Genomic DNA, 57671 nt, shown 5'->3' with positions numbered 1-57671 from the left:
GAAACGCAGATAAACGCATATTTTCGCAAAGGGGAACAAATGTATGATAAAGAACTACAGTCTTTTAATTTGCGTTCATCTGTGTTAATCCGCGTTTCATCAGATAAATACTACTCTGTGGAACTCTGTGTTACTCTTTGGTGAAATACCTTCAATACCATACAGATTTGAATATACTTGCTTAGCTACCATCGCCTGTCGAACCTCTCCGTGCGGGAAGCACTTTTACCGTTTCTCCCTCCTTTGTATCAATCGTGAATCGGCTGCCGCTTATAACTTCTTCGTTTTTCCCATTACGTATGATCCGTACTTCTTTCCCCTTCCAGGGATTATCTATCACACAGGTACGTCCTTTCTCGCTTTTAATCTCCACCATTTCCACTGTTCCGTTCTTCAGGCTACTACTCACGAGGAAAGCACCGTATGCCCGCAGATCTTTGAAAGAAGCGTCCTGTGTCATTATCCAATTAGGGAAAATACGGATCACTCCTTCATAGCTCTGCATCAGCATTTCGTTGATAGTCAATGGCACAGCAGCAAGTGTTTCTATGCCTCCACCTCCCTGGGTTATCCACAGGTTAGGATGAACACTGAAGTTGATACGTCTTTTAAGATGTTGCAGTAACTTTTCCGCGTCATAGCCTACGCGTACTGCACCCGGATAACAGGTTTCTATTCCATTGTTGCTTGTGTTTCCCCAGTCGTTGGGATTCTGTTGCCGATCTGTCCAATGATTGACATCTTCCAGCAGGATAGTATTAAATACAGAGTCGGTTACCGGACCGGCTACTCCTCCTGGCAGGATAAGCCCATGAATAGATACCCGGTTTAACCCCGACGGACGGACTTCCGAATTTTGCGGTCCGCGTTCCATACTTTTCAGGCTCATTCTTCCTTCAGAATTCTTTCCTACAGGATAGTCACTTAGTCTGGTTAGTATTTCATTCCATCTGTATCGTCGTTCTTCATCCGTTTGGAGGAAGATGCTCATGTCCGTTACTCCTTTGAAAAGCATCTTCACTAATCCCAGCGAGAGAGTTGAGTTGAAATCGCCCAGCCTGTTTCGCCATACGCCTTTATTGCGCTTGTTGGGCATCACCTCGTTGAAGTGATCCATTTTTATCACATAACGTCCGTTCTCCATTACCAGATAATCTTCCCAAAAGTCTGCGCAGGCTATAATATAAGGATATACCTTCTTTGCATACGCTTCATCGTAGGTGCTGTAGTGCCTCATCAGCATATTGCCTACACTGAATACTGCATTTATCTTTTGTCCCAGGAACTTATACCCATTGTCAATCGTGTTTTCGCGGGTAGCATATTTTTGCATCATTTCGTCCGGAGTAAGAGGCCACATAGAGGTACAAAGTCCTTTTGGACCGATACCAACCGGATAATAAATGCCTTTGCAGTTCAATAGCTCACGGGCGTGCCGACGTCCCATGTCCATATAATCCAGCAATGGCTGGTCAAAATTCTTTGTGAGGTCGATGTGATTGGAAGAAAATGCTGCCCAATAGGGAGCCTGATAATTATAATTCAAGTGATAGTCACCTCCCCATGCAGCCTCATCGCGTGTAACAAATGTGCCCCAAATGCCGGGAGCAAACTTATCGCCACGTGAAGAGCAAGCCAGCAGATACTGGGACATGTAATAGTAGCGCTCCAATTCTTCGTCACCGATGGTGACAGAGGATTCATTCCAAAAGTTACTCCACCATTGTTGATGTTCTTTCTTTAGTTCTTTTAATAAGGCGGGAGTCAGTTTTCTGGCTTCACTGAGTGCCCGGTCTTTCCATTGGGGTGTGTCGTGATTGGTGTATGCTGTGACGGTTATCCATCTCTTTTCTCCGGGTTGTAACAATATCCTGTCAGAATGGGGGAGGGGACTTCCGGGAGTGTTCATAGCCAGTATTACGTGTGTAGGCCAGCGTAGCAACGGAGTGTTCTCAAATGAACGGCTCACCCAGTGTATATCTTCTTTGCCTTGTGCAGTGACGGAGGTGTTACCCTGGGCCGCCCATAGGTTGAGATTGACTTCAATAGGTTCGTTGGCTGTCAACTCTATGACGACGTGATTGTGTGTTGCTGCTACCCATGCCGATAATTCAACCTGTAAATCTTCTTTGGTGAAGCGACCTTTGATTTCGGCGCTTCCCGGTAGTTGCTCTGCATAGTAGCCGGCTCCTTGCAGACTCTTGGAAGAGATGCTCAGCCCTCCTGGTAGAGCAATACCACCCGGATAAACAGGGTATGCACGCCAGAAATCGTTTTTGCCAATATAAAAACACAGACTATCCGGTGCTCCGCCCATAGTGATACCTATATCTCCGTTTCCTGCCAAGGGAGCATCGGGTGTTTTGATCGTAGGTACTTCCTGCGGGATGGAAGTAAATACAGCTTTGTAGCGGTTCATAGGAGGTTCTTGTTCTGAACGGGCGGGGTTGCTGCACGAAGTCAGACAGAGAACCCCTAACAAAATACCTTTACTAAGGTGACCATACATGTTTTTCATGGTTTCTTTTCCTGATTAAAAATGCATAAATGATGTGTGCAAATGTAGCTCAAATCTTTTGTCCCACTTTGCAGTATTATCTCAATGACTTATACTAATACCTCAAAAAAGCCATTTTATCGCCTTTTCCATTTTTTGTAGTTGATAGCCGGAAGTCTCTCTAACCGAAAGGTATGCTAACATTATTTACGTATGCTCTTTCATATTTCAGAAAAAAACACGAAATTTGCATCGCTTTTGATTTTTTAGTATCGAACTTACTAACACCTTTAAATAAAAATAAAGAAAATGACTAAAAGTGCATTGCAAATCGCAAGGGCTGCGTATCAGCCCAAACTTCCGAAAGCGCTGAAAGGGGCTGTTAAAGCCGTAGAAGGCGCTGCTACTCAATCGGTAGCCGATCAGGAAGCTATCAAGAAATTATTTCCCAATACGTACGGTATGCCATTGATTAAGTTTGAAGCCGGAGAAGCTGTTAAACTGCCTGCTATGAATGTAGGTGTTATCCTTTCCGGTGGACAGGCTCCGGGCGGACACAACGTAATCTCCGGTCTGTTTGATGGTATCAAAGCTCTCAATGCTGATAGCAAATTGTATGGTTTCATCTTGGGCCCCGGTGGTCTGGTTGACCATAATTATATGGAGCTTACTTCTGATATCATCGACGAGTATCGTAATACAGGAGGTTTTGATATTATTGGTTCCGGCCGTACGAAACTGGAAAAGGAAGAGCAGTTTGACAAAGGGCTTGAAATCCTGAAAGAACTGGGCATCAAAGCACTTGTTATTATTGGTGGTGATGACTCTAATACAAACGCTTGTGTGCTGGCTGAATATTATGCAGCAAAGAACACTGGTGTACAGGTAATCGGTTGTCCGAAGACTATCGATGGTGACCTGAAGAACGAAATGATTGAAACTTCTTTCGGTTTTGATACAGCTTGTAAGGTTTACTCAGAAGTGATTGGTAATATCCAGCGCGACTGCAATTCTGCCCGCAAATACTGGCACTTTATCAAATTGATGGGTCGTTCGGCTTCTCACATTGCACTGGAATGTGCTTTGCAGGTTCAGCCCAACGTATGTATCATTTCTGAAGAAGTAGAAGCGAAAGATATGTCTCTGGACGATGTAGTAACCTACATTGCACAGGTGGTTGCCGACCGTGCTGCACAGGGAAATAACTTCGGTACTGTTCTTATCCCCGAAGGCCTTGTTGAATTTATCCCGGCTATGAAACGCTTGATTGCTGAGCTGAACGACTTCCTGGCTTCTAATGCAGAAGAGTTCTCTCACATTAAGAAATCTCATCAACGTGATTATATTATCAGCAAGCTCTCTCCGGTGAATGCTGCTATCTATGCAAGTCTTCCCGAAGGTGTTGCACGCCAGCTTACTCTGGATCGTGACCCGCACGGAAACGTACAGGTATCGCTGATTGAGACAGAGAAATTGTTGTCGGAAATGGTTGCTACCAAACTGGCTACCTGGAAGGCAGAAGGTAAATATGTAGGAAAGTTTGCTGCACAGCACCACTTCTTCGGTTATGAAGGTCGTTGCGCTGCTCCGTCAAACTACGATGCTGACTACTGCTACTCATTGGGCTATACAGCTTCTATGCTGATTGCTAATGGTAAGACTGGTTATATGTCATCTGTACGCAATACTACTGCTCCTGCCGAAGAATGGATTGCAGGTGGTGTGCCTATCACAATGATGATGAATATGGAACGTCGTCATGGCGAAATGAAACCGGTTATCCAGAAAGCTCTCGTGAAACTGGATGGTGCTCCTTTCAAAACATTTGCCGCTATGCGCGACCAGTGGGCTATGACTACGGATTATGTATATCCGGGTCCTATCCAGTACTTTGGTCCTACTGAAGTCTGTGATCAGCCTACCAAGACTTTGCAGCTTGAACAAGCTAAATAAGAAGTTAGAAACTGATAGTTAGTAGTTGGAATCTATACAGTATTAGCATGCTGTATAGATTCTGGCTGCTAAATTCTAAGTTAGTAACACGATACTGGTATGCTACATAGATTTCAGTTATTAGATTTTAGCTACTAAATTCTAAGTTAGTAGTAAATACTAATACTCTGCATAGGTCCTAACTACTGACTACTGACTTCTAACTACTGATATGACTACTTCCCGCAAACCTATACCTCGCAAAACCTCTACTGCTGCTTCGCGTCGTACCCCTATGGATGCTGTCGCTTCGCGTCGTACCCGTCGTCGTACTCCCTCAAAAACAAAAAAAGCAGCCCGTACTGTAATGCCCTTGTGGCTGCGTAATGTACTTGCTATCTTTATTATTGCTATCTTTTCCGGGGCATTTTATTATTTCTTTATACGTCCTTATGCTTACCGTTGGAAACCTTGTTACGGTCTGAAAGCATATGGTATTTGTGTACCTTGTTGTTATGATGTACATGGCATTGATATCTCCCATTATCAAGGTGATATAGATTGGCTTGAACTGATGCAGAGCCGTCTGACCGATTATCCTATTGAGTTTGTTTTTATGAAAGCTACCGAAGGTGGAGATCATGGTGATGATACTTTTGCCCGTAATTTCTCGGAAGCGGGAAAACATGGATTTATTCGCGGAGCTTATCATTTCTTCTCTCCGAAGACTGATCCGCTAAAGCAGGCCGATTTCTTTATTCGTACGGTGAAACTTGCTCCGGGTGATCTTCCTCCGGTGCTGGATGTGGAGGTAACCGGGAAAAAGACAAAGAAGGAATTGCAGCAAAATATTAAGCGCTGGCTCGACAGGGTGGAGGCGCACTATGGTGTGAAACCAATCCTTTATACTTCTTACAAATTTAAAACCCGCTATCTGGATGATTCAATCTTCAATACGTATCCTTACTGGATTGCTCACTATTATGTGGATTCTGTGAAGTATGAAGGTAAATGGCACTTTTGGCAGCATTCCGATGTTGGTACTGTGCCTGGAATTGATGAAGATGTGGACTTGAATGTATTTAACGGTTCGCTGGAAGAGCTGAAGAGGATGACGATAAAATAATGTGCCAATGTGCTAATATGCCAATGTGCCAGTTTATAATGTGTTAATATGCAATTAAATAATGTGCCAATTAGCTTTGTGCAAATACTGCGCAGCTAATTGGCACATTGGCACATTGGCACATTGGCACATTAGCACATTATTAATCTGACAGCTGCCCAACGGTTCTTTTCTTTATAATGAACAAAGCTCAGTCCGTTTCGTTCTGCCTCTTCGCGGATCACGGGGATGTCATCTACATAAAAGCCACTCATATATAGTTCCGAACCCGGATGCATGCAGGCGACATATTGCTTCATATCATTCAGTAGAATATTGCGGTTGATATTGGCAATGACTATATCGAACGGCCCTTTACCCGTCAATGCAGCAGCATCGCCCTGTTCTACGGTGATGTCCGTTACCTGGTTTAGTTCAATGTTTTCAATGGAGTTGCGTACGCACCACTCGTCGATGTCAATAGCCGTGCAGGGAGCAGCACCACGCATGCGGGCAAGGATAGCAAGTATGGAAGTTCCGCATCCCATATCGAGCAGTGATTTACCTTGCAGTTCGCTATCCAATAATTCGCCAATAATAAGGCTGGTGGTTTCATGATGTCCTGTGCCGAATGCCATTTGTGGGTTGATTACAATATCGTATTCCGCTTTGGGCACATCTGTATGGAATGTACTGTGAATCACGCAACGGTCTCCGATTACTATTGGCTGGAAGAAGTTCTTTTCCCATTCCTCGTTCCAGTTCTTATCCTCTGCCTCTACATAGCTGTAAGTGATTTGCGTATCGGGCAAAGGAAAATCAGCAAGCGCATTTTTTATTGTTTCTTCATCGCAAAGGCTTTGCTGGATATAAGCTGATAATCCTCCTTCGCACTCTACAAAACTTTCAAATCCTGCCTCACCCAGGACAGCGGCCAGTACATCGTTGACTGTTTCGGTACAAGGGTTGGTGTTAAAAGTGAATTCAAAGTACTTCATATGTATTCTGTTTTTATTTGCAAAGGTAATTAAAATACCAATTGCCTGGTATAATATCCGAAAAAGCCCGGGCAACTGCACTAAAATTTCCTTATATCCGTATAATAATGAATTTATTTACGATTAGACGATTTACGATGTACGATTGGGATTACTTTGTCTCTAACAGCACTGAAACAGGCTTTTAAAAGAGTAACTTCAATCGTACATCGTAAATCGTCTAATCGTAAATAAATTCATGTCCATACATTATTGGATCATAACTTTTTGGCGAACAGTGTCTGTAACTACGATGTAGATTCCGCTTTCCGGCAGGGTAACCGTACCTGTACCGCTGGCAATGAGGGTTCCGTTAATGGAGTATACCTGCAACAGTGTTTCTGTGCTGTCGGTAGTAATGGAACGTCCCTGGATTCGCAGAACGGACACGGTTGTTTTCTCAATACCTGTCACCTCATGTTTAGAATAGATGTAGAGGGTGACAATACCGTTTTCGTCTTTCTTGTCCAGTAATCCGTCGTTATTGTAGCTATATGCCACTTCTGTTCTCTTCTCTGTATCCTGATACTGTATATAGGCAACAATTCTTTTCTGGTCATCGTAGGTGTATACGTTTCTTTCTATCTCTCTGTCACCAACCTGGAATGTTACGGTGATGTTGTTGCCTTCTTGCTGGAATCCGTTCTTGTCTTGCAGCAACCAGTTACCATTGTCCCAGATATAACTGGCCCGGTAAGAAATCTCCGGACTTTCCATCACCTCTTCCATTTCGATATGATCGTCATAACGTTCCGGGTTGGGCAGTGTGATCTGTATACTGCTTGTTCCTTCTTCCTGTTTATTACCATTGACTATAACTCCATCTTCATAGTACTGGTCTATCGTCTCTTTGATTTGCCCCTTCAGGAGGTGAGAACGGAAATGACTTGGTTCTATACTGAATTCACCGTTGCTGTTTATACGATACTCTGTTTCTGCCACATATTCATTGTCTTTGGTTGCAAACTGGTACTTGTATGTTGATTTATATCCTTGCCAGTTATTGCTATCATCCCGGTAGAGATAAGACCTCAGGGTAGCTCTGCCATATGAATCGTATTCCTCACGATCTTCTTCATGCAACATCCAGGTGTCATTTGCCGGGTATTTTCTATAGAAAGTAGAACGTATGTTTTTGTTTTGGGCATTATATTCATATTCAGATTTCATGTTGTACAACAACGTTCCGTCCTCATAGCGGCAGGTTCCTGTACTTGCAATAAGGTTTCCCTTACTGTCAAACGTTCCTTCTTCTTCGTTGATGACAAAGACATACTGATTGTTGATATACTCTTCGTCAATCTCTTTTGAGTAACCCTTTGTGGCCACCCCTTGTGCATTGCGTTCTATTTTTCCATACTCGGTTTCTACCCATTTACCGTCTTCCCACTCAGAAGAAGAATAAGTAAGTAGCGGACCTTCAAAGTCTTCCTCTTCGCTGTCGGGATCGTAGGCTTCGGTTCCCCAGTATGTATACTCTTCTTTGTATGAGTATTCAAATTTTCCGTTCGTATACTCCTCGGCCACTGTAGAGATGAGACGGTTGTATGTATCATATACATTGGTTTCTTTTTCTCCATAGATGATAGTGCCATCATTGGGGTTGTATGCGTAACGTTCTTCGGACAAGCTGCGTTTGGCTTCATTATTGATAATGGTCAGGATGTCTGTAACATTCCACTCCTTTTTTTCTGCGTTCCATTGGTAGGAGGTTCTTGTGCTTTTTAAACCTTCTTTTACCGTCTCATACTTTGTTCCGCTGCCATATTCATCCCATGCTCCGTTCCAGAATAACATGAATACCTGATCTCCTTCATTATCATATCTGAATTCTCTCCAGTCTCTCAGGATACCTCGTTCGTCGTATAATTTGTAGAGGGTTTCGCGCTTTTCTGCATCGTAACCTTTTTCATAGTCGGCCACCAATGTTTGCTCGGGTCCTCCTATTCTGTAGTATTTGTAGATGGTGTTTCCACCTTCATAGCTGATGGTAATTTTGGATATTTCTCTGCCATCATCTAATATAGTGCGTCCGGTACAGCGTTGTTGGTCGTCATACGTGTATATTCTTTTATAGACATTATCCAGCCGCCATTCATTATTGTACCAATGGTATAGCTTTTCTTCGTCACGTTTGCCGTCGGGCGAATAGGTGTATGTGCGTCTCTCCGATCCTTCGATGACAGCTTCGTCCAGGAGGTTGACGCTTGCCCTTTCGATGGTTTCGCGCATATTTTCCAGTTTATGGCGTGCGATGCTGGTATTCACCTGTGTTTCCACCATTTTCTGATACTCTTTTTGTTTTTCTGTTTCTGCTTGTCTGGTTTGCTTTGTTTTGATAGATGTTTTGTGCTCTATTCCATATTTTTTACTTATTATGGAATGGATTTGTTGTGCCGATGTTGTCACGGAAAACAGTGACAAACCAATTAATAGTAGTTCTTTTTTCATAATCTGTCTTTTAAAAGTTTATTTATGACGAACAAAAGTATATATATTTTTTGAAATTGAAAGCGAAATGAGTTTTTAATTTAAACGGCTGTTCTGCCTTGTAAAGATTACTATGGTAAAAGGAGAACAAACAGGGTGTTTGGAGACTACGCCTTGCCTGCTTGGAGACTACGCCTTGCCTACATGGAGACTACGCCCCGGCTACATGCAACCTTCATGGTTAACTTTTCTTCTCCCGGAAACAATTCCCTACATCCTTCTGTTTTTTATCCATTGAGGTAAAGTATTAAAGGCTTTTATCAGCTTCTTAATCTTTTATAAATAGGGATTTCCCTATTATTGTTTGGGGAAAATCTCCCGAAAAGCAACAATACCTTGCTTATCTTTGTAATGTGAATAAAAGGATTAAAAAAAATAAACCCATAAACCACAGAGATATGAAAAAGATTGTTTTTTTATTGTTGATTGCCTTGTGTCTCCCTATAGGTTTGATGGCACAGAGCTATGACGATGACCTCTACTTCATTCCTTCCAAAGAGAAGGAAGAGCCGGCACCAGAGAAGAAGGAACCGGTGAGGAGACAGGCCACGACGAATATTTATACGTCTCCGGGGACAACTGTTGTTGTTCAGGACCGCAAAGGAAATACCCGAGATGTGGACGAGTATAACCGCCGCTACGATGCACGTGAAAACGACTTCGAGATGGAGGATGACACCTTATATATTAAAGAGAAATCACGCCCGGATCTGGATGGCGAATGGGTGAACGGTGAGTTCAACGGTTCGCAGGACGATTACGAATATGCAGAACGCATCATCCGTTTCCGTAATCCGCGTTTTGCTGTAAGTATCAGTAGCCCGTTCTATTGGGATATTGTTTACGGAAGTAATTCATGGGACTGGAACGTATATACTGACGGCTTGTATGCCTATGCGTTCCCTACGTTCAGCAATCCGATGTGGTGGGATTGGCGCTATAATTCCTACGGTCCCGGTTGGGGTTGGGGGTGGTCACGTCCTTATTACGGTTGGGGCGGATATTATGGCGGCTGGTACGGTGGTTGGTATGGTGGCGGCTATTGGGGTGGTCACTGGGGACATCATCATCATTATCCCGGGTATTATCCGGGTTGGGGTGGCGGAGGTCACTACTGGAGCAATAACAGTTATACCAATCGTCGGTCTTACGGAAACAGCGACCGGTATTCGTCGGGTACTTCCCGTCGTACATATACCTCAGGAGATGCCTCCCGTCGCCCAAGTGCAGGCGGAACGAGCACTTCCCGTCGTACCAATGCTTCGTCTTCAAGCCGGGTTGTAGGTACACGTACCTCTGCCAGCAGTCGTCCGGGAGTAAGTACGGACAGGGGAGAAGCAAGCTCTTCACGTCGTTCTACCTACACACGTCCGAGCAGTACGCGCAGTACTTATAATAGTAGCTCGCGGACTGAGGTAAGCCGTCCTTCCAGCAGCTCTTCCTCCAGACCGAGCAGTAGTAGCAGTAGCCGTCCGAGTTCTACTTACAACAGAGGTAGCTCAACGCAGCCTTCCAGCCGTAGCAGCTATTCAAGCGGAAGTTCACGTTCGTCGTCTACTCCTTCTTCCAGTAGAAGTTATTCTCCCAGTAGCAGCGGTAGTTCGCGCTCCAGTGCAGGTTCATATAGTGGTGGTAGTTCCTCCCGTTCCAGTGGTGGTGGCGGTGGTTCCAGCCGTAGCAGTAGTAGCCGGAGATAACCGTAGTATTAACTTAAAAGGTAAGGATTATGAAAAAGATAATGATTATAGCGGCTGCCGCCCTGCTTGCAGGCAGTGCAAAGGCACAGACAATATACGATGCTGCTAAGTTTACTGGTAAGGATTTAAATGGAACTGCCCGTTTTGTCGGTATGGGTGGCGCAATGAGTGCTTTAGGAGGAGATATATCCACTATCGGAACAAATCCGGCTGGTATCGGAATCTACCGCAGTAACGATGTGATGACTACTTTCAGTTTCTCAGCCTATGGGATGGAGAACACATACAAGGGACTTGACAATGTTTATAATTCAAAATGGGATAAGAACCGTGGAGGATTTGATAATATAGGTTTTGTGTTTTCTTCAAAGATAGGTAATCAGACGCCTCTGCGGTATGTGAATTTCGGATTCAACTATCACAAATCGAAGTCGTTCTATAAGAATATGGGCATGGAGGGTTTGCTGAACACAGCGCCTGGCGATGGAATTGTAACCCAAACCTACCAGATGGCTAATCAGGCGAATGGAGTGAAAGACAGCAAATATTTTGAAGGTCGTGAAGCTTTTCGCGATCAGGATTTGGGCTGGCTTTCCGTATTGGGCTCTCAAGGTCATCTAATAATTGAAGATGGAAAAGACCAATGGGGTGGAAACCTCTACAGACCGATGACTACCGATATCCCCTATGCTAAGTTTCACTCTGAGGAAAGAGGCGGAATTGATCAATATGACTTCAACGTATCGTTCAACGTCAATGACCGTTTCTATTTCGGAATGACAATAGGTGCTTATGACGTAGACTATAAGAAGTACTCTTCTTATGACGAGAACTATGGCGAGACAGGATATTTGCTGGAAAGCTGGAACAAGATTGGCGGTAGTGGATTTGACTTTAAGCTGGGAGCCATTGTACGTCCCATCGAATCCTCTCCTCTGCGTTTCGGTGTGTCTGTGCACTCTCCTACATTCTATAAACTTACGCTGACTACAAGCTCTCGTATGGTTTCCGATGTCTTTTTGGGTGATAAACTGACTCGGACCACCATTGATACCTATGACTTGGTGGGTGATATGAACCGTGAGTATAGTTTCCGTACACCGTGGACTTATAATTTCAGTCTCGGATATACAGTGGGCAGTAGCCTGGCTATCGGTGCGGAGTATGAATATGAAAATTATTCAACAATGCGCTTCAACTACCCCGAAGGTGATGCAATGACTTGGGAAAATGGCCAGACCAGTATGCTGAAAGGAGTTAGTACGGTTCGCGTAGGGGCAGAGTATAAGGTGATTCCGCAATTTGCTTTCCGTTTGGGATACAATTACAGCACTTCTGCCTTTAAGGATAATGCTTTCAAGAACTTACCTATAAACTCAATAAGTACAGATACAGATTTTGCCAATGCCCAGGCGCTTAGCAATTATACCATCGGTATCGGTTATCGTGGCAGCTTGCTTTATGCAGATCTCGCATATAAATACAGTACTTATAAAGAGAAGTTCTATGCCTTTGAAGATATATATCTTAACAAGACGGACGTTACCAACACTCGCAGCCAGGTACTCTTTACCATCGGCATGCGTTTCTAAAAAAGAAGAGTTTCAATTGCAATTATAACTTTTGTGTGTGAAAAAGATCCCCGGAGAAATGCAGTACTCCGGGGATTCTTGTTTTATATAGCGTATACTTCTATGTTGCAACGCTTTATGTTACCATTTAGGAAAGATAATATAACGAGTCCTAAAGTACGTATTTAACAATGCCTTAAAATGTATTTTAACGCTCCCTTAAAATGCATAGTTTACATCTGAACTATGCATTCTTTGTCAGGCATAGTACGTATGATTCTCAGCGAATGTTAATATGGTTAATCAATACTCCACTTTATCTTCCTTCTCCGCCCACTCTTCAAAAGCTTTGATAGCTTCATTGTGGAGCAGTACCTCCGAAGGCAATTTCCGGTCTGCGGGCTTCAACTCCAGTTCGTCATAAATAAATGAGTCATCGAACCCTATATTCTTTGCATCCGTTTTGTTATTGCCATAATACATTTTATCCAGTCGTGCCCAATAGATCGCTCCCAGACACATCGGGCAGGGTTCACACGAAGTATATATTTCGTAACCGCTTAGGTTGAATGTACCAAGCTGGGCAGCAGCAGCACGGATAGCGCTGACTTCCGCATGGGCTGTAGGGTCGCAAGAGGCGGTTACGCGGTTTACTCCGGTAGCAATAATCTCTCCATCTTTGGCAATAACAGCACCAAACGGGCCACCACCATTAGCGACATTTTCTTTTGAAAGCTCAATGGCTTTCCGCATTAATTCTTCCTTAGTCATATCTTTTAAGATTTGGTTTTAAGGCAAAGGTAATCATTCAGACAATTCCCGACAACCAAGTTCTTCTTTTATTTGTTGTTATATCATATTTTATTTAAAAACAATCAGCGTATGAAATTTGATATAGCAATCATTGGCGGAGGTCCCGCCGGATATACCGCTGCCGAGCGTGCAGGGGCCAACGGTCTGAGAACCGTACTGTTTGAGAAAAAAGCAATGGGGGGTGTATGCCTTAATGAAGGATGTATCCCAACCAAAACATTATTGTACTCCGCCAAAGTGCTGGATAATATAAAAGGAGCATCCAAGTATGGTGTTTCCGTCTCCGGGCTTCCCGCGTTTGATATGGAAAAGATTATCAGCCGCAAAGACAAGACAGTGAAGAAGCTGACGGGAGGAGTGACAATGACGGTAACTTCCTACGGAGTAACGATTGTGGAGCATGAAGCCCTCATAGTGGGGGAGAAGGACGGGCGAATACACATTAGCAGTGAGGGCGAATCATATGAGGTGACCTATCTGATGGTTTGTACGGGTTCTGATACGGTGATTCCTCCGATAAAGGGGCTTACGGATGTAGATTACTGGACTTCAAAAGAAGCCCTGGAGTCAACGCAGCTCCCCCGGTCACTCGTCATCATTGGTGGTGGTGTAATCGGTATGGAGTTCGCCTCTTTCTTCAACAGTATGGGAGTGCGGGTAGCAGTGATCGAGATGATGCCCGAAATTCTGGGTGCGATGGATAAAGAAACCAGCGCCATGCTCCGGGCAGACTATACGAAACGGGGTGTTAATTTCTATCTGAATACAAAAGTGATTGAAGTAGGTAAGGCAGGAGTTACAGTAGAGAGAGACGGGAAAACAACCGTGCTTGAGGCAGATAAGATATTAGTCAGCGTGGGACGTAAAGCAAATATAGGCCAGGTGGGGCTTGATAAACTGAACATCGAGCTACACCGTAGTGGAGTGAAAGTAAATGAGCACATGCAAACCTCTCACCCGCATGTATATGCTTGTGGTGATATTACAGGCCATTCGATGCTGGCACATACCGCCATCCGTGAGAGTGAGGTGGCTATTAATCACATCTTAGGCGTAGAAGATAAGATGAGCTACGACTACGTTCCCGGAGTAGTTTATACCAATCCCGAACTTGCGGGGGTGGGGAAGACGGAAGAAGAGCTGATCGCCGGAGGGGTGAGTTACCGGGTACAGAAGTTACCAATGGTCTACTCCGGGCGTTTTATTGCCGAGAATGAATTGGGAAATGGGCTTTGCAAACTGATTCTTGATGAAGATGAGCATATCATCGGCTGTCACTTGTTGGGGAATCCGGCTTCGGAACTAATTGTGGTGGCAGGTATTGCCATCGAGCACGGATATACGGTAGAAGAGTTTAAAAAGAGCGTATTTCCTCACCCCACGGTGGGAGAGATTTTCCATGAAACCCTTTTTGCCTGATGTTCTGCATAGACAACCGCTGTACGGATATCTATTTCAATCTGGCAGCAGAAGAATATCTGTTGAAGCAGAAGCGTGAGAACTATTTCATGCTTTGGCAGGCAACTCCTACGGTGGTTATCGGCAAACATCAGCGTGTGGAGGCAGAAGTGGATACGGACTACACGCAGCAGTACGGTGTGAGGATTGCCCGCCGTTTCTCCGGTGGAGGTGCAGTTTATCACGATGCGGGAAATGTCAACCTCACTTTCATAGAGACTGCTACTCAGCCCGACTTCAACTATTATCTGCAACAGACCATTGATTTTCTGGCAACGGTAGGGATTACTGCCAGTGCGGACAGTCGCTTAGGGGTGTATATCGACGGGCAGAAGATATCCGGTAGTGCGCAGTGTATCCACAAAAACAGAGTGATGTATCACTGCACACTCCTCTTTTCTACAAACATCGAGGCATTGAATGCCTCGCTCAATGGCAGGTCGGAGCCGGAAGTACTGGCTCCCGGTTCTCACATAGTGCGCGCCGTGCCGTCAGTAAAAAGTGAAGTGACCAATGTGTGCAGGCATTTGCAACAGCCTCCGGATATGCGACGCTTTCTACGGCTCCTGTTTCATTACTTTTTGAGTGAGAATGGAGAGAATCCTATCTATCGTTTCACCCGTAATGATATAGAAGCTATTGAACGGCTGAAGCGTGAAAAGTATGCTACGGAAGCGTGGATTTGGGGGAATTGACAGGGGACAGTGGACAATTGACAATTGACAGTGGACAATTGACAGTTATTATGCGGTGTGACAACAACTATAAACTATTAACTCGGAACTTTCTATTCTGGAAGGTTGTTTAATCTATATAAGTCAATAATAATAAAAGAATAAGTTATATGCCAAAGTTTGAAATAAAGATGCCCAAATTGGGTGAGAGTGTCACTGAAGGTACCATTATATCCTGGTCGGTACAAGTAGGCGACGTCGTTCAGGAAGACGATGTGTTGTTTGAGGTAAATACTGCCAAAGTGAGTGCCGAAGTTCCGTCTCCGGTAGCCGGTAAGGTGGTAGAGATATTGTTTAAAGAAGGCGATACGGTGCCGGTAGGAACTGTAGTAGCCCTTGTAGATATGGGGGGAGAAGGCGAAGGCGAACAGGAAGAAACCGAAACAGAGCAACCTGCAAGCAGAATACCCACTTCTGACTCTCCACAGGAGAAAGTAGTGAAAGCGGAAGAAGAGCGTTGGTACTCACCCGTTGTGTTACAGCTGGCACGGGAGGCAAAAATTCAGAGGGAAGAACTGGATACCATTCCCGGTACAGGCTATGAGGGGCGGTTGAGTAAGAAAGATATCAAAGATTACATTGCCCGGAAGAAGAGTGGTAGTCCTGCTGCGCCTAAAGTTACTGTTCAGCAAGCAGCCGCTATAGCCAAAGAGGCTCCGGTGAGTACAGCTCCGGCTACTTCGCCTGTATCTGCTGCTACCACTGCTCCGGTTGCACCGGTTGTCTCGCCTGCCCCGGTAGTCGGTTCCACTTCGGATGTGGAAGTGAAGCCTATGGATTTTGTCCGTAAGATTATTGCCGATCATATGGTAATGTCGAAGAAAGTTTCTCCACACGTAACCAATGTAGTCGAAGTTGATGTGACCCAGCTGGTTCATTGGCGTGAGAAGAATAAAGATGCGTTCTTCCGTCGGGAGGGTGTGAAGCTGACTTATATGCCTGTCATAACAGAGGCGGTAGCTAAAGCATTGGTTGCTTATCCGCAGGTGAATGTATCTGTTGACGGTTACAATATACTGTTTAAGAAGCACATCAATATCGGGGTTGCCGTATCGCTGAATGACGGTAATCTGATTGTACCTGTCATCCATGATGCCGACCGTCTGAACCTGAACGGACTGGCACTGAGCATAAACTCACTGGCACTTAAAGCCCGCAATAATAAGCTGACTCCTGACGAGATTAGTGGCGGAACATTTACAATCACCAACTACGGTACATTTAAGATGCTTTTTGGTACTCCGGTAATCAATCAGCCGGAGGTCGCTATCCTAGGTGTGGGGAGTATTGAGAAGAAGCCGGTTGTAAAAGAAACTCCCGAAGGAGATGTGATCGCTATCCGGCACAAAATGTACCTCTCTCTCTCTTATGACCACCGGGTAGTAGATGGCTCATTAGGGGGTAACTTCCTCCGTTTTATTGCAGACTATTTAGAGCGTTTCACCTCAGAATAGTGCTCCTGTAGCGCTTCTGGGCAGCTTTTTGGGGATGCTGTTATGACACACCTGTGTCACCGGTCATGACACACCTGTGTCACCAGTCATGACACACCTGTGTCACCAGTCATGACACACTGATGTCACCGAGCATGACATCACGATGTCACCAGGCATGACATCACGATGTCACCGGGCATGACATCACGATGTCACAACACCCCCTCCCGAAGCCTCCCTCGAAGTATCCCCTAAATGTCAAATAAAAATACACATCGATAACCCCATTAATATACAATCATCGCCTGCCGCACCTCCCCGTGCGGGAAGCACAAAGAACTATTTATGAAGAAATATGATATTAAGACTACTGACGAAGCCACGCTTCGTAAGTGGTATCATCTGATGACCCTGGGACGTGCCCTTGACGAGAAAACGCCGTCTTATTTATTACAATCTCTGGGTTGGTCTTTCCATGCCCCTTATGCGGGGCATGATGGTATTCAGTTAGCTATCGGGCAGGTTTTCACCAAAGGAGAAGATTTTCTTTTCCCATACTATCGCGATATGCTTACCGCTCTTTCTGCCGGAATGAGTGTAGAGGAACTGATTCTAAACGGCATTTCCAAAGCTACCGACCCCGGTAGTGGCGGTCGTCACATGTCCAATCACTTCGCCAAACCGGAGTGGCACATTGAAAATGTCTCTTCTGCCACCGGTACACACGACTTGCATGCTGCAGGCGTAGCCCGGGCTATGGTTTACTACGGCCACCGGGGTGTTGCGATCACTTCGCATGGTGAATCGGCCTCCTCCGAGGGCTTTGTTTACGAAGCTGTCAATGGGGCCAGTCTTGAGCGCCTGCCTGTTATCTTTGTATGGCAGGACAATGGTTATGGTATCTCTGTTCCGAAAGATGAGCAGACTGCCAACCGTAAAGTTGCCGATAACTTCTCCGGCTTTAAGAATCTGAAAATCATTCATTGTAACGGCAAAGACGTGTTCGACTCTATGAATGCGATGACCGAAGCCCGTGAGTTTGCCATTGCCAATCGCACCCCGGTGATTGTGCATGCCAATTGTGTCCGTATCGGTTCGCATTCCAATTCGGACAAGCATACCCTTTACCGCGATGAGAACGAACTTACCTATGTGAAAGACGCCGATCCGCTGATGAAATTCCGCCGGATGTTGCTCCGTTACAAACGACTGTCGGAAGAGGATTTGCAAAAGATAGAAGCCGAAGCGAAAAAAGAGCTTAGTGCTGCCAATCGCAAAGCACTTGCTGCTCCCGATCCCGATCCGAAGTCGATTTTTGACTTTGTACTGCCGGAACCTTATGAACCGAAGAAGTACCCGGATGGAACTCACAATGAGGTAGAAGGAGAGAAGGCTTTTATGGTGACTGCTATTAATGAAACACTGAAATCTGAGTTCAGGCGCAATCCCGATACCTTTATCTGGGGACAGGATGTGGCAAACAAAGAAAAAGGAGGCGTATTTAATGTCACCAAAGGCATGCAACAGGAGTTTGGCGATGCCCGTGTATTCAGTGCACCGATTGCCGAAGATTATATCGTAGGTACAGCCAATGGTATGTGTCGCTTCGACCCGAAGATACATGTTGTGATAGAGGGTGCTGAGTTTGCCGATTATTTCTGGCCGGCCGTAGAGCAGTACGTAGAGTGTACACACGAGTACTGGCGAAGCAACGGAAAATTTGTTCCCAATATCACCCTGAGATTAGCTTCGGGTGGTTATATCGGTGGTGGACTGTATCACTCCCAAAATATTGAAGGAGCTCTTACCACCCTTCCCGGAGCGCGGATTGTGTGTCCTTCTTTTGCCGATGATGCGGCCGGACTGCTTCGTACAAGTATGCGTTCGCGGGGATTCACTTTGTTTATTGAACCGAAAGCTCTGTACAATTCAGTAGAAGCCTCAGCCATTGTGCCCGAAGATTTTGAGGTACCTTTTGGTAAGGCCCGTATCCGTCGTGAAGGTTCCGATCTGAGTATTATCACTTATGGCAATACTACCCATTTTTGCCTTAACGTAGCCGAACGCCTGGCGAAGGAAAACGGATGGGAAGTGGAAGTGATCGACCTTCGTTCACTGATCCCGTTAGACAAAGAGACTATCTTTGAATCGGTAAAGAAAACCAGCAAGGCATTGGTGGTGCACGAAGATAAAGTCTTTTCGGGCTTTGGTGCCGAGGTAGCTGCTACTCTTGGGACAGAGATGTTCAGGCATCTTGATGCTCCTATTCGTCGCGTAGGTTCCACATTTACACCGGTTGGGTTTCATCCGGCACTGGAACGTGCTATTTTGCCCGATGAAGAAAAGATATATGCAGCAGCAAAAGAGTTATTGGAATATTAAGAAAGATAGATTGATAAATAATCGTTCATCATTATATGATACTGTTATTGAAACGCAGAAACTCACAGATTCACGCAAAGCATATCATCGCTCAAGTATAGCGCAGCCATTTAATCTGCGAAAATCTGCGATCATTTGCGTTTCAATAAAACACTGTCACATAGTATGAACTTAATTTGAAGTATTACTTATATGAAAAAGATAGCATTGATTTACGCTGCCAATTCGGATAAGACGGCCTTGGTAGCAAAAAAGATACAAAAAGAGCTGGGTGATGCAGTTGAGATAGTCTCTGTAGAGAACGCCTGGCAGAATGATTTTGAAGCATACGACCATTTGATTGTGGGAGCTTCTACCTGGTTTGACGGAGAACTGCCTACCTATTGGGATGAACTTCTGCCGGAGCTGAGGACACTTCAACTGAAGGGAAAGAAAGTAGCCATCTTTGGCCTGGGTGACCAGGCAAAGTATCCTGATAACTTTGTAGATGGTATGGGCATACTGGCAGATGTTTTTGAAGAAGACGGAGCCACCCTGGTTGGTTTTACTTCTACAGAGGGATATAAATTTAATAAGTCTCGTGCACTGCGTGGCAATCAATGGTGTGGCTTGGTTATTGATCTTGATAATCAGGCGGAACTGACGGACAAGCGGGTGAGGGAGTGGTGCAAGGAGATTATAAAGTAGTGATTAGTGATTAGTGATTAGTGGGCTGCGCTATGGCAACGATTGCGCAGCCCACTAATCACTAATCACTTATCGCTAATCACTTACCACTAATCACTCTCTCTCCCTACCAATACCAACAAATACCGAAAGCCATTGGCGATACATCCGGTCCCTTTCCTTTTTCAAAGAGTCCGTAGGTAGAATAACGCAGATAGAAGCCCAGGCTGCCGTATCCAGCTTGTGCCAACAGGTTGATGCCTACCGGGTGTACATACATGCCTTTACCCAGTGTCTCTTTGTGTCCGTTTACTTTTGCCATTGATTTCACACCGTGGCGTATTTCCACTTCCGGTCCGGCAGCAAAGAATACGGGGCGACGTCCGTTGATCCTTGTCTGCCATTCGATAGAGATAGGAATACGAAAATGGAAGTAGCGCAGACGGCTTTTGTTATAAATCGTTTCCTCATCTCCGGCAAAGACACCCGTACTGCCTTCTGCTTTCAGGAAAGCCTGATTGCCGTCCAGACGGAAAGAGGTATATCCCCAACCCAGCCCGAAGGTCATTCCCCAGTGACGATCACGGGTCAGAGCAATATGGCTGGAGAAAAGATTGGCGCCGATTTCCCAGGATTTACCGGCATCCAGTGATGCTTTTCCGGTGGGTCCGAAGCTATAGAAATCGTTCGTGAGGCGGCTGAATCCCATATAAAAACCACTGGAGTGCGGATCGAAGCGGTTGCGTTTTTTCGGTGCAAAGGGTAGCGCATTCAATATGCTTGGGCGGTCAGAGTCGATACGGGTGAGGTAGACGCCTTCAAAAAGCTTTTCTTCCTGTCTGGTGTCGTTACTGATATTCTCTTCGTAGATTTTGATTTTCACGTTACCTTCTCCCTTCAGGATAATGATAGAGTCGCCGGAAGTGTTTACGGTCGTTTGTTTTCTGGTTTCGTTTTCTTGTGCTGCAATACCCATGAACGGGAAGAGCATCATACATGCTAAAATGATCTTTTTCATGTCTTTATCGTTTTTATTGTTTTAGTTTTTTCTTTGGAATAAGAGTGCTACAAGCTCGTCCGAATTCAGATTGCCTTCGATATAGATCAAGGTAGCGCTGTTTTTCTTCCCGATCTTGAACAGGAGGAAACGGTTCAGCTTCTCTTTGCCTTTTTTCACCTGAGTGAGTTGATAATAGGCAGTCAGCAGTTTACCGTCTTCGATGATCTCCTGTATTTTTTTCATAGTTCCTTCTTTCTGGTCTTTCTCCAGACAATCCAGTATATAAGGTAATGCTTCTGTCACATCTTTGAAAACCAGACTTTTGTATAGGTCGATACGGTAGGAGTCCAGCATGTCTCGGGACAATTCTACCATCGTCACACCCTTTTGCTTGCCGTATTTCTGAAATACGGAAGCACTGTGCAGATCTTCCTGTGCCTTTATACCAGCCGGGAAGGCAGCTAATAGCAGGATGATAAGTGTTGTGCGAATGACTGTATTCATATAGGTTCTTTTTATTTTTTTTGATAGTTTACTACTGTTTCTATTCACCAAAGAGGCTGTCGAGAAGTTCATCTTCGTCGAGGCTTACATTGCGGAAAGCCGCCATAGCTTGTTCGCGCACCAGATTTTCGTCCGTGTAGCACTTACCGTCGATGATGACGTAGCTGTCGGGCATAGCGTTGAAGTGACGGTGAATACCGGCAATGCCCAGTAGCAGAAGCAGTCCGGCGGCAATTCCGCTCAGGGTGTAGATGGCGTGGCGACGGAGCTTTTTTTGCTTTGTAGCAGGCTCTGTATCGGTGACCTTAGCTTGCCTGTTTTCTTTTTCAAGGAAAGCAAACAGGGGGCTGTATTCTTTCAGGTGTTCCGGCACGATTCCCTGGGTGAAGAAGTGTCTGAGTTCGCGTTCTTCTTCGCAAGAGGTTTCACCTTCAAAGTATTTATTTAATAATTCTTCTATATTCATGCTTCGTTTCTCCTTTTTCTTTCTTGTATGGTTTGCAGGTAAATGTCTCTAACTTTCTTTCGTGCTCTGGACAAGTTGCTGCGGATAGCTTCAGGATTACATCCGGTGATTTCTGCAATCTCGTCTGTTTCGTATTCCTGCACGTCCTTCATTTGTATGATGGTGCGTTGCAGACTGGGTAGCGAGTCGATGATTTCGCGCATCAGGCGGAATTCATCTTTCTCTTCGAGTACTCGCTCCGGAGTAGCCGATTGGCTGGGGGCTTGCACCTGATCCAGTGAAAGGGCGTCCGGGCGTCGGGCCCGCCAGATATCCATGCAGAGGTGGTGTGTCATGGTCATGGCCAAGGCTTCGATACTGCGGTATTCGTCCAGTCTCTGGCGCATATTCCATAGCTTCAGCATGACTTCCTGCACTGCGTCTTCGGCATCGGAGGGATCTTCTGTCAATTTCCGCGCATAGTTTAATAACTTTTCGCGGAGGGGTAGCACGTCTATTTTAAATTGTTTGAGTTCCATTTACATCAATAAGACGGAGGGAGAGGAGAAACGTGACATCAAAGATAGAACTTTTTTAAGTAAACTGGAAAAGCAGGTTGCTTTCTGTCTCTGTAACAGTCTTTTTTGTTAAGTAATCGTCCATCGTTATATGATACTTTTATTGAAACGCAGAAACTCACAGATTCACGCAAAGCATATCATTGCTCAAGTATAGCGCAGCCATTTAATCTGCGAAAATCTGCGATCATTTGCGTTTCAATAAAATGTTGTCATAGTATGAACTAAATTTGAAGTACTACTTACTATTATCAAACTATCATTTGCAGATAAGCTGTTGAGTAGGAGTCTTTAAGCAAGGATAAACAATGGTAGAGGTAACGATTGGGTAACCGTTTGGCAAATACTTAACTTTTATTGTTGGCAGATCCTATTCTGATATACTTGAAAACCATGTTGTACCAATAAAGCGGGGAATCTCATACTATCTGAGATTCCCCGCTTTATTGTAAGAGAAAAACTCTTTACTCGTATTTTTTGCATTCTTCTATTAGCTCTTCGCTACATTGTTCCGGAGCTAATGGTGAAAAAAGTTCTATTAAATTATCTTCAGGATCGCGCAAATGCACCGTGCGCATTCCCCAATCAGCCATATTGGTGGGTTCATTAACAAATACCACACCCTTTTCTTTCAACGCTGTATAAGTATCGTCAACATTGTCTACACTGAATGATACAAGTGATTTCTCTCGGAATCCAACAGGCAGTTCTTTATTCGCATTACCTACAGACGGTGCCATCCAGTCGGATACAAAAAGGGCAAATCCTTCTATTCCGTCTGCTACCTTAAAACTGGCATATCCACTGTTCTCATCGCCCCAAGCCGGTTCCAATCCAAGTTGTTCAGAGTAGAACTTAAAACATTTAGCAAAATCCTTAACCAATAATCTTACATTACTAAATTTCATTGTTGTCGAATTTTTATGGTTATTCTTATACGTGTGTTTCTTGAATTATTCATTAGCAATGACTTTTATATCTTTCCCAGTATCTTATCCATCACCCAATTGGTAAGTGTGGCACTTTCGCCGTCGCACGTACAGATTGATTTTCCTAACAGATGGTCTACCACTGCCTGAATAAGCGGTTGTTGTACATGTTCAGGGTTTTCGATATGTATCTCTTCCCGTCCTCGTTCCGTATGTAGTGCAATGGGATCAAATGAAAAGACGGAGAAACAGATCATACCTTTGTCACCGATAATTTCGATACGGTCTTCCTTGGCGGACTCATGTGCAACGAAGCACCAGGAGCCACTCCCTACCAGTCCGTTGTCAAACTGGAAGCAGGCACTCAATGTGTCTTCTGCCGGATACAATCCGCCACGGTTACTTTTATAACCACTGGCTTCGAGGATGCAACCAAACATCTCCTGCAATAAATCTATCTGGTGAGGGGCGAGATCATAGAAATAACCACCTCCGGCGATGTCTGCCTGCACCCGCCAGGGTAGGTTGTCGCGGTTATAGTCCAGATCGCGGGGAGGCTGGGCGAAGCGGATTTGTATATTGATTACATTGCCGATAGCACCTTCTTCCACAAGCTGTTTTACCTTGATGAAGTAGGGCAGGTAGCGACGGTAGTAAGCCACGAAACAAGGAACGCCCGTTTCGCGTGAGATACGGTTGATACGGGTGCACTCTTCATAAGTGACGGCCATTGGTTTCTCTATATAGGCGGGCTTGCCGGCTTTCATTGACATGATGGCGTATGTGGCGTGAGAGGAAGGGGGAGTGGCAATGTAGATGGCGTTTACCTCCGGATCATCAATAAGCTCCTGAGCATCGTCATACCATTTTCTGATACCTCTTTCCTCTGCATAAGCTTTTGCTTTGGAGCCGTCACGACTCATTACGGCCACCACCTCAGAGCCTTCCACCTTTTGGAACGCAGGGCCGCTTTTCTTCTTTGTCACTTCACCGCAACCGATGAAGCCCCATTTAATAATCTTTTCACTCATACCTATCTGTTTTTTTTACGATCACAAAGATAAGAATATTTTTCTGTCAAGAGCATATTTATTGATTCTTAACTTAAAAGCGTTCCTTTTGAGAGAAAATGCTGTTTGCATCATAACACAGTGGTATTTCTATCGTAACATACCGGGAGATGAGCCATAACATACCGGGAAACAAACCGTAACATATTGGGAAACTTTTGGTGAGTGCCGGGGAAAATAGCATGAAGTATCCAGCTCGCAGGCTTTCTATGACGTATGTGCATAAAAAAAGGAGAGCGCGTAGTGTCCCTCCTTTATGTGCAGTTTAACTGAGTCTCCTTTATGAATCCATTGACCAATATACGACATTGAAATCTCAAAGCCAGGCTTTTCACCTTTTTATTTTCTTGCAAATCACTTCCTACTCCTTGCCATAGTATTTTTGGTAGATTTCTTTGTATTCTTTTCCTTCACGGAATTTTGTAAGCCAGGAGTTGAGGCTGTCCAGTAATACAGGTGATTGCTTGCTGACACCCCATGAATAAAATTGTGTAAAGCTGATATCCGTACTGATGTCAAGTTGTGGCAACGAATCTGCCGCTGCCCGGGCAATGCTTTCGTCGCACACGGCATAATCGATATCTCCGTGAGCTACCATTGCTATCAGTTGTTCCGAACCGTATTTTTCTACTTCGTTGGTGTAAATCGTATCTCCTATCTCATTTCCCAGATTGCGAATGCGGAGGATGGATGGCGAACCTTTTACTACATGGAGTGTCCGCCCTGCCAGATCGAGCTGATTTTTGACAAAGAGTGAATCGTGCTCGGATATAGGTTTGCGTTGAACTAACACCTGTTTGCTTAGAATGATGGGGGAAGTGAGAAGTAAAGAGTCCTTGAGTTCGCTGGTCACCAGGATGCCGTAGGCGATAACGTCATACTTTCCTGTTTCTAATCCTTGCAACCGTTGCCCGAAACTCATCACTGGAGATACCTGTGCCTGGATTCCCTTATCCCGGGCGAAGGCTTCTATCAGTTCGTAGTGAAAGCCCGTCACCGTATCACCGTCCACGTAAAAGCTGATAGAATTGTATTCTGTTGCTGCATGGAGAATGCCGCTTGCAATGATCTCGGCATAGTCTCGCGGATGTCCGTTCTCTTTCTCCTTCTTCTGTGGCCAGAGCCAAAGTACCAGAAAGCATATGACTCCCAGTAACAGGTATTTCAGATATTTCCGTTTTATTGGTTTCATAGGTTCACGAGGTCATTAATCGTAGAAGTTCCAGGAAACTCCAAACTTTAGCAATCGTGGATTGATCGGATAGTGGGGAGCATAAAACGAGTTCGGCCGATTTATAAGTCCGTCGTTCACGTGATACATCATGACGAAGAAACGTGTCCGTTTCAGGTGCAGATTGGCATATACATTGACAATAGGATAAGCACCTATCTCTACCTGATCTTTGGACGATTGAAGGTAAAATTGTCCGGTAGCAGGCATATAGGCCGGAGCATAATATTTAGTGAAGTAGCGTACATCGGCACCCAGTTGCACACTCAATACTTTCTTTGCGAGTTTAAAGTCGAGGTAAAGATTGTGGTACAACGAGAGAGTGGGGAGCGGAAGCACTGTACTGTTACTTGATTTCTGCCAGGTCACTTCATTGTCCAGATGGAGAATGCCGAGGCGAAAGTCTTGTGCCAGAGTAGCCGAAACTACCTGTACGTTGCCTCCAAATTGTTCGGGCACTGCCTGCTGGTTGAAGTAAGTATAATTCTTGATATTCTCTACGCCTGCTTTCAGATGCGTTTTCCAACGGTCGATGTTTAGTTCTCCTTCTATGCGGGTACGAAATTCCTTGTCCATGTTATCATTGTCCCAATAGAAGTGTTTGGAGTGATAATGGCGCATGTAGAACGAGGGCAGTGTGTTGCTGACAGACGCGCGTGCTATCAGGCTCACCGTATCCTTGCCCAAACGGAAGTTCAGATCGATATCTCCTTTTACGTTGAATTGTCCGATGGCTTTTCCCAATAAGCCTACTTCACCTATGGCGTGGTAGTGGAGTACTTTCCCTTGTCGCTTAGCCAGCTCGCCACCTACAAAAACCTCATTTTCTGTATAGTGATCTTTACTGACAGAGTCTGCATTCATCAGTTCATATTTACTGAGTTTATGCGATATGAAGGCAGTGACCCCGGCTTTGGCATATTTGTTAAAACCTTCGAGCAGGGAGATTCCAAATGTATTCTTTATGCCGATATAGGAGGTGGAATCATCCACCACATAAGGTTGTCCCGGTTTGATGTACGTATTTTGGTAATAATCTTTCAGTTGGTCGTTGGACGTAAATTTACGCTTCGTCCATTCCACCTGCATCGTGTGAATGAAACTGGTGACGGGCACAAACTCTTGTTGAGGAGGCAACGTATCATTTTCCTGTTGAGGGAGGTCGCGATGGAATCCCAGTTTGTAGCGTTGCGTCAGGAATACATAACTGTCAGTATTACGGGAAGTGGCTGTATTCATCACCGTCGGCATGTTGGTAGATTCATACACTCTTCCACCTTCTGCTGCACCCTCGGGATCTTTGATATAATCGTCGTTCGTTATACCTCCGTTCTCGTTGTTCTTCAGGTAGTTGTAGCTATACAGCAAAGTCCCTTCATATTTCTCTCCCATATAACTGATAAAGGGAGCTGCGTTGAAGTATGAGGTACTTGAATGGTTGTAATATCCGCGTCCATACAGATAGTCGATGTTGAAGCCGAAAGCAAGCCGCTTGTTGACATTCACCGAAAAATAAGATTTGAAACGCTCTTCTCCGTTTATTTTGTTACCTGCTTTGTTATAGGTCAGATTCGTATATGGAACATTGCTATTGGTAAAATTAAATTCATCAGGCCGCACGAAGAAGAAAGAATATGGCTGCATGAAGATAGTTGGTTCTGCTGCCTGCCGGTCAAAGAAGATACGAGACATACGTGGAGCACCCATGTTACCTAAGTAGTTATAGTGTCCGGTCATACCTTCTGTCAGATTAGCATTCTGGTAGTTAAGTCGGGCTGTATCGGCAGGAATACGGGTTACGTTTCCCAGATTTTCGCTGACACGCCACATGTAAAGTTTGGGTGGAAGTCCCTGGATTTCTACATTTGCGCTATCCAGACTTTGGGGACGCATGGCAGGGTCTATCTGGTTGCCATATTGGTCTACGATATTGCCAAATTCATCCTGTCGGTCTCCGTACGGATTGTTTGGGTTGACTTGCGCTTGGATAGCCAACTGACCTACGATAAAGAGTAGTATATATGTAAGTAGGATTCGTCTCATAATTGGGCGCAAATATACGACAAAAAAGTTGAAGCTTACAGAGTTGAAACCTTAATTAATTGAAAGTTGAAAATTGAAAATTGAAAGTTAGCTGCGCTGCCATGCTGCATAGTAACTTTCAATTTTCAATTTTCAACTTCCAACTAAATTAAGCCTCCCTGATCAGTTCCATCCCTTTCTTGATGGCTTCTTCATTCATCGGTATCAGGTGATGATGGCGTTCGGGGAGAGTTTTCTTTAATCCTTTGATAACATTTTCCAGTGTTACAATAGGACGTAGTTTCAGTAAGCCACCCAGTACGATCATGTTGAATGCTTTGGCATTCTTCATTTCATTGGCTGCATCCATAGCATCAATGCGGTATACTTTGATGTCTTTGCGGGTAGGTGGGTTGATAATTCCGTATCCGTCGTAGATAAGAATTCCACCCGGCTTGATACGGCTCTCAAACTTCTCGAGCGAAGGCTGGTTTAATATGATAGCTGTGTCATACTGACTTAGAATCGGAGAGGAGATTCTGTCATCACTTACGATCACCGTTACGTTGGCAGTTCCACCGCGTTGCTCCGGTCCGTAAGCTGGCATCCAGGTTACTTCTTTGCCTTCCATCAGTCCGGAATAAGCTAAAATTTTTCCCATAGACAGTACTCCCTGTCCACCGAATCCTGCTATAATTATTTCTTCTTTCATTTTTTAATAATGTGCTAATGTGCCAATGTGCTAATGTGTCAATTAAGGGTTACATTTGCTGTTTGGCCGAATTAATAATGCTGTTTAGTAATCTCAATATGTCGCCGAGGTCATTTAGCAGATTCTTTTCATAGGGATAATTTGTAGCTTCTTCACAAAGCAATAGCCAGTATTTGGTCTCTTCTGCTTCCTTTGCAGCTATTTTGAGTTTATGAATAAAATCAGCTCTACTCTCACAGTTTTGTGCCTCATGTATATTTGCGCCAATAGATGTTCCACTTTTTAATAATTGGTGGGATACTACAAATTTTTTGTTTTGTTCAAGAGTTTCGCAATAGTTTATGATAGATAAAGCAAATGCAAAACTCTTATCCAAAACAATATTTCCAGTCTTTATTGGCATATTGGCACATTGGCATATTGAATAATCATTATTCTTTATTTTTCAAGTCACCGAGCGGATAGAATGGGAACATATGTTCTTCCATCCATTTGTTAGACTTTTCGGGAGTCATTTTCCAGCCGGAACTACAAGTAGAAACAATTTCTACCAGGTTGGAGCCTTTGCCAGCCATAGAGTTTTCAAATGCTTTGCGGATCGCTTTCTTTGCTTTACGGATTGCAGGAACCGATTGTACGGATTGACGGGTAACGTATGCCGTACCTTCCAGTTGCGCAGCAATTTCAGTAATTTTCAGAGGATATCCGTGCAAGTCTACATCACGTCCGTAGGGGCAAGTGGCGGTTTTCATACCCACGAGGGTTGTTGGAGCCATCTGTCCACCGGTCATACCATATATGGCATTGTTGATGAAGATGATAGTGATATTCTCACCGCGATTGAGTGCATGGATTGTTTCGGCTGTACCGATACAGGCAAGGTCACCATCGCCCTGGTAAGTGAATACCAGACGGTCCGGCCATAAGCGTTTGATGGCTGTTGCCAATGCAGGGGCACGTCCGTGGGCTGCTTCCTGCCAGTCGATATCGAGATAGTTGTAAATGAAAACGGCACAACCTACGGGAGAGATACCAACGGTTTTATCTTCCATTCCCATCTCTTCAATGACCTCGGCTATGAGCTTGTGTACCACACCGTGACTGCAACCCGGGCAGTAATGCATGGCGTTATCATTCATCAGAGTCGGTTTTTTATAAACCAGATTCTCGGGCTTGATTATTTCTTCTTTAGTCATAACTTAATTTTTTTTGGTTGATGAGGTTTAAGTTGACAATTTGACAAGTGGATTTACCATCCTGCATCTTGTCTTTTTGTTAACTTTCTCCTTATCTGTTGGTGAATCGTATGAAAAACTCCATCAGCTTGACAAAGATTGCCGCACCGCATACGTATATGAATATCTTGAAATCGTCTGCTACAAAGTAAACGATAATAGCCGCTAAAGCGAGTATGATGAAAAGTATATTCAATACGTTTCTTATTTTATCGGGATTCATCTTTTTATTTACAATTTAAACATTTACAATTTACAAAACTGAACACAGCCATTTACGATTTGAAGTATCTACAATTTGCTTTTATCCGCAAGGCAAATTGTAAATTGTAAATGGTCATTGTATATTACATGATTTTTTCTTTCAGTGCACTCACAATCTCGTCCGGATCGGGCACAATACCACCAAGACGGCCAAAGTGTTCTACTTTTATTTTTCCGTTTACTGCCAGGCGTACGTCTTCGATCATTTGTCCGGCATTCAACTCAGTAACAAGCATACCTTTCACCTTATCGGCATACGCCGCAATAGCTTTTGTGGGGAACGGCCACAGAGTGATAGGACGAAGCATACCTACTTTGATACCCTCTTCACGTGCCAGCTCCATTGCCTTCTGTCCGATACGTGCCATAGAGCCAAATGCTACAATCAGGTATTCCGCATCTTCACAGTCTATTTCTTCAAAGCGCACTTCGTTTTCTTCGATTACGCGGTATTTTGCCTGGAAACGGATGTTGTTCTTTTCCATTTCTTCGGGGCGGAGTTCGAGCGAAGTGATAATATTGGGTTTACGGTCTTTGGTTTTACCGGTAGTGGCCCATGGACACTGTTCGATTACTTCTGCATCCGTGCGACGGGGTTTCATCGGTGGCAATACTACTTTCTCCATCATTTGTCCGATAACACCATCGGCAAGGATGATGGCAGGGTTACGGTATTTGAAGGCCAGTTCGAAAGCGAGCCCAACGAAGTCGGCCATTTCCTGTACAGAAGCCGGGGCAAGTGCAATCAGTTTATAGTCGCCATGTCCACCACCTTTCACTGTTTGGAAATAGTCTGCCTGGCTTGGCTGGATGGTTCCCAGACCAGGACCACCGCGCATTACGTTTACGATCAGACAGGGGAGTTCGGCTCCTGCCAGATAAGAGATGCCTTCCTGTTTCAGGCTGACACCAGGGCTTGAAGAGGAGGTCAACACCATTTTCCCACTTCCGGCACCGCCATATACCATATTGATAGCTGCTACTTCACTCTCTGCCTGGAGCACTACCATACCGGTGGTTTCCCACGGTTTCAAGTCGGCCAGCGTTTCCAATACCTCCGATTGCGGAGTAATAGGATAACCGAAGTATCCGTCGGCACCACAGCGAATGGCTGCATGGGCGATGGCTTCGTTACCTTTCATTAATACTACTTCTTCTGTCATAATAATAATTTGCTAATCTACTTTAACTTTATACACAGAGATACATCCGTCCGGACAGACCGTTGCACACGAACTGCATCCGTTGCAGGTATCTTCCAATACTTGGCGGGCATAATTGTACCCCTTTACATTCACCTCTTTGGTGAGTGATATTACATCGAGCGGACAAGCCACTACACACAGGTTGCAGCCTTTGCAACGCTCCGTGTCGACCACGATTGCTCCTTTAATTTTTGCCATAATCTATCGATTTTATTACGTTTATTGATTATACATGTCTTTGTGATAGAACTCCAGAATATCCATTACCATCTTGCGAGCTTGCAAGGCAGGACTTTCGGGGTTAATCTCGATGGCGGATTGATAATTGTTGAGGGCTTGCTGCCAGTTACCTTGCTTTCGGTAGACATTGCCCCGCAGGTAGTAAACTTCGTCTTTGGGGGCGAAGTCCGTTTGAGTGAGAAGAGTATCAAGGGCTTCAATTGCTTTATTTATATCTCCCTGATTGATAAGCTCTTTTATGGTCTCCAATTGTTTCATATTTAAATGAGTTTCAGAGTTTGCACCACAAAGATAGTTTTTTATTTATATACACAGCTTATGTCGTGGGTTAAATTTATCCTTATTGTACTTTTTCTTATCAAAAATGAGGGTGTATAGGTGGGTTTTAACGACATTTTGTTATTTTATGTTTTTAAGCAGAAACTACCTGATTGTTAGCGTATAATGGATTTAATGTAGAAAAAGAAATGGAGGGATTGCATATGTAGATAATGCCGGAAGGAAGCAGTGTAATAATGAAAGTTAAGAAAGGAGCGGATAGGGTGGAAAGAATACGGAAGGCTGTACCAGAATGAATCCGGAACAGCCTTTTCTCAATCGTTTTGTTACTTCACGAGTTCACCGTTGATGTACAGATTTTTTAGAGTGACATCGTGAGCGCCTTTGATGTCGTTGCCTCCTTTGGCTACGTTGTTGAAGTGAGAATCTTCTACGCTGATATTGTATACATGCTGGTCGTCATCCAGTCCGATGATAAGCACTCCCAGACGGCTTTTTTGGCAGGTTACATTTTTCAGGTGTACATTGCGCACGGTAGGAGTGAAGCCACGGTTGCACTGTTCCCGGTTCTCATATTGCAGATTGATGCGTAGTACGGCTTCCCGGCATTGTCCTACGGTGATGTTGCGTACAAATACATTTTCGATGATTCCACCCCGGCAGGTACTGGTTTTGATACGGATCACCCGGTCGAGATTCGGGCTGTCCATCTGGCAATTCTCAACAAACAGGTTACGATAGCCGCCGGATATTTCACTACCGATAACAACGCCACCATGTCCGTTTTTCATTTTACAGTTGCGTACGATGATGTTTTCGCTGGGTATATTCCATTTGCGCCCGTCTGCATTGCGTCCCGATTTGATGGCGATGCAATCGTCCCCGGTATCAAAAGTGCAGTTCTCTATCAGTACATTTTTGCAGGATTCAGGATCGCATCCATCTCCGTTGGGGCCACGGTTGAATATGTTGACACCACGTACAATCAGGCTTTCGCAGAACAGAGGGTGAATCACCCAAAAGGGAGAGTTCAGTAGTGTGACATCTTCTATCAGGACGGTACTGCATGCATAAAGATTGATTAACTGAGGACGCAGCCCGTCTTCCGGAGTCATGATGCGTTTGTAAACCGGGGTTGATGTTTCGCCGTACATCAGCAGGCGCTCACGTCCACCGTTGCGCTGTGCCACCATTCCCTCTTTCCAGCCATATTTGGGTGCGCCACACATGGGCCACCATGTTTCGTTGGAGCCTTGACCGTCAATGGTTCCTTTACCGGTAATAGCAATATTGGTTTCGCCATAGGCGTAGATTAGTGGGCGGGCGTTGTAACAATCCAGCCCTTCCCAACGGGTGATTACTCCGGGGAAGTATAAGCTCTGGTCGGTGAGGAATTTTAGTACGGCACCTTCTTGCAGATGAAAGTTAACGTTGCTTTTCAGGGTAATGGGGCCTGTATAAAAGGTTCCTTGGGGGACAACAACTGTGCCGCCACCAGCAAGGCTGCATTTGAGAATAGCCTGGTTGATGGCTTCGTGGCAGGGCTCGGTTTCATTGTCCGGTTTTGCACCAAAGTCAGTGATATTGTAGGTTTGTTTTGGGAAAGAGGTTTTCTTGATTTGTTTTTCAATCTTAGCACTTTCTTTGAATGCTTTGTCAAAGTCAATCGGGTTGGCAAAAGCAATTGCTGTTACTAACAGTAGAGACAGGAAGCTAAATCGTTTCTTCATTTGTTTCTTGTTGTTTTTTTGATGGATATTGGATTTTAAGTATGCAAAAATACGAAGTAACGCGGTTTTTGTGCGATATATTTTGATTGAAAGGGTGTAATTTTTGATTAATATAAGGGGGAGGAGAGGTAGAAAGGGGGATAGTATTATAATAAAAAATAAAGAGAGACATACAGTAATGCGTCTCTCTTTATTCTTTTATCTTTATTTATTTCACGGGAATTTTATCAATTCTTTTCTGATGTCTTCCTCCCTCAAATGGGGTGTCGAAGAACTCTGTCAGAATCATATCAGCCTCTTCAGTGCTGATGAAGCGTCCCGGCATCACAAGTATATTTGCATCGTTGTGCTGGCGGGCCAGGTGTGCTATTGCAGCCGTCCAGCAAAGCGCGGCACGGATGCCCTGATGTTTGTTTAGCGTCATACTGATACCATTTCCGCTTCCACAAATGGCAATGCCCGGATAGCATTCGCCAGCTTCTACTGCCAGTGCTAACGGGTGCGCAAAATCAGGATAGTCACAACTTTCAGCAGAATAAGTACCAAAGTCTTTGTATTCCCAACCTTTTGCCTGCAACCAGCCCCGGACGAATTCTTTCAGTTCGAATCCGGCATGGTCACAGCATAGTCCGATTTTTTTCATTATAGCATCTCTTTTACCTGGTTGTACACATTGGCGGCAGTGAAGCCCAGCTTCTCGTCCAGCACTGTGTAGGGAGCAGAGAAACCAAATGACTCAAGACCGAAAACTTTACCATTAGCACCTACAAGACCTTGCAGATTTACGGGCAGACCAGCGGTGAGGCCGAAAATCTTTGCACCTGTCGGGAGTACCGATTCCTGATATGCCTTATCCTGGCTGCGGAACAATCCTTCGGAAGGTGCCGATACGATACGTACCTTCACATCGTCTTTGCGAAGCAATTCGGCTCCGGCAATGAGAGTGGCTACTTCCGAACCGGAAGCTACCAGAGTTACGTCCGGATTCTCGTCAGAACCGGCAACGATGTAAGCTCCTTTGGCCACTTGTGCATAGTCGTTGCCTGTAGGCAGGCTGACGATGTTCTGGCGGGAAAGAATCAGAGCAGTCGGGGTGTAGATATTTTCCATAGCCAGTTTCCATGCAATAGTGGTCTCTTCGGCATCTGCCGGACGGAGTACAAGCATAGAGTTGTGGCCTTTGTGATTTTTCAGTTTCTCCATCAGGCGGATTTGTGCTTCCTGCTCTACGGGTTCGTGAGTAGGGCCATCTTCGCCTACCCGGAATGCATCGTGTGACCAGATGAACTTCACGGGTTGTTCCATCAGGGCTGCCATGCGGATGGCAGGTTTCATATAGTCGGAGAATACGAAGAAGGTGGCACATGCCGGAATAACGCCACCGTGAAGTGACATACCGATGCAGACACAAGCCATGCTCAATTCTGATACGCCGGCCTGGAAGAAAGCTCCGCTAAAGTCGCCACGTTTGAAAGCATGTGTCTTTTTGAGGAAACCGTCTGTCTTGTCTGAATTAGAAAGATCGGCAGATGCTACTACCATATTCTCTACTTGTGTAGCCAGTGCACCTAGTACGGTGGCCGAAGCGGCGCGGGTGGCCACATTGGGTTTCTGTTCGATAGCGTCCCAGTTTACTTTAGGAGCTTTTCCTGCAAAGAAGTTGGCCATTTTTGCTGCCAGTTCCGGGTTTGTTTTGGCCCATTCGGCTTTTGCTGCATATTTTTCGGCTACTATCTTTTTAAGGTCTTCGGTACGTTTGGCGTACAACTCGGCTACTTCCGGGAAGATAACAAACGGTTCGTCGGGATTTCCGCCCAGATTCTTGATTGTATTGATATAGGCATCACCACCTAATGGTGCACCGTGTGTAGCACAGTTGGCTTCATAGCTGCTGCCATCGGCTTTACGTGCTCCTTTGCCCATCGTGGTTTTCCCAATGATGAGTGTAGGACGTTTGCTTTCTGCTTTTGCTTCTTTGAGGGCAGTGCGGATAGCATCAGGATCATTTCCGTTGATTTCGATAACGTTCCAGTCCCATGCTTTGTATTTCATGGCCACGTCTTCTGCCGTCACTTCTTTGGTTTCGGTAGAAAGCTGAATATCGTTGGAGTCATAGAACATGATGAGATTGTCCAGTCCCAGGGTTCCGGCAATACGTCCGGCTCCTTGTGAAATCTCTTCCTGGATACCACCATCAGAGATGTAGGCATAGATAGTCTGGCTCATAACCTCACCGAAGCGGGCTTTAAGGAATTTAGCTGCGATGGCGGCTCCTACGGCAAAAGTATGTCCCTGTCCCAGCGGACCGGAAGTGTTTTCTACACCACGCATGATATCTACTTCGGGATGTCCCGGAGTAGGGCTTCCCCATTGGCGGAACTGTGCCAGCTCTGCCAGCGTATATTTACCGGTCAGTGCAAGTACAGAGTAGAGCATTGGTGACATATGACCCGGATCGAGAAAGAAACGGTCACGTCCTTCCCAGCGGGGATTCTGAGGATCATATACTAAGAACTCAGAGAAAAGTACGTTTATAAAATCCGCACCTCCCATAGCACCACCCGGATGTCCGGAGTTGGCTTTTTCAACCATAGATGCAGCAAGAATACGGATGTTGTCCGCTGCACGGTTCATAAGTTTGCTTTCGTTCATATTTATAATGATTAAGTTTTCATATTTTCCGCAAAGATAATGCAAACCGAGAGCAGAATAAAATGAACGTGTTCATTTTTTATGCCAAGGTGCAGCTTATCTTCGCTTTTTCCGCAAAGATAAGTCTTTAACGTTAATTATCGGGCATAAGAAGGGGGCTTTTTTCAATCTTTGTTTAAAGTCCGAAAGCGCTCTTCTTGTGCTGCGTACAATAACTATTTGTCCTTATCGTACTTATATCAACAAAAAGAGAGACACATCTGTTTAGGATATGTCCCTCTTTATAGAAGTTAGTTTTTGTTATTTATACGAGTTTTCTTGAACCGTCGCCGATTACAACATCATACACTTTGGGGCTTCTGCCAAATTTGGCTTTGAATGCCTCTTTTGCCTTTTCGATGAAGTTGTCGTACAATTCTTCTTTAACCAGGTTGATAGTACAACCACCAAAACCGCCACCCATAACGCGTGAACCGGTTACGCCACACTCTTTTGCCAGGTCGTTGAGGAAGTCGAGCTCTTCGCAGCTTACTTCGTAGAGCTTGCTCATGCCGTGGTGTGTTTCATACATTTTCTTACCTACTGTTTCGTAGTCGCCTACTTCCAGTGCATCGCAAACGTCGAGTACGCGTTGAATTTCTTCAATCACATATTCAGCACGCATGTAGTCTTCGTCGCTGATGTCAGCTTTGGCTTCTTTGAGCATATCCATTGTGCAGTCGCGAAGGAATTCTACGTGCGGATGTTTTTTCTGGATAGCAGCTACAGCAGCTTCGCAACTCTGGCGGCGCTTATTATAGGCCGATGAAGCGAGTTCATGTTTTACTACCGAGTCTACCAGTACAAGGCGGTAACCTTCTGGTTTGAAGGGGAAGTACTGATACTCCAGTGAACGGCAATCCAGACGGATCAGGCTGCCTGCTTTTCCGAATACGGAGGCAAACTGGTCCATAATACCACAGTTTACACCGCAGTAGTTATGTTCTGTAGCCTGTCCCACTTTGGCCAGTTCAAATTTGTCTATTTTGTTGTCGCCAAACAGATCATTCAGTGCAAAAGCGTATGTACTTTCGAGTGCTGCCGAAGAAGACATACCAGCTCCCAGAGGCACATCGCCAGAGAAAGCAGTATTGAATCCTTTCACATCAACACCGCGTTTAATCATTTCGCGGCATACACCGAAAATATATCTTGCCCAACTTGCTTTCGGAGCATCTTCTTCGTTCAACCCGAATGATACATAATCTTTCAGGTCGATAGAATATGCGTTGACAGTATTGGTTCCGTTTGGTTTGATTTCTGCAATCATGCCTTTGTCTATGGCTCCCGGGAATACGAATCCACCATTGTAGTCGGTGTGTTCGCCAATAAGATTGATGCGGCCCGGTGAGGCGTAAACTGATCCTGTAGTTCCGTCAAAGTGTTTAATAAAACGGCTTCTTACGTGTTCTATATCCATGATAATATCTTTTTAATTGGTTAATATAATAGTTTATTCAACCGGAATATTCTTGTTTACATTCTTGCAACCGATCAATGCGTAGTACAGCATGTAAGCTACACCTGCAAAGATTACCCAGAAGCTTGACATATAGCTGCTTGTTACGTCGGCCACACCACCCTGGATAAGCGGAAGGATACCACCACCGCAAACCATTACCATGAAGATACCTGATGCCATTGCTGTGTACTTACCCAGACCTTCTACAGCCAGGTTGAAGATGCCACCCCACATGATAGAAGTACAAAGACCGCAAAGGATAAAGAACATGATACCGATAGGTACATTAGCCATACCAAAGCTGATGTCTGATTTGAATACAGGCATATTGATTGTAGCCTCAACCGGAGCAAACATACCCACAAGCAGGAAGCCCAGTGCGAACAAACAAACGGTAGTTAATTGGGTTTTGCTGGAGAACTTAGCACCAAGTGCACCACCACAAAGACGGCCAATCATCATCAGGAACCAGTAAGTACCTACGATAGAACCCGCCATAGCTGTATCCATACCAATACCTTTTGCGCCGGCAGCTTCCGGAGAAGTAGTCAGGAACAAGTTTACGAAGTTAGGAATACCTACTTCAACGCCTACGTATACGAAAATAGCAACAGTTCCGAGTACAAAGTGACGGAAAGACATTGGACTGTGAGTATCTTTCACCTTGTGGTCTGAAGCGTGCTCCATGTGCGGTTCCGGAAGTTTCATACTGCCCAATACAATGAATGCTATAGCGAAGATACCCATTGCGATGAACAATGCAGGATTAGCGTCACTAATCTTGGTATCCTGGCTGATAGTACCAATCAGATAACCGCCCAGTACCGGAACGATAGTAGCTGCGATAGAGTTTAGAGAACCTCCGAACTGAATCAGCTGGTTACCTTTTTTGCCACCGCCGCCCAGTGTGTTCAACATCGGATTTACTACAGCGTTCAGCATACACATAGAGAAACCGGAAACGAAAGCACCACCCAGGTATACCCAGAAAGCGATCAATTCACCGGGAGCATAAGAAATTTGTCCGGAAAGGAACTGGATTCCTACGCCGACAAATCCAACGGCAACGGCGATTAATGCTGTTTTCTTATAACCGATTCTTTTCAGCATAATACCGGCAGGAAGCCCCATAAAGGCATAAGCTATGAAGTTTGCTGCATTACCCAACTGGGTCATCCAGTTAGGAGCATTGAATTGTTCTTTTACGATGAGTCCGAGCGGGTTTGTAAATCCTGTTACGAATGAAATCATAGCGAAGAGGGCGAACATCATTGCAATAGGCAATAGATAGCTCTTTTTCTGTTGTGTCATGGTTTTAAAAAAGTTGTTAGTTTATAAAATTAGGTTATTTAGTTATTAATTGACAATAGACAATTGACAGTTGACGGTGATAGTTAACAGTGGGTTATGCTATATGATGCTGCATAATAACTGTCAATTGTCAACTGTCAATTGTCCACTTTATAAGTTTTCGACAGAAAATTTATAAATCGTTACCTGTTGGTACTCGTCTCCCGGAAGCAGTACGGCTGAAGGGAAATGAGGTTTATTGGGCGTGTCGGGGAAGCATTGTGCTTCGAAGCAGATGGCACTGCGAGCCGGGAAAGTGGCACCGTGTGAACCTTCAAAGCCGTTGAGCCAGTTGCCCGTATAGAGTTGCACGCCGGCCTCGGTGGTATAAACTTCCATGACGCGTCCGCTTACGGGATCTGTGCAAGTGGCAGCCAGATCCAGCGAACCGGCTTCCTGTTTGTTGAGCACGTAGCAATGATCGTATCCTGCGCCGTAGACAAGTTGCTGAAAAGCGTCGTTAATGCGTTCGCCCACAGTGTGCGGGGTGCGGAAGTCCATCGGAGTTCCTTCTACTTTGGCAATCTCTCCTGTGGGGATAGATACTTCGTCTATCGGAGTATAAAAATCAGCATTGATTGTGACGATGTTATTTTCTACTGTCGGGGTGGGGGTAGCGATACCTGCCAGATTGAAGAACCCATGATTGGTAAGATTTACAACAGTAGCTTTGTCGGTGGTAGCACGGTATTCGATGACCAGTGCATTTTCCTCTTCTTCAAGTCTATAAGTCATTTCTACTTCCAGATTTCCGGGGAATCCCTCTTCTCCGTCGGCCGATACATAGTTGAAGATGATCGTGCTTTCGTCTATCTGGTCGGCATCCCACACACGTGCATGAAAACCGGTAGGTCCTCCGTGCAGGGAGTTGGGGCCGTTGTTGATTGTCAGCGAGTGCTCTTCGGCGTAGAGGGTGAATTTCCCTTTGGCGATGCGGTTACCATAACGACCGATGGTGGTGCTGAGGAATGGTTCGGGACTATTTATTACATGGTCTATACTGTCGTGCCCGAGGATAACGTTGGCATATTTCCCGTTTTTGTCCGGGACCATGATGGAGAGAATGGCACAGCCGTAATTTGTTACAGCAACTTCCATCCCTTTTTTATTTTTGAGGATAAATAAGTCTGTTTGCTTATCGTCGATATCCTTTTGAAAATCCTTCCGGTTTAGTCCGGATAAATTTTCTTCTGTTGGGAATGTGTTATTCATGTCTGGCATATATAAAATTTCTTGCAAATAAAGCTAAATTCTTTCGTACTCCCAAATTATTCATGGTAAATCTATTCGAGGATTTAGGAAAGTTTAGCGTTTAGTTTCGCATGGGCTAAAACTTACTTTCGTGTCAATTCTATGAAATTTTGGTGATGAATTTAATATAAAACGCCCGGTTCTGTGTATTATTTGATATTTTTTGTATGTTTGTCCTCTGATTATCAAATCAAGAATTATAATCTAAGTTTATTAACAGAAAAACAAAATGTATCCGTTAAAATTTGAACCGATCCTGAAGCAGACACTTTGGGGAGGCGACAAAATCCTTCCGTTCAAGCACTTGAGTGATAACTTGACAGGAGTAGGAGAAAGCTGGGAGATTTCCGGCGTAGAAGACAATGAATCTGTGGTGGCTAATGGTCCCGATAAAGGATTCACGTTGACCGATATGGTGAGAAAATACCGTGAAGAACTGGTCGGTGAAGAAAACTATGCCCGTTTTGGCAATAAGTTTCCCTTGCTGATTAAATTCATCGACGCTAAACAAGATCTCTCTATTCAGGTACACCCCAACGACGAGCTGGCAAAGAAGCGCCACAATTCTATGGGAAAAACCGAGATGTGGTATGTTGTTGATGCCGATAAGGGGGCAAAACTCCGTTCGGGATTTTCAGAACAGATCACCCCGAAAGAGTACAAAGAGCGTGTTTTCAACAATACCATAACCGATGTGCTGCAAGAGTATGAAATACATCCGGGTGACGTGTTCTTCCTTCCTGCAGGACGTATTCACAGCATCGGTGCAGGTGCATTTATCGCAGAGATTCAGCAGACTTCGGACATTACTTACCGCATTTACGACTTCAACCGCAAGGATGCCAAGGGCAATACGCGTGAACTGCATACCGACCTGGCACGCGAAGCTATCAACTACGAAGTGCTCGATGATTATCGCACCAAATATGACGCTGTGAAAGACGAACCGGTGGAGCTGGTGGCTTGTCCCTATTTCACCACTTCCCTGTATGACATGACCGAAGAGATCAGTTGCGACTATTCGGAACTGGATTCTTTCGTGATTTTCATTTGCATCGAGGGTTCTTGCCGATTGACAGACAACGAAGGCAACGAGCTGGCGTTTTGTGCCGGCGAAACAGTTTTGCTTCCTGCCACGACAGAGAATATAACGATTACTCCCGAAGAGGGAGGAAGCGTGAAGATTCTCGAAACTTACGTTTAAAGTAAAAAAGTCTTTATTCTTACGAGGGGGGCTCGCGCGCGTAGGCGCGTAACTCCCCTTGTTTATAGTTTTAATTCTCTTATAAGGTGTAAATCGTGTATCATCAGGAAAATTTCCAGATGATAAGTCGGATGATAATTTTGCGATCATAGGAAGTTTCATCAGGAGAATTTCCTGATGATTTCTTGTATAAGGAGTGTTAATATCGTATTTTGTTCGGAGTGTTTTTTGAGACAAATACTTTGCATGGAGACTACGCCCGCAGTACATGTAGCGTAGGCGTTGCCTGCATGCAGCGCGGGCGTAGTCTCCAAAAGGTGCTTCCCTTCTTGTTTTTTTACAAAAAAAACACCTCTACCCTAAAGTGGAGGTGAATGTGCAAAGCGAAATACTGTGTAGGAAATACTGCTTTTGTAATAAGTTTTTGTTTATCCCTTTCTGAAAAAACGGCGAATCTTTTTCATTATTTTCACTCCCATTACCACACCATCAAAGATGGCCATTCCTGTATTGAATGATCTCATTATTGCGTCTGTTTGAGAGGTGGCGGGAGCAAGAGGGGCAAAAATTCGTTGTGCCGTTCGGGTCATCGCTTTTTTCTGTCCGCGTATTTCTTCCAGTTTCTCTGTCTTGAGCCGGGCGATATATTCCAGTGTGATTTTCTGGGGGGTAGCTTGCTGATTGTTCATAACTTATTCTTTTGAATCATTAAGAAACAGGCCGGCAAGGAAGTTTACCATTGGAGAAATGATAAGTTTCTTGCGGAAGATAATAACTGTGGCAATGAGTATGATGTTGATTGCTGCAATAATGCCAAAGCTCACCATGAGTCCGCCAACGAGCGGTTCGAGGATATAGGCCAGGGCGAATAAGAGATAAAACAGGGCCACCATGCCGAGAATAATGAGTACTAAAACCATGATTAAGGTGGAAAGAAGTATGGTTAGCTTTTCCGTCAATTCCAGTTTGGTATATTCTTTCTGGAGCTCCAGATATTTCTTGAACTCGAAGAATAGCTGTTGAAAGTTTTCTATACTTTTGTCGTCTGCAAACATAGTGGCTCTGTTTTGATTCTTTTAGTCAGTTACTTCTTTTAGTTCGGCTGCAATTTCGTCAACGAGGTTTTCCATCTCATTGCGATTTAACTTGATACCTTTTTTACGAAGAATCTCTGCAATTTTGTGACGAGTGTCTTCTCCCTTTTCAGGAGCAAACAAAATACCAAGTGCTGCGCCTACTGCTGCACCACCTAAAAAAGCTGCTAATACATTAAGTCCTTTCATAATTTTACTGTTTTAAAGTGATAATACTACAAATATAACGCATTTATTGCATAGGATGTTCTATGGATGAGGATTTTTTTTAAGGGTTTTTATCTGAATCCTCTCATCTGTGTGTCATGGATATACAAAAAAGAAGGCAACCGTTTTTCCGAAAGGAAAACGATTGCCTTCTTATCTATTAATACATCTTATCTTTTGGGTTGCTCTCCTTTTTGCGTTTGTTTCTTTCGCCTCCAGAAGTCTCCATTGGAGCGGCTACCACGGTATACTTTATTCTCTTTTGCTTTCGCTTTGAGTTCTTCCGTTTTCACCTCCTGCGCCTTGGCGCCTTCGGTGGTGACAAACGGATGGTCTTTGACCACTGGGATTGTTTTTCCGATCAGCTTCTGAATATCTTTGAGGTAAGGTAATTCTTCCGATTCGCAGAAGGAGATCGCAATTCCTTCATGTCCTGCACGCCCTGTGCGCCCAATGCGGTGTACATACGTCTCCGGCACATTGGGTAGCTCGTAGTTGATGACGTGTGACAACTGATCTACATCGATACCACGTGCTGCAATGTCCGTCGCAATCAATACGCGTAAAGTATGGTTTTTGAAATCCGTCAGGGCACGCTGGCGTGCATTCTGCGATTTGTTGCCATGTATAGCCTCAGCGCGTATACCCGATTTGGTTAGTATGCGTGCCAGTTTGTCGGCTCCATGTTTGGTACGTGTAAAGATCAGTACCGATTCAATCGACTGGTCTTTCAGTAAGTGCAATAATAAGTCCTTCTTCTCCTTCTTCTCTACAAAGTAGACGTATTGCGAAATTGTGTCTACAGTAGAAGAAGCCGGTGTCACCTCTACCTTTTCCGGATGGGCCAGCATCGAGTTGGCCAGTGTCTCTATCTCCGGCGGCATAGTAGCCGAGAAGAAAAGCGTCTGGCGCTTCTGGGGAAGGAGTTTCAGTATCCGTCTGATATCATGGATAAAGCCCATATCGAGCATGCGGTCGGCCTCATCCAGTACGAAGAAGTCCAGTGTTTTGAGAGATATGTAACCCTGGGTTATCAAGTCCAGCAAGCGCCCCGGGGTGGCAACCAGTATCTGTACACCATTGCGCAACGCGTCCGTCTGAGGTTTCTGACCCACTCCGCCAAAGATGACAGTGTGCTTCAGTCCGGTGTATTTGCCATATGCCTCAAAACATTCACCAATCTGAATGGCCAGCTCCCGGGTTGGGGTTAATATCAATGCTTTTATTCCTTTGCGGTGGTCGGTTTTATATAGTTTCTGCAAAATGGGGATAGAAAAAGCAGCTGTTTTTCCTGTTCCGGTCTGTGCACATCCTAATAAATCTTTTCCTTGAAGTAAAACGGGGATTGACTGTTCTTGTATGGGAGTGGGAGAGGAATAACCCTCTTCTTTCAGAGCCTTGAGTATGGGCTCTATCAGGTTTAAATTTTCAAATGTCATGTAAAAAAGTTGAATGAGCCTCGCGGCTCGTTATGTTATATGGAGCAAAGATACGCGAACTTGTGGGGGTAAATACTTTTATATCGTCGGTTTAATCTTATTTAACTAAGAGAAAGGCCGAATGATAGCAGGTTAAAGCGTATTTTTGTTGCTCAATTCTATAGAGTAATAACAATATGAGAGGTAAGATTGTTTTTATAACCGGAGCAAGCAGTGGAATAGGCGAAGGTTGCGCCCGAAAGTTTGCTTCACAAGGTTCGGATCTGATTCTTAATGCCCGTAATGTGGCAAAACTGGAAGAGTTAAAAAACGAACTGGAAGCAACTTATGGAGTTCGCGTATTCTTGTTGCCTTTTGATGTTCGTGATCGTAAAGCTGCAACTCAGGCACTGGCTTCTTTGCCCGAAACGTGGAAAGCGATTGATGTGCTGGTAAACAATGCCGGACTCGTTATCGGGGTTGATAAAGAGTTTGAAGGAAACCTGGACGAATGGGATATTGTGATAGATACAAATATAAAGTCGTTGTTGGCCATAACCCGTCTGGTAGTTCCCGGAATGGTGGAGCGCGGATGTGGACATATTATCAATATTGGCTCTATTGCCGGTGATGCCGCTTACCCCGGTGGAAGTGTGTATTGTGCCACCAAAGCCGCGGTCAAAGCCCTTTCGGACGGACTGCGCATCGATCTGGTGGATACGCCGTTGCGGGTAACCAACGTAAAGCCGGGGATGGTAGAGACAAACTTTAGTGTAGTTCGTTACCGGGGCGACAAGCAAGCTGCGGACAATTTTTATAAAGGAATCCGTCCGCTTACAGGTGATGATATCGCAGAAACAGTATATTTCGCAGCTTCGGCTCCGGAACATATCCAAATAGCAGAGATACTGGTGATGCCTACCTATCAGGCTACAGGCACTATCTCTTATAAAAAGAAAGCAGAATGACGAAGAAATGGTTGTATCTTTTATGTTTGCCTTTGTTGTTATCGGTAGTGGCTTCCTGTTCGGATGATGAAGACAAACTGACTGGTAAATGGCAATTGAGGCGGTATGAGCTTCCCGATGGCACTGTGCAGAAGGAAGATAGTGTATTTTATAATTTTCAGAAAGGTAGCTTTTCGGCCATCTGTTTGCTCGAAGATAAGACGTATCACACCTTTTTCGGACTTTATTCTTTGCAGGATGATAAAATTTATATTATTTTGCGCCCCGAAGAGAATATAGATCTTTGCAAGCAATATTTACAGTGGGATGAACTGGGCCGAACATTTCAACTTGAAGAACTTTCTTCGTCCACTCTTCGGCTTAGATCTGAAGATATTGTATCTGTTTTCAGAAAGTATTGATACGAATTTATTAACTAAAAGAATATAGATTATGAAAAAATTGGTAGTATTGGGAATGAGTGTATGCATGGTTCTGGCATTTGCTTCTTGTAAATCAAGCGAAAGTGCATATAAAAAAGCATACGAAAAGGCAAAACAGCAGGAACTTGCCGAACCGCAGGTAGAAGCTCCGGTGGAAGTAACTCCCGTTGTAGCAGCTCCGGTAGAGGTAAAGAAGGCTACAGATGCAGCCAATGGTGTGCGTCAGGAGAAAGTAACGGTTGTTTCGGGCAATGGTGACAACCTGAAAGATTATAGCGTAGTGTGTGGTAGCTTCGGTTTGAAAGCAAATGCCGAAGGTCTGAAAGACTTTTTGGATGCTGAGGGCTACAATGCAACTATTGCATTCAATGCAGAATCTGCTATGTATCGTGTGATTGTGAGCACTTTTGCCGACAGAACGGCCGCTGCACAGGCTCGTGATGCTTTCAAAGCTAAATACCCTAACCGTAAAGACTTCCAGGGTGCCTGGTTGCTTTACAGAGTATTTTAATATTTCTTTTTGGTAATATCGGAAGCGGGAAAGCACCCTTCCGGAATAAGGGCAGTAGCTGGGAAGTTGCTGCCTTTTTGCAATATAGGTTTTGTATTTCACCACAGAAGACGCAGAGGACACGGAGCTTTATTATCCGGATAAAACGCAGATTAAAGTACGGGTCTTCTTTTTTCATATTTGTGTATTTGTGAAAATCTGCGTTCATTCGCGTTCATCTGCGTTTCATCAGAGAAAACAATACCTCTGTGTCTTCCGTGTCCTCTGTGGTGAAATCTTTTTTTAGTAATATTAGCGCTATTGCTAAAAGAAGTTATAAATGATAGTGCGGAAACTTTGAGAGAAGATAAAGTTTTTACTTTTGTAGCTCATTATATCAATGGGTTATTACGCCTTGTCGGAAACAGGGCTATAATTATATAACAAGATGGAACAGAAATATTTGTTTGTTGCTGTTGACGCGGCCCTGAGAGCAGGCGAGAAGATACTTTCTATCTATAATGATCCGGCATCGGATTTTGAGATAGAGAGAAAAGCCGATAATTCCCCCTTAACCATTGCCGACCGTAAAGCACATGAAACGATTGCTACGATTCTTCAGGAAACCCCTTTTCCGCTGTTGAGCGAAGAGGGTAAGCACATGGAGTATGCCATGCGAAAGAATTGGAGTACGCTTTGGATTGTCGATCCGCTGGACGGAACGAAAGAGTTCATAAAGCGTAATGGAGAATTTACTGTTAATATAGCACTGGTGCACGATGGCATTCCTGTGATGGGAGTCATTTATCTGCCTGTAAAGCAGGAACTTTATTTTGCAGCCGAATCACTAGGGGCATTCAAACTATCCGGGATCACGGCTTTGGGTGATTCTGCCTCTTTGGAAGAGTTGATAAACTTTTCTGCACGCTTGCCGATAGACGAACCACGCAAGCGTTTTGTCATTGTAGCCTCCCGCTCTCATTTAACCCCGGAAACAGAAACCTATATCGGCGAAATGAAGCAGCAGCACGAAGAAGTGGAGTTGATATCGAGTGGAAGTTCTATAAAAATTTGTCTGGTTGCCGAAGGGAAAGCAGATGTATATCCTCGTTTTGCTCCTACTATGGAGTGGGATACAGCTGCCGGACATGCTATTGCGCGTGCAGCAGGAATGGAAATTTATCAGGCTGGCGAAGCGTTGCCATTACAATACAACAAGGAAGATCTGTTGAATCCTTGGTTTATTGTAGAGAGAAAAAGAGTAAATCACTAATTGATTTGTACTGATTATGACATTTGAAATTGTATTTGTACTACTATCGCTATTGGGAATGGTGATTGCTCTTATATTGGATAAGATGCGTCCGGGTATGGTGCTTTTCTCGGTTGTGGTACTGTTTCTTTGTGCGGGTATCCTTAGTCCGAAAGAGATGCTCGAAGGATTTAGTAATAAAGGAATGATCACCGTTGCCATGCTTTTTCTGGTAAGCGAAGGTGTTCGCCAGTCGGGGGCCTTGGGGCAGGTGATCAAGAAATTGCTTCCCGTAGGTAAAACTACTGTTTTTAAGGCACAATTTCGTATGCTTCCCACTATTGCTTTTATATCGGCTTTTCTGAATAACACTCCTGTAGTAGTAATATTTGCTCCTATTATCAAACGTTGGGCACAAGCTGTTCATCTTCCCGCTACCAAGTTTCTTATTCCTCTCTCTTATGTCACGATTTTGGGCGGTATTTGTACGTTGATTGGTACTTCTACCAATCTGGTGGTACACGGCATGATTCTTGAAGCGGGTTATGAAGGATTCACGATGTTTGAATTAGGGAAGGTGGGTATATTCATTGCCATTGCGGGGATTATCTACTTGTTCCTGTTTTCTAAAAAGCTCCTTCCCGATGCACGTCCCGATACGGCAGTGCCCGATGAAGAGGAAGAAAAAGGCGAGAGCCTCCACCGCGTGGAAGCTGTGTTGGGTGCCCGTTTCCCGGGTATCAACAAAACCCTGACAGAGTTCAACTTCCAGCGTCATTATGGGGCAGAAGTGAAAGAGATAAAAACCCGCAACGGACAGCGTATCACAGAGAAACTCAATGAAGTTGTGCTTCGCGAAGGCGATACACTGGTGGTAATGGCTGATGATACTTTTATTCCTACCTGGGGAGAGTCTTCTGTCTTTGTGATGCTTGCCAACGGAAAAGATACTGAGCCGGTGCCGGGTAAGAAGAAACGCTGGTTTGCCTTGATTCTGCTCATTCTGATGATTGTGGGGGCTACAGTAGGTGAATTGCCGGTAACACAGGAAATGTTCCCTAATATCAAGCTGGATATGTTTTTCTTTGTTTCTGTGACTACTATCATCATGGCATGGACCAAAATATTTCCTGCCCGTAAATATACCAAATATATTTCGTGGGATATCCTGATTACTATTGCCTGTGCTTTTGCTATCAGTAAAGCAATGGTAAATTCGGGGGTAGCCGATGGAGTTGCAAGTTATATTATCGGTTTAAGCCATAACTACGGACCTCATGTTTTGCTGGCTATTTTGTTTATTATTACCAATCTGTTTACGGAACTTATCACAAACAATGCGGCAGCAGCTTTAGCATTTCCGCTGGCATTGGCCATATCCCAACAATTAGGGGTAGATCCTACGCCTTTCTTTGTGGTGATTTGTATGGCTGCTTCTGCCAGTTTCTCTACTCCGATTGGTTATCAGACAAACCTGATCGTGCAAGGTATCGGCAATTATAAGTTCACCGATTTTGTCCGTATCGGTTTACCATTGAATATTATCACTTTTCTCATTTCTGTATTTTTGATACCACTAATTTGGCCCTTTTAAGAGTTGAGAGTTACGGAAGACGAAAAGATGGGAAAAAGAAAACTAACAGTAAGTATTGTAAAAACGACTAAAAATAATATGCATGAAACAAAATAAGGAACCGAAAGGAGAAGAACTTTCAACTTTCAACTCTCCACTTTCAACTAATCATATTTATCCTATCTTTGATCGTATGCTGGCGCGGGAAGATAAAGAAGAGCTATTGAAGCAGCATAGCGTGATGATATGGTTCACCGGATTGAGCGGTTCCGGAAAAAGCACCATTGCCATTGCTTTGGAGCGTGAGTTACACAAACGCGGGTTGCTGTGTCGTATCCTCGATGGTGATAATATCCGCAGTGGTATTAATAATAATCTGGGCTTTTCGGAAGCCGACCGTGTAGAAAACATCCGTCGCATAGCCGAAGTCTCAAAACTCTTTATAGATAGCGGTATTATTACCATTGCCGCTTTTATCAGTCCTAACAATGATATCCGCGAAATGGCTGCCAATATTATCGGGCAGGACGATTTCCTCGAAATATATGTCAGCACTCCGCTTGCCGAATGCGAAAAGCGTGATGTGAAGGGCTTGTACGCCAAAGCCCGTAAAGGAGAAATAAAGAATTTTACCGGTATTTCGGCTCCGTTTGAAGCACCGCTACATCCGGCTCTTGAGTTGGATACTTCAAAACTTTCGCTTGAAGAATCTGTTAATCGTTTGCTGGAGTTGATATTGCCAAAAGTGAAAAGATAAAAATAAGAGATTTATAAAATAAGAATATAATGAAAGAAGAGTATAAATTGAGTCACTTGAAAGAACTCGAAGCTGAGTCCATTCACATTATCCGCGAAGTGGCTGCGGAATTTGAGAATCCTGTGATGCTTTATAGTATCGGAAAGGATTCTTCTGTTATGGTTCGCCTGGCAGAGAAAGCTTTCTATCCGGGTAAGGTGCCGTTTCCTTTGATGCACATTGACTCCAAATGGAAATTTAAAGAGATGATTCAGTTCCGTGACGAATATGCTAAGAAATATGGCTGGAATCTGATTGTGGAGAGTAACATGGAGGCTTTTCATGCAGGTGTAGGACCCTTTACACATGGAAGTAAAGTACATACCGACCTGATGAAAACACAGGCGTTGTTGCGTGCTCTCGACAAATATAAATTTGATGCCGCCTTTGGTGGCGCCCGTCGCGATGAAGAAAAGTCACGTGCCAAAGAACGTATCTTCTCCTTCCGTGACAAATTTCACCAGTGGGATCCTAAGAATCAGCGTCCCGAGCTGTGGGATATCTATAATGCCCGTGTACACAAAGGAGAAAGTATTCGTGTTTTCCCGTTGAGTAACTGGACCGAGTTGGATATCTGGCAGTACATCCGCCTGGAAAACATTCCCATTGTTCCGCTTTATTATGCAAAAGAGCGTCCTTGCGTTGAACTTGACGGTAATCTTATTATGGCCGATGATGACCGTCTGCCAGAAAAATACCGTGATGAGATTAAGATGCGTATGGTACGCTTCCGCACATTGGGGTGTTGGCCGTTGACTGGTGCAGTGGAGAGTGAGGCCGATACAATTGAGAAGATCGTGGAGGAGATGATGACTACCACAAAGAGCGAACGTACTACCCGTGTGATCGACTTCGACCAGGATGCAAGTATGGAACAGAAGAAGCGCGAAGGATACTTCTAATCAAAAAAAATTAAAAAACTAAGAATTGAAGATGGGAACTACTTTAGATATAAAAGCATTTCTGGATAAAGACGAACAGAAGGATTTGCTCCGTCTTTTGACGGCAGGCTCGGTGGACGATGGAAAATCAACTCTGATAGGCCGCTTGCTGTTTGATAGTAAGAAATTGTATGAAGACCAGCTGGATGCTCTCGAACGTGATAGCAAACGTATGGGAAATGCCGGCGAACATATAGATTATGCACTGTTGCTCGATGGTTTGAAGGCCGAACGCGAACAGGGTATCACCATTGACGTGGCCTATCGCTACTTCTCAACCAACAACCGTAAGTTTATCATTGCCGATACTCCGGGACACGAACAATACACCCGTAACATGATTACCGGTGGTTCTACTGCCAATTTAGCCATTATTCTGGTGGATGCACGGACGGGGGTTATCACTCAGACCCGCCGTCATACTTTCCTGGTGTCTCTGCTTGGCATTAAACATGTTGTGCTGGCTGTTAACAAGATGGACCTGGTAGACTTCTCCGAAGCACGCTTCAATGAGATTGTGTCAGAATACAAAAAGTTTGTAGAGCCACTTGGTATCCCCGATGTAAATTGTATTCCGCTTTCTGCACTGGATGGTGACAATGTGGTGGATAAATCAGAGCGTACCCCCTGGTATAAGGGTATATCCCTGCTCGACTTCCTCGAAACGGTGCACATCGATAACGACCATAACCTGACCGATTTCCGTTTCCCCGTACAATACGTACTTCGTCCTAATCTCGATTTTCGTGGCTTCTGTGGAAAAGTGGCTTCGGGGGTTATCCGCAAAGGAGACGAAGTGATGGCGTTGCCTTCCGGCAAGACTTCCCGCGTGAAAAGTATTGTGACCTATGACGGAGAGTTGGATTATGCTTTTCCACCTCAGTCTGTCACGCTGACACTGGAAGATGAAATAGATGTATCGAGAGGAGAGATGCTGGTGCATCCCAATAATTTGCCTGTCGTTGATCGTAACTTTGAGGCTATGCTGGTATGGATGGATGAGGAACCAATGGATGTGAACAAATCCTTCTTTATCAAGCAGACTACTAACATGAGCCGTACCCGCATTGATAGCATCAAGTACAAGGTGGACGTGAACACTATGGAGCAGTTTGCCGTGCCTTTCCTTTCGTTGAATGAGATAGCCCGTGTGGTACTGACTACAGCGAAAGAGCTGTTCTTTGATCCTTATCAGAAGAACAAATCCTGTGGATCGTTCATCCTTATCGACCCGATCACCAATAACACCAGTGCCGTTGGTATGATTATAGACCGGGTGGAAGAGAAAGATATGCGCACTATGGATGATGTTCCAGTGCTGGATCTTCCGAAACTGGGCATTGATCCTAAGCATTATGAAGCGATAGAGAAGGCTGTGAAAGATCTGGAACGTCAGGGTATTGCGGTGAAAATCATTAAATAATGCACAATTGACTATTTACAATTTACAATTTGCTATGCAGATCGTGCAATTTGTAAATTGTAAATAGTCAATTGTAAATAGTCAATTGTAAATTGTAAATAACATGGGATTACTTGAATTCAATAAACTTCCGATAAACACTCTGGTAGGAGCTGACTGGAAAACATTTAAAGCGATAACCGCTGGCAGGGATATCGATGCTGCCTACAAAGGAAAATATCGTTTGACCAAAGCAGTATGCCGCCTGCTCTCTACATTGGCTCCTTTGCAAAACAGCCGTTACGAAAAGCTTCTGGCCAATAAGCCGTTAGAGCACGATCCGGTGTTTATATTGGGGCATTGGCGTAGTGGGACAACGTTTGTACACAATGTCTTTTCCTGTGACAAACACTTTGGGTACAACACTACCTATCAGACTGTTTTTCCACATTTGATGATGTGGGGGCAACCTTTCTTTAAAAAGAATATGAGTTGGTTGATGCCCGATAAACGCCCGACCGATAATATGGAACTGGCTGTAGACCTGCCGCAGGAAGAGGAATTTGCACTGGCAAATATGATGCCTTATACATATTATAATTTCTGGTTTTTGCCCAAATACCAGCAAGAATATGCTGATAAGTATTTGTTGTTTGATGGTATCCCCGACGAAGAACTGAAAGTATTTGAAGATACATTTAAAAAACTGGTAAAGATTTCATTGTGGAATACGCAAGGTACTCAGTTCCTGAGTAAGAACCCTCCTCATACGGGTCGTGTGAAGGAATTGGTGAAGATGTTTCCCAATGCAAAGTTCATTTATCTGATGCGTAACCCGTACACAGTATTCGAGTCTACACGTAGTTTCTTTACCAATACTATTCAGCCCTTGAAACTGGAAGATATCAGCAACGAGGAGATCGAAAAAAATATTCTCTCTATTTATGCCAAACTGTATCATAAGTACGAAGCCGATAAACAGTATATTCCTAAGGGAAATCTGATTGAAGTGAAATTTGAGGATTTTGAAGCAGATGCTTTGGCGATGACCGAGAATATATATCAGAAACTCTCTATTCCAGGTTTCGAAGAAGCACGTGAAGCAATAGAAAAGTATGTAGGTGGAAAGAAAGGATATAAGAAGAATAAATATAAGTATGATGATCGTACTGTTCAGTTAGTGCAGGACAATTGGGATTTTGCGCTGAAGCAGTGGGGTTATAGTCTTTAAAAAGAAAGGAGAAAGGATGACAAAGAGAACATATCGCCGTCTGATGACGACAGGCTTTATTGCTTTATGCTCGGCTGTTGTTATGGCGCAACATAAAGTAGAAATGCTCCCGTTTGGGGATATGGATCAATGGGTAAATCGCGAAATAAAAGAGTCTGCCATTATTGGTGGAAATACAAAAAATGTATATGCCGTCGGGCCTACCCAAACCATAGCTGGTTCAAAAGCTTATACGAATCTTGGTGGTTCTCCCTGGGCTACTTCCAATGTGATGGCGAAAGTAGCGGGGGTCACAAAGACAAATACATCTGTTTTTCCCGAAAAGCGGGGAAGTGGATATTGTGCACGTCTGGAAACTCGTATGGAAAGTGTGAAAGTGTTCGGACTCGTAGATATTACGGTACTTGCTGCCGGCTCTATGTTTCTGGGCACGGTACATGAACCTATTAAAGGCACCAAAAACCCCAACAAAATGCTTGGAATGGGTATTCCGTTCACAAAGCGTCCTATTGCTCTTCAGTTTGATTATAAAGTGAAGATGTCTGATCGCGAAAATCGCATTCGTGCTACAGGGTTTAGTAAGATAACCGATGTGCCGGGCAAAGATTTTCCTGCAGCGATTTTACTCTTACAAAAGCGTTGGGAAGATGCTGAAGGTAATATTTTTGCAAAACGTGTCGGTACGATGGTTGTTTATTATTATAATACCGGTGATTGGCATAATAATGCTACCTATGAGATTCATTATGGTGATATAACCGGAAGTCCGGTATATAAACCTCATATGATGCGCTTACAGGTTGACGAACGTTATTCGCTCAATAGCAAGGGAGAGAGTGTACCGGTTCGTGAAGTGGCATGGGCCGATGAGGATGAAACGCCTACTCACATGATTCTTCAATTTACTGCCAGTCATGGAGGAGCTTATATCGGTTCTCCGGGAAACACTTTGTGGGTGGATAATGTGAAACTGGTTTATTAGCTAGTTGACCACTTATGAAAGAATAAGAGGGTCTCAAAACTAAAATTAGCTGTTGTTAAAACGCAGATTAACGCCAATTTACGCATATATTAAATTATACCTGCGATAAATTGGCGTTAATCTGCGTTTTTAAGTTGTATAATTACACAAATATGAGGAAGTTATCACTCGTATTCCCGTATTTCATTCTTGTAGATCTTTACTTCTATCAGCTTTTTGGCATTGGTGTCAGAAACCCAGAGGCTTGATCCCGCTATCAATAGTTTTTCTGCCTTTTTAAATGTGTAACCGTTTACAGATTTGAAACTGTTTCCCCATTCTTTTTTCGTACGGTCGTAGATATAGATAGAGCCATTGCTGGCAGATACCATCATCTGATCGTTGTGCAAAGCGATGCCGCAAGGGTTGAAGCTAGTACCGAGTGTCTTTTCTGTATCTATTAATATTTTTTGATCACCTTTTTCAATACGTGCAGTGTCTATTGCCTGAATTTTTCTGTTACCGTATTGCCCGTAATCTGCCAAATAAACAATACCGGTAGAATCTTGTACCATCTGATGGGGATTGAATCCGTTGTTTGTATCCATTCCTATCGCTGCACTTCGACAATAAAAAGGCACTTTCTGATATTTTTCCGGAGTTACGTCCTCTTCCCGGTAAACGGCAATCTCTCTTTTGGTGCGAACAATAATCTTTCCGTCCGGAGAAATCGCCATAGCTTGTGCCTGAAACAATCCGCTTACTCCATCACTCCAATTGCCAGTCCCAATGCGTGTAATGAAATTCAGGTCTTCGAGGGCAAAAACATCGATGCGAGTCTCTCTGCTTAGTACATACAGACGATTGGCCGGAGATACTCCGATGGCTTCTATCGGACTTTGAAATTTTTGATCAGTATTTCCATACTTCCATGACCGCAGTGATACCAGGTGTTGTTTCCTCTTTTTATCATACAGTTCCAGGCTGTAATGTCCGTTCTGTATGTTTGCTACAAACAGTGTATCTCCTTTCATATAGGTGGCTCCTGGGGTAAATTCACCCTCGTCCAGGGCAAAGTCTACAGCCGATAATTGCTGTCCTGCTTCATAGGAGTAGTAATAATGACTGGTATATGGCTCTTCTGGTTTTTGCGGTATATCTCCTGGTATATCTTCTTCCGAGCAGGCCCCTGCAATCATCAGGGCCAGTAGCAGGTGGCTTGTATGAATTATCTTTTTTTTCATGATTATTTCCTTTTTAGTTCAGTTCGTTTATTGGAATACCGGTTATGGTACGTTCAGTGCGATCTATTACAAACAGCGTTTGCCGGGATAGCATTATTTTCTCCACATTACGGAAGGTATGTCCACTTATGGTTGTATAATCTTTTAGGATTGTTCCGTTTTCCTGATTCACTTCTGCCAGGGCAACCGGTTGATTCTTTCCGGTGGCAAATGATACGAACATTCGTTTGCCAACAAAAGCAATGTCGTAGGGAGAGTGAGAAGCGGGGAGGTCTATTACCCGTTGCGCTTTCCATTCTGTTTGTTCGCGCATCACGTTACAGTCGAAGGCATAAATTTTCCGATTACTCTGGTGGGTAGTATAGAGTAGTCCGTCGGCTCCCATTGCCTGCCCATAAGTTCCCATTGCCTCACCCATATTGATTGTGCGGCAATAGTTGGCTACTTTTTTGTAACTACCTGCTGCAACATCATTTTCCATGAATACACACACGCGTTTCTTGTCCCGGATAAACACACATCCACGACGCACAAGTACATCAAAGGCATGTACTGTCTGAGTACTACCTTCACCCCAACTGCCTGTACCTATACACGTAATAAATTCTAGTGTAGCCTCGTCAAATACATCTGTACGGCTACTTTCATTTGTGACATATACTTTTCCATGTGCCACTGTAATCCCGTTAGGTTTCCCGGCAAAGGTTTTGGTTTCTGCATTCTCAGTCCACTCTTTCACGCTTTTTACATGCGTTAGTTTTCCTTCTTTCTCTTCCAGGACTTCCAGACTGTATTTTCCGTTTGCATCATTGATTATATATATGCGGTTTTTGTAGACACATACATCTTTTGGAGTAAAATCCTCTTTGGCAGTTCCCGGGATGTTTTCATAAGAAATAGAACAGGAGAGGGGCGTTCCTTCTTCAACGTTTTCGTCGTCGTCCTTCAATGCCGGAGCCAGACCACCGTCTATGGCATCCAGTTCCGGATCTTCAATGATGTATTTAGAACGTTGGTAGCGGGCAGCACCATACAGTTTTCCCTGTTTACGCGTATGCATAAATCTTCTTGAGTAGATGGGAAGTTTTTTATCAATACACAACTGGGTATACACTTTATTACAAAGGGTAATCCATCCCGTTCCGGTTTGTTCATAGGTCATATTTCCGTCGTGTCCATAGCCCAGGCAGTGTCCCAATTCATGGAAAATTGTGTGGGTTTGGTTCGTGTCGTCTGCGTAGTGTTCAAGGTAGCACCATTCATTCAGTCCATAGGTTTCTCCTCCTCCCAGACCGTTTACTCCACTCACATGTCCTACCAGGAAACCCGAATGATTGATTACCTGTTTGAGTAATTTGTCGATGTCTATCACCGCCAGATTATTGTTACTATGAAGTTTACCTCTGTATTTCTCCAATTCCTCGGCAAATTCCGGTGAGGAGAACATATAGGCAAAGTTCAGCATAATAGCTACCGTTTCTCTGGCATGGGCAGCAAGTAAAGGTGGACGCCAATAACCTGTTTCCCCGTAGGCAGAGAAACGTACTCTGTATTTGCTTTTGGTAGAGAGTAGTTTTTGATAATAACTATCCTCACAATCTGTCTTCAACGAGAAATCTGATGCTGACAGATGCGGGTTAGCCATGATTTGTATCTCTTTTCCTGAACGGGTGATATAACGTTTGCTTTCGGTAAGCATTGGCAGTACCCGGTGATATTCGGTGAAGGCAGGCACTACATCAAACTGTGCCAATTGAAACTCCTCATCATAGCCACTGATTTTTGCCCAGATTGTTACTCCATGTATGGGACGAGGCGAATAGAAGCGGATGAATAGTTCCTGCTTCTCGTTAATACTCACTTGCAGAGGCTGATTGACGTAAAAGAAACGTTGGCTGTTGTCAAAATACGTAGTTGAAGGTTCGTCGTCCTGCAACATAAGTTTGAATACTTCAGGTGTCAGATCATTCTCTGTAACTTTTATTAAACCGTAAGGATTATCCGGCACTTCATCTGTAGGGAGGTCATTGGAATTACTATCAGTACATGCCTGTAAACTCCACATACCCAAAATGAACAAACCGATAAGTTTGAGGATTTTGCTATTAATCATATTAATTGTTTGTTTTTTAGGGGCGCAAAGATAATGTAAATAGCCATTGATTGCAAAAATAAGATGGAGTTTCCTTAAAATATGTGGATATAAGAAAGGCTATCTCACAAAATTTAGTGGGATAGCCTTTTGCTATTTAAAACTTTAGTTTGTATCTGATTTCAGCGTTTATTCCAGAATCACTACACGGTTCAGGAAATTCTTACCGAACATATTGGCAGTTCCACCGAAACCAACCAGTTCAAGCTGATCTTTGCTTACGCCTTCTTTAACAAGTGCATCGTAAACGGCCTGAGCACGTGCTTCAGACAGTTTCTGATTCCACTTAGAGCTACCGGT

Annotated in this window: 51 protein-coding genes; 20 read left to right on the top strand and 31 right to left on the bottom strand. The window is 44.2% G+C overall.

The window, feature by feature from the left end:
- Positions 1-181: 181 nt before the first annotated feature.
- A complete protein-coding gene (locus QX565_RS19255; RefSeq protein ID WP_221648787.1) occupies positions 182-2518 on the bottom strand; it encodes a glycosyl hydrolase family 95 catalytic domain-containing protein in 2337 nt (778 codons plus the stop codon).
- A 288-nt stretch (positions 2519-2806) separates the two neighbouring features.
- Between QX565_RS19255 and QX565_RS19250 the strand changes: the two genes are divergently transcribed.
- Together QX565_RS19250 and QX565_RS19245 are read left to right on the top strand one after the other, a co-directional pair.
- Positions 2807-4450 (top strand): diphosphate--fructose-6-phosphate 1-phosphotransferase, encoded by a 1644-nt coding sequence (locus QX565_RS19250; RefSeq protein ID WP_221648786.1) that lies wholly within the window; start codon positions 2807-2809, stop codon positions 4448-4450.
- Between the two features lie 211 nt (positions 4451-4661).
- On the top strand, positions 4662-5555 hold the full coding sequence (locus QX565_RS19245; RefSeq protein WP_414429713.1) for a glycoside hydrolase family 25 protein: 894 nt from the start codon (positions 4662-4664) through the stop codon (positions 5553-5555).
- A 131-nt stretch (positions 5556-5686) separates the two neighbouring features.
- Here the strand turns inward: QX565_RS19245 and prmA are convergent, their stop codons facing one another.
- Both prmA and QX565_RS19235 read right to left on the bottom strand, forming a co-directional pair.
- Entirely contained in the window at positions 5687-6532 is an 846-nt protein-coding gene (gene prmA / locus QX565_RS19240) for a 50S ribosomal protein L11 methyltransferase (RefSeq protein WP_195570483.1), read from the bottom strand.
- Positions 6533-6781: 249 nt separating this feature from the next.
- On the bottom strand, positions 6782-9022 hold the full coding sequence (locus tag QX565_RS19235) for a hypothetical protein (protein ID WP_221648785.1): 2241 nt from the start codon (positions 9020-9022) through the stop codon (positions 6782-6784).
- Positions 9023-9459: 437 nt separating this feature from the next.
- Here QX565_RS19235 and QX565_RS19230 point away from each other — a divergent pair, with 437 nt between their 5' ends.
- Positions 9460-10758 (top strand): hypothetical protein, encoded by a 1299-nt coding sequence (locus QX565_RS19230; protein WP_221648784.1) that lies wholly within the window; start codon positions 9460-9462, stop codon positions 10756-10758.
- 29 nt (positions 10759-10787) lie between these two features.
- A complete protein-coding gene (locus tag QX565_RS19225) occupies positions 10788-12350 on the top strand; it encodes an OmpP1/FadL family transporter (RefSeq protein WP_221648783.1) in 1563 nt (520 codons plus the stop codon).
- Positions 12351-12632: 282 nt separating this feature from the next.
- On the opposite strand, the gene QX565_RS19220 is transcribed toward QX565_RS19225, so the two are convergent.
- On the bottom strand, positions 12633-13100 hold the full coding sequence (locus QX565_RS19220) for a nucleoside deaminase (RefSeq protein WP_002561697.1): 468 nt from the start codon (positions 13098-13100) through the stop codon (positions 12633-12635).
- 111 nt (positions 13101-13211) lie between these two features.
- On the opposite strand from QX565_RS19220, the gene lpdA reads away from it, so the two are divergent.
- The 5 genes from lpdA (at position 13212) to QX565_RS19195 (ending at position 19839) form a co-directional block, all read left to right on the top strand.
- Positions 13212-14561, top strand: a complete 1350-nt coding sequence (gene lpdA / locus QX565_RS19215; protein ID WP_289293998.1) for a dihydrolipoyl dehydrogenase — start codon at positions 13212-13214, stop codon at positions 14559-14561.
- Complete coding sequence (locus tag QX565_RS19210; protein ID WP_221648781.1) at positions 14561-15295, top strand: lipoate--protein ligase family protein; 735 nt, start codon at positions 14561-14563, stop codon at positions 15293-15295. Before lpdA ends, QX565_RS19210 begins: the two co-directional genes overlap by 1 nt.
- A gap of 149 nt (positions 15296-15444) precedes the next feature.
- Positions 15445-16788 (top strand): dihydrolipoamide acetyltransferase family protein, encoded by a 1344-nt coding sequence (locus QX565_RS19205; RefSeq protein WP_289293997.1) that lies wholly within the window; start codon positions 15445-15447, stop codon positions 16786-16788.
- 327 nt (positions 16789-17115) lie between these two features.
- On the top strand, positions 17116-19152 hold the full coding sequence (locus QX565_RS19200) for an alpha-ketoacid dehydrogenase subunit alpha/beta (protein ID WP_221648779.1): 2037 nt from the start codon (positions 17116-17118) through the stop codon (positions 19150-19152).
- Between the two features lie 192 nt (positions 19153-19344).
- Complete coding sequence (locus tag QX565_RS19195; protein ID WP_221648778.1) at positions 19345-19839, top strand: flavodoxin; 495 nt, start codon at positions 19345-19347, stop codon at positions 19837-19839.
- Positions 19840-19945: 106 nt separating this feature from the next.
- Here the strand turns inward: QX565_RS19195 and QX565_RS19190 are convergent, their stop codons facing one another.
- The 20 genes from QX565_RS19190 to QX565_RS19095 all read right to left on the bottom strand — a co-directional run bounded on the left by QX565_RS19190 (position 19946) and on the right by QX565_RS19095 (position 39977).
- Positions 19946-20836 carry a hypothetical protein gene (locus QX565_RS19190; RefSeq protein WP_289293995.1) on the bottom strand — a complete coding sequence of 297 codons (891 nt, stop codon included), beginning with the start codon at positions 20834-20836 and terminating at the stop codon, positions 19946-19948.
- A gap of 21 nt (positions 20837-20857) precedes the next feature.
- Positions 20858-21322, bottom strand: a complete 465-nt coding sequence (locus QX565_RS19185; protein WP_221648776.1) for a DUF6108 family protein — start codon at positions 21320-21322, stop codon at positions 20858-20860.
- Between the two features lie 40 nt (positions 21323-21362).
- Positions 21363-21788 carry a PG0215 family putative anti-sigma factor gene (locus tag QX565_RS19180; RefSeq protein WP_289293993.1) on the bottom strand — a complete coding sequence of 142 codons (426 nt, stop codon included), beginning with the start codon at positions 21786-21788 and terminating at the stop codon, positions 21363-21365.
- A complete protein-coding gene (locus QX565_RS19175; RefSeq protein WP_221648775.1) occupies positions 21785-22306 on the bottom strand; it encodes a GFO_1088 family ECF-type sigma factor in 522 nt (173 codons plus the stop codon). The genes QX565_RS19180 and QX565_RS19175 overlap by 4 nt, the downstream gene beginning before the upstream one ends.
- A 503-nt stretch (positions 22307-22809) precedes the next feature.
- Entirely contained in the window at positions 22810-23253 is a 444-nt protein-coding gene (locus QX565_RS19170) for a VOC family protein (protein ID WP_002561687.1), read from the bottom strand.
- 65 nt (positions 23254-23318) lie between these two features.
- The gene (locus QX565_RS19165) at positions 23319-24305 is read right to left on the bottom strand and encodes a Gfo/Idh/MocA family protein (RefSeq protein ID WP_195349549.1); all 987 of its coding nucleotides are present in this window, start codon (positions 24303-24305) and stop codon (positions 23319-23321) included.
- A gap of 400 nt (positions 24306-24705) precedes the next feature.
- Positions 24706-25536, bottom strand: a complete 831-nt coding sequence (locus QX565_RS19160; RefSeq protein WP_289293992.1) for a transporter substrate-binding domain-containing protein — start codon at positions 25534-25536, stop codon at positions 24706-24708.
- Positions 25537-25551: 15 nt separating this feature from the next.
- The gene (locus QX565_RS19155) at positions 25552-27618 is read right to left on the bottom strand and encodes a putative porin (protein ID WP_289293990.1); all 2067 of its coding nucleotides are present in this window, start codon (positions 27616-27618) and stop codon (positions 25552-25554) included.
- 148 nt (positions 27619-27766) lie between these two features.
- Positions 27767-28309 (bottom strand): 2-oxoacid:ferredoxin oxidoreductase subunit gamma family protein, encoded by a 543-nt coding sequence (locus QX565_RS19150; protein ID WP_221648773.1) that lies wholly within the window; start codon positions 28307-28309, stop codon positions 27767-27769.
- A 49-nt stretch (positions 28310-28358) separates the two neighbouring features.
- Complete coding sequence (locus tag QX565_RS19145; protein WP_221648772.1) at positions 28359-28712, bottom strand: four helix bundle protein; 354 nt, start codon at positions 28710-28712, stop codon at positions 28359-28361.
- 28 nt (positions 28713-28740) lie between these two features.
- The gene (locus QX565_RS19140; protein ID WP_002561682.1) at positions 28741-29505 is read right to left on the bottom strand and encodes a thiamine pyrophosphate-dependent enzyme; all 765 of its coding nucleotides are present in this window, start codon (positions 29503-29505) and stop codon (positions 28741-28743) included.
- Between the two features lie 386 nt (positions 29506-29891).
- Positions 29892-30971: a 3-methyl-2-oxobutanoate dehydrogenase subunit VorB gene (locus QX565_RS19135; RefSeq protein WP_007484986.1), complete on the bottom strand. Its 1080-nt coding sequence runs from the start codon at positions 30969-30971 to the stop codon at positions 29892-29894.
- A gap of 12 nt (positions 30972-30983) precedes the next feature.
- Positions 30984-31211, bottom strand: a complete 228-nt coding sequence (locus QX565_RS19130) for a 4Fe-4S dicluster domain-containing protein (RefSeq protein ID WP_002561679.1) — start codon at positions 31209-31211, stop codon at positions 30984-30986.
- Between the two features lie 21 nt (positions 31212-31232).
- Entirely contained in the window at positions 31233-31511 is a 279-nt protein-coding gene (locus QX565_RS19125; RefSeq protein ID WP_195570487.1) for a tetratricopeptide repeat protein, read from the bottom strand.
- Positions 31512-31858: 347 nt separating this feature from the next.
- Positions 31859-33262, bottom strand: coding sequence for a glycoside hydrolase family 28 protein (locus QX565_RS19120; protein WP_025867700.1), 1404 nt, complete (start codon positions 33260-33262; stop codon positions 31859-31861).
- 208 nt (positions 33263-33470) lie between these two features.
- Positions 33471-33905 (bottom strand): ribose 5-phosphate isomerase B, encoded by a 435-nt coding sequence (rpiB, locus tag QX565_RS19115; protein ID WP_195349552.1) that lies wholly within the window; start codon positions 33903-33905, stop codon positions 33471-33473.
- Entirely contained in the window at positions 33905-35914 is a 2010-nt protein-coding gene (locus QX565_RS19110; protein ID WP_195570488.1) for a transketolase family protein, read from the bottom strand. Before QX565_RS19110 ends, rpiB begins: the two co-directional genes overlap by 1 nt.
- Positions 35915-36218: 304 nt before the next feature.
- Entirely contained in the window at positions 36219-37373 is a 1155-nt protein-coding gene (gene galK / locus QX565_RS19105) for a galactokinase (protein WP_002561674.1), read from the bottom strand.
- Positions 37374-37406: 33 nt separating this feature from the next.
- The gene (locus QX565_RS19100; RefSeq protein WP_221648771.1) at positions 37407-38726 is read right to left on the bottom strand and encodes an MFS transporter; all 1320 of its coding nucleotides are present in this window, start codon (positions 38724-38726) and stop codon (positions 37407-37409) included.
- 150 nt (positions 38727-38876) lie between these two features.
- Entirely contained in the window at positions 38877-39977 is a 1101-nt protein-coding gene (locus QX565_RS19095; protein ID WP_044095505.1) for an aldose epimerase family protein, read from the bottom strand.
- A 268-nt stretch (positions 39978-40245) separates the two neighbouring features.
- Here QX565_RS19095 and QX565_RS19090 point away from each other — a divergent pair, with 268 nt between their 5' ends.
- Complete coding sequence (locus tag QX565_RS19090) at positions 40246-41220, top strand: type I phosphomannose isomerase catalytic subunit (RefSeq protein ID WP_195349554.1); 975 nt, start codon at positions 40246-40248, stop codon at positions 41218-41220.
- A gap of 428 nt (positions 41221-41648) precedes the next feature.
- Here QX565_RS19090 and QX565_RS19085 read toward each other — a convergent pair whose 3' ends face one another.
- The 4 genes from QX565_RS19085 to QX565_RS19070 all read right to left on the bottom strand — a co-directional run bounded on the left by QX565_RS19085 (position 41649) and on the right by QX565_RS19070 (position 43960).
- The gene (locus QX565_RS19085) at positions 41649-41909 is read right to left on the bottom strand and encodes a hypothetical protein (protein ID WP_002561670.1); all 261 of its coding nucleotides are present in this window, start codon (positions 41907-41909) and stop codon (positions 41649-41651) included.
- Between the two features lie 3 nt (positions 41910-41912).
- Positions 41913-42275 (bottom strand): phage holin family protein, encoded by a 363-nt coding sequence (locus QX565_RS19080; RefSeq protein WP_002561669.1) that lies wholly within the window; start codon positions 42273-42275, stop codon positions 41913-41915.
- A gap of 21 nt (positions 42276-42296) precedes the next feature.
- On the bottom strand, positions 42297-42503 hold the full coding sequence (locus QX565_RS19075; protein WP_002561668.1) for a YtxH domain-containing protein: 207 nt from the start codon (positions 42501-42503) through the stop codon (positions 42297-42299).
- A 188-nt stretch (positions 42504-42691) separates the two neighbouring features.
- Entirely contained in the window at positions 42692-43960 is a 1269-nt protein-coding gene (locus QX565_RS19070) for a DEAD/DEAH box helicase (protein WP_221648770.1), read from the bottom strand.
- A 176-nt stretch (positions 43961-44136) separates the two neighbouring features.
- Between QX565_RS19070 and QX565_RS19065 the strand changes: the two genes are divergently transcribed.
- From QX565_RS19065 to QX565_RS19020, 10 genes are all read left to right on the top strand, one after another.
- Positions 44137-44907, top strand: a complete 771-nt coding sequence (locus tag QX565_RS19065; protein WP_007484996.1) for an SDR family NAD(P)-dependent oxidoreductase — start codon at positions 44137-44139, stop codon at positions 44905-44907.
- Positions 44904-45308, top strand: a complete 405-nt coding sequence (locus QX565_RS19060; protein WP_002561665.1) for a lipocalin-like domain-containing protein — start codon at positions 44904-44906, stop codon at positions 45306-45308. Before QX565_RS19065 ends, QX565_RS19060 begins: the two co-directional genes overlap by 4 nt.
- A 31-nt stretch (positions 45309-45339) precedes the next feature.
- The gene (locus QX565_RS19055) at positions 45340-45840 is read left to right on the top strand and encodes an SPOR domain-containing protein (protein WP_002561664.1); all 501 of its coding nucleotides are present in this window, start codon (positions 45340-45342) and stop codon (positions 45838-45840) included.
- Positions 45841-46267: 427 nt separating this feature from the next.
- Positions 46268-47092: a 3'(2'),5'-bisphosphate nucleotidase CysQ gene (gene cysQ, locus QX565_RS19050; RefSeq protein ID WP_002561663.1), complete on the top strand. Its 825-nt coding sequence runs from the start codon at positions 46268-46270 to the stop codon at positions 47090-47092.
- 16 nt (positions 47093-47108) lie between these two features.
- On the top strand, positions 47109-48665 hold the full coding sequence (locus QX565_RS19045; protein WP_221648769.1) for an SLC13 family permease: 1557 nt from the start codon (positions 47109-47111) through the stop codon (positions 48663-48665).
- 172 nt (positions 48666-48837) lie between these two features.
- Entirely contained in the window at positions 48838-49401 is a 564-nt protein-coding gene (gene cysC, locus QX565_RS19040; RefSeq protein WP_122202247.1) for an adenylyl-sulfate kinase, read from the top strand.
- A gap of 29 nt (positions 49402-49430) precedes the next feature.
- Positions 49431-50342 (top strand): sulfate adenylyltransferase subunit CysD, encoded by a 912-nt coding sequence (gene cysD, locus QX565_RS19035; protein ID WP_007485002.1) that lies wholly within the window; start codon positions 49431-49433, stop codon positions 50340-50342.
- 31 nt (positions 50343-50373) lie between these two features.
- On the top strand, positions 50374-51804 hold the full coding sequence (gene cysN / locus QX565_RS19030; protein ID WP_002561659.1) for a sulfate adenylyltransferase subunit CysN: 1431 nt from the start codon (positions 50374-50376) through the stop codon (positions 51802-51804).
- Positions 51805-51907: 103 nt separating this feature from the next.
- On the top strand, positions 51908-53014 hold the full coding sequence (locus QX565_RS19025) for a cholesterol-responsive sulfotransferase (protein WP_221648768.1): 1107 nt from the start codon (positions 51908-51910) through the stop codon (positions 53012-53014).
- Between the two features lie 16 nt (positions 53015-53030).
- Positions 53031-53996 carry a PCMD domain-containing protein gene (locus QX565_RS19020; RefSeq protein ID WP_221648767.1) on the top strand — a complete coding sequence of 322 codons (966 nt, stop codon included), beginning with the start codon at positions 53031-53033 and terminating at the stop codon, positions 53994-53996.
- A 164-nt stretch (positions 53997-54160) separates the two neighbouring features.
- On the opposite strand, the gene QX565_RS19015 is transcribed toward QX565_RS19020, so the two are convergent.
- The 3 genes from QX565_RS19015 to QX565_RS19005 form a co-directional block, all read right to left on the bottom strand.
- Entirely contained in the window at positions 54161-55219 is a 1059-nt protein-coding gene (locus QX565_RS19015) for an NHL repeat-containing protein (protein WP_221648766.1), read from the bottom strand.
- Positions 55220-55232: 13 nt separating this feature from the next.
- Positions 55233-57332 carry an NHL repeat-containing protein gene (locus QX565_RS19010; RefSeq protein WP_289293979.1) on the bottom strand — a complete coding sequence of 700 codons (2100 nt, stop codon included), beginning with the start codon at positions 57330-57332 and terminating at the stop codon, positions 55233-55235.
- A gap of 168 nt (positions 57333-57500) precedes the next feature.
- Positions 57501-57671, bottom strand: a 171-nt coding sequence (locus tag QX565_RS19005; RefSeq protein WP_289290571.1) for an OmpA family protein, incomplete at its 5' end; no start/stop codon positions are given.

Source organism: Bacteroides sp. 41_26 (assembly GCF_949740115.1).
Classification (GTDB): domain Bacteria; phylum Bacteroidota; class Bacteroidia; order Bacteroidales; family Bacteroidaceae; genus Bacteroides; species Bacteroides nordii.
The sequence above is the reverse complement of the archived record's forward strand: the minus strand, read 5'-3'. Positions and strand labels throughout refer to the sequence as shown.

Excerpts from the sequence above, each read along its gene's own strand:
- QX565_RS19255 (WP_221648787.1), bottom strand. The coding sequence starts at position 2,518 with ATGAAAAACATGTATGGTCACCTTAGTAAAGGTATTTTGTTAGGGGTT.
- QX565_RS19250 (WP_221648786.1), top strand. The coding sequence starts at position 2,807 with ATGACTAAAAGTGCATTGCAAATCGCAAGGGCTGCGTATCAGCCCAAA.
- QX565_RS19245 (WP_414429713.1), top strand. The coding sequence starts at position 4,662 with ATGACTACTTCCCGCAAACCTATACCTCGCAAAACCTCTACTGCTGCT.
- prmA (WP_195570483.1), bottom strand. The coding sequence starts at position 6,532 with ATGAAGTACTTTGAATTCACTTTTAACACCAACCCTTGTACCGAAACA.
- QX565_RS19235 (WP_221648785.1), bottom strand. The coding sequence starts at position 9,022 with ATGAAAAAAGAACTACTATTAATTGGTTTGTCACTGTTTTCCGTGACA.
- QX565_RS19230 (WP_221648784.1), top strand. The coding sequence starts at position 9,460 with ATGAAAAAGATTGTTTTTTTATTGTTGATTGCCTTGTGTCTCCCTATA.
- QX565_RS19225 (WP_221648783.1), top strand. The coding sequence starts at position 10,788 with ATGAAAAAGATAATGATTATAGCGGCTGCCGCCCTGCTTGCAGGCAGT.
- QX565_RS19220 (WP_002561697.1), bottom strand. The coding sequence starts at position 13,100 with ATGACTAAGGAAGAATTAATGCGGAAAGCCATTGAGCTTTCAAAAGAA.
- lpdA (WP_289293998.1), top strand. The coding sequence starts at position 13,212 with ATGAAATTTGATATAGCAATCATTGGCGGAGGTCCCGCCGGATATACC.
- QX565_RS19210 (WP_221648781.1), top strand. The coding sequence starts at position 14,561 with ATGTTCTGCATAGACAACCGCTGTACGGATATCTATTTCAATCTGGCA.
- QX565_RS19205 (WP_289293997.1), top strand. The coding sequence starts at position 15,445 with ATGCCAAAGTTTGAAATAAAGATGCCCAAATTGGGTGAGAGTGTCACT.
- QX565_RS19200 (WP_221648779.1), top strand. The coding sequence starts at position 17,116 with ATGAAGAAATATGATATTAAGACTACTGACGAAGCCACGCTTCGTAAG.
- QX565_RS19195 (WP_221648778.1), top strand. The coding sequence starts at position 19,345 with ATGAAAAAGATAGCATTGATTTACGCTGCCAATTCGGATAAGACGGCC.
- QX565_RS19190 (WP_289293995.1), bottom strand. The coding sequence starts at position 20,836 with ATGAAAAAGATCATTTTAGCATGTATGATGCTCTTCCCGTTCATGGGT.
- QX565_RS19185 (WP_221648776.1), bottom strand. The coding sequence starts at position 21,322 with ATGAATACAGTCATTCGCACAACACTTATCATCCTGCTATTAGCTGCC.
- QX565_RS19180 (WP_289293993.1), bottom strand. The coding sequence starts at position 21,788 with ATGAATATAGAAGAATTATTAAATAAATACTTTGAAGGTGAAACCTCT.
- QX565_RS19175 (WP_221648775.1), bottom strand. The coding sequence starts at position 22,306 with ATGGAACTCAAACAATTTAAAATAGACGTGCTACCCCTCCGCGAAAAG.
- QX565_RS19170 (WP_002561687.1), bottom strand. The coding sequence starts at position 23,253 with ATGAAATTTAGTAATGTAAGATTATTGGTTAAGGATTTTGCTAAATGT.
- QX565_RS19165 (WP_195349549.1), bottom strand. The coding sequence starts at position 24,305 with ATGAGTGAAAAGATTATTAAATGGGGCTTCATCGGTTGCGGTGAAGTG.
- QX565_RS19160 (WP_289293992.1), bottom strand. The coding sequence starts at position 25,536 with ATGAAACCAATAAAACGGAAATATCTGAAATACCTGTTACTGGGAGTC.
- QX565_RS19155 (WP_289293990.1), bottom strand. The coding sequence starts at position 27,618 with ATGAGACGAATCCTACTTACATATATACTACTCTTTATCGTAGGTCAG.
- QX565_RS19150 (WP_221648773.1), bottom strand. The coding sequence starts at position 28,309 with ATGAAAGAAGAAATAATTATAGCAGGATTCGGTGGACAGGGAGTACTG.
- QX565_RS19145 (WP_221648772.1), bottom strand. The coding sequence starts at position 28,712 with ATGCCAATAAAGACTGGAAATATTGTTTTGGATAAGAGTTTTGCATTT.
- QX565_RS19140 (WP_002561682.1), bottom strand. The coding sequence starts at position 29,505 with ATGACTAAAGAAGAAATAATCAAGCCCGAGAATCTGGTTTATAAAAAA.
- QX565_RS19135 (WP_007484986.1), bottom strand. The coding sequence starts at position 30,971 with ATGACAGAAGAAGTAGTATTAATGAAAGGTAACGAAGCCATCGCCCAT.
- QX565_RS19130 (WP_002561679.1), bottom strand. The coding sequence starts at position 31,211 with ATGGCAAAAATTAAAGGAGCAATCGTGGTCGACACGGAGCGTTGCAAA.
- QX565_RS19125 (WP_195570487.1), bottom strand. The coding sequence starts at position 31,511 with ATGAAACAATTGGAGACCATAAAAGAGCTTATCAATCAGGGAGATATA.
- QX565_RS19120 (WP_025867700.1), bottom strand. The coding sequence starts at position 33,262 with ATGAAGAAACGATTTAGCTTCCTGTCTCTACTGTTAGTAACAGCAATT.
- rpiB (WP_195349552.1), bottom strand. The coding sequence starts at position 33,905 with ATGAAAAAAATCGGACTATGCTGTGACCATGCCGGATTCGAACTGAAA.
- QX565_RS19110 (WP_195570488.1), bottom strand. The coding sequence starts at position 35,914 with ATGAACGAAAGCAAACTTATGAACCGTGCAGCGGACAACATCCGTATT.
- galK (WP_002561674.1), bottom strand. The coding sequence starts at position 37,373 with ATGGATATAGAACACGTAAGAAGCCGTTTTATTAAACACTTTGACGGA.
- QX565_RS19100 (WP_221648771.1), bottom strand. The coding sequence starts at position 38,726 with ATGACACAACAGAAAAAGAGCTATCTATTGCCTATTGCAATGATGTTC.
- QX565_RS19095 (WP_044095505.1), bottom strand. The coding sequence starts at position 39,977 with ATGAATAACACATTCCCAACAGAAGAAAATTTATCCGGACTAAACCGG.
- QX565_RS19090 (WP_195349554.1), top strand. The coding sequence starts at position 40,246 with ATGTATCCGTTAAAATTTGAACCGATCCTGAAGCAGACACTTTGGGGA.
- QX565_RS19085 (WP_002561670.1), bottom strand. The coding sequence starts at position 41,909 with ATGAACAATCAGCAAGCTACCCCCCAGAAAATCACACTGGAATATATC.
- QX565_RS19080 (WP_002561669.1), bottom strand. The coding sequence starts at position 42,275 with ATGTTTGCAGACGACAAAAGTATAGAAAACTTTCAACAGCTATTCTTC.
- QX565_RS19075 (WP_002561668.1), bottom strand. The coding sequence starts at position 42,503 with ATGAAAGGACTTAATGTATTAGCAGCTTTTTTAGGTGGTGCAGCAGTA.
- QX565_RS19070 (WP_221648770.1), bottom strand. The coding sequence starts at position 43,960 with ATGACATTTGAAAATTTAAACCTGATAGAGCCCATACTCAAGGCTCTG.
- QX565_RS19065 (WP_007484996.1), top strand. The coding sequence starts at position 44,137 with ATGAGAGGTAAGATTGTTTTTATAACCGGAGCAAGCAGTGGAATAGGC.
- QX565_RS19060 (WP_002561665.1), top strand. The coding sequence starts at position 44,904 with ATGACGAAGAAATGGTTGTATCTTTTATGTTTGCCTTTGTTGTTATCG.
- QX565_RS19055 (WP_002561664.1), top strand. The coding sequence starts at position 45,340 with ATGAAAAAATTGGTAGTATTGGGAATGAGTGTATGCATGGTTCTGGCA.
- cysQ (WP_002561663.1), top strand. The coding sequence starts at position 46,268 with ATGGAACAGAAATATTTGTTTGTTGCTGTTGACGCGGCCCTGAGAGCA.
- QX565_RS19045 (WP_221648769.1), top strand. The coding sequence starts at position 47,109 with ATGACATTTGAAATTGTATTTGTACTACTATCGCTATTGGGAATGGTG.
- cysC (WP_122202247.1), top strand. The coding sequence starts at position 48,838 with ATGCTGGCGCGGGAAGATAAAGAAGAGCTATTGAAGCAGCATAGCGTG.
- cysD (WP_007485002.1), top strand. The coding sequence starts at position 49,431 with ATGAAAGAAGAGTATAAATTGAGTCACTTGAAAGAACTCGAAGCTGAG.
- cysN (WP_002561659.1), top strand. The coding sequence starts at position 50,374 with ATGGGAACTACTTTAGATATAAAAGCATTTCTGGATAAAGACGAACAG.
- QX565_RS19025 (WP_221648768.1), top strand. The coding sequence starts at position 51,908 with ATGGGATTACTTGAATTCAATAAACTTCCGATAAACACTCTGGTAGGA.
- QX565_RS19020 (WP_221648767.1), top strand. The coding sequence starts at position 53,031 with ATGACAAAGAGAACATATCGCCGTCTGATGACGACAGGCTTTATTGCT.
- QX565_RS19015 (WP_221648766.1), bottom strand. The coding sequence starts at position 55,219 with ATGAAAAAAAAGATAATTCATACAAGCCACCTGCTACTGGCCCTGATG.
- QX565_RS19010 (WP_289293979.1), bottom strand. The coding sequence starts at position 57,332 with ATGATTAATAGCAAAATCCTCAAACTTATCGGTTTGTTCATTTTGGGT.